The 56,544-nt window shown below is 55.5% G+C and carries 55 protein-coding genes (2 of these 55 cut by a window edge); 26 read left to right on the top strand and 29 right to left on the bottom strand.

Annotation, left to right across the window (positions count from 1 at the left end; genetic code table 11):
• The 5 genes from JYE50_RS11020 to JYE50_RS11000 form a co-directional block, all read right to left on the bottom strand.
• A protein-coding gene (locus tag JYE50_RS11020; RefSeq protein ID WP_179138444.1) for a hypothetical protein crosses the window boundary here: on the bottom strand, positions 1-250 show its 5' portion. 188 nt of this gene lie to the left of the window's left edge; the window shows 250 of its 438 coding nt (coding positions 1-250); its start codon is at positions 248-250; the stop codon falls past the left edge of the window.
• Positions 247-1,092, bottom strand: coding sequence for a metal ABC transporter permease (locus JYE50_RS11015; protein WP_084097190.1), 846 nt, complete (start codon positions 1,090-1,092; stop codon positions 247-249). The genes JYE50_RS11020 and JYE50_RS11015 overlap by 4 nt, the downstream gene beginning before the upstream one ends.
• The gene (locus tag JYE50_RS11010; RefSeq protein ID WP_084097188.1) at positions 1,089-1,772 is read right to left on the bottom strand and encodes a metal ABC transporter ATP-binding protein; all 684 of its coding nucleotides are present in this window, start codon (positions 1,770-1,772) and stop codon (positions 1,089-1,091) included. The genes JYE50_RS11015 and JYE50_RS11010 overlap by 4 nt, the downstream gene beginning before the upstream one ends.
• A 13-nt stretch (positions 1,773-1,785) precedes the next feature.
• Positions 1,786-2,889: a metal ABC transporter substrate-binding protein gene (locus JYE50_RS11005; protein WP_084097186.1), complete on the bottom strand. Its 1,104-nt coding sequence runs from the start codon at positions 2,887-2,889 to the stop codon at positions 1,786-1,788.
• Between the two features lie 124 nt (positions 2,890-3,013).
• Positions 3,014-3,313: a hypothetical protein gene (locus JYE50_RS11000; protein WP_084097184.1), complete on the bottom strand. Its 300-nt coding sequence runs from the start codon at positions 3,311-3,313 to the stop codon at positions 3,014-3,016.
• A gap of 150 nt (positions 3,314-3,463) precedes the next feature.
• Here JYE50_RS11000 and JYE50_RS10995 point away from each other — a divergent pair, with 150 nt between their 5' ends.
• From JYE50_RS10995 to JYE50_RS10980, 4 genes are all read left to right on the top strand, one after another.
• A complete protein-coding gene (locus tag JYE50_RS10995) occupies positions 3,464-4,558 on the top strand; it encodes a hypothetical protein (protein ID WP_084097182.1) in 1,095 nt (364 codons plus the stop codon).
• Positions 4,552-5,229 carry an ABC transporter ATP-binding protein gene (locus JYE50_RS10990; protein ID WP_084097180.1) on the top strand — a complete coding sequence of 226 codons (678 nt, stop codon included), beginning with the start codon at positions 4,552-4,554 and terminating at the stop codon, positions 5,227-5,229. Before JYE50_RS10995 ends, JYE50_RS10990 begins: the two co-directional genes overlap by 7 nt.
• 92 nt (positions 5,230-5,321) lie before the next feature.
• A complete protein-coding gene (locus JYE50_RS10985; protein ID WP_084097178.1) occupies positions 5,322-6,173 on the top strand; it encodes a hypothetical protein in 852 nt (283 codons plus the stop codon).
• 39 nt (positions 6,174-6,212) lie between these two features.
• Positions 6,213-7,229 carry a hypothetical protein gene (locus JYE50_RS10980; protein ID WP_084097176.1) on the top strand — a complete coding sequence of 339 codons (1,017 nt, stop codon included), beginning with the start codon at positions 6,213-6,215 and terminating at the stop codon, positions 7,227-7,229.
• Between the two features lie 72 nt (positions 7,230-7,301).
• Here the strand turns inward: JYE50_RS10980 and hydG are convergent, their stop codons facing one another.
• From hydG to JYE50_RS10935, 9 genes are all read right to left on the bottom strand, one after another.
• Entirely contained in the window at positions 7,302-8,750 is a 1,449-nt protein-coding gene (gene hydG, locus JYE50_RS10975; protein ID WP_084097174.1) for a [FeFe] hydrogenase H-cluster radical SAM maturase HydG, read from the bottom strand.
• Between the two features lie 24 nt (positions 8,751-8,774).
• Complete coding sequence (gene hydE / locus JYE50_RS10970; RefSeq protein ID WP_084097172.1) at positions 8,775-9,836, bottom strand: [FeFe] hydrogenase H-cluster radical SAM maturase HydE; 1,062 nt, start codon at positions 9,834-9,836, stop codon at positions 8,775-8,777.
• Positions 9,833-11,041 (bottom strand): [FeFe] hydrogenase H-cluster maturation GTPase HydF, encoded by a 1,209-nt coding sequence (gene hydF, locus JYE50_RS10965; RefSeq protein ID WP_084097170.1) that lies wholly within the window; start codon positions 11,039-11,041, stop codon positions 9,833-9,835. Before hydF ends, hydE begins: the two co-directional genes overlap by 4 nt.
• Before the next feature lie 156 nt (positions 11,042-11,197).
• Positions 11,198-11,443: a TM1266 family iron-only hydrogenase system putative regulator gene (locus tag JYE50_RS10960; protein ID WP_084097168.1), complete on the bottom strand. Its 246-nt coding sequence runs from the start codon at positions 11,441-11,443 to the stop codon at positions 11,198-11,200.
• A gap of 238 nt (positions 11,444-11,681) precedes the next feature.
• Positions 11,682-12,986: an MFS transporter gene (locus tag JYE50_RS10955; protein ID WP_179138443.1), complete on the bottom strand. Its 1,305-nt coding sequence runs from the start codon at positions 12,984-12,986 to the stop codon at positions 11,682-11,684.
• A complete protein-coding gene (locus tag JYE50_RS10950; protein ID WP_084097164.1) occupies positions 12,976-14,052 on the bottom strand; it encodes a helix-turn-helix transcriptional regulator in 1,077 nt (358 codons plus the stop codon). Before JYE50_RS10950 ends, JYE50_RS10955 begins: the two co-directional genes overlap by 11 nt.
• 842 nt (positions 14,053-14,894) lie before the next feature.
• The gene (locus JYE50_RS10945; protein WP_084095577.1) at positions 14,895-16,379 is read right to left on the bottom strand and encodes an NAD(P)H-hydrate dehydratase; all 1,485 of its coding nucleotides are present in this window, start codon (positions 16,377-16,379) and stop codon (positions 14,895-14,897) included.
• A gap of 83 nt (positions 16,380-16,462) precedes the next feature.
• A complete protein-coding gene (locus JYE50_RS10940; protein WP_084095576.1) occupies positions 16,463-17,698 on the bottom strand; it encodes a DUF4179 domain-containing protein in 1,236 nt (411 codons plus the stop codon).
• Positions 17,691-18,209, bottom strand: coding sequence for an RNA polymerase sigma factor (locus JYE50_RS10935; protein WP_084095575.1), 519 nt, complete (start codon positions 18,207-18,209; stop codon positions 17,691-17,693). The genes JYE50_RS10940 and JYE50_RS10935 overlap by 8 nt, the downstream gene beginning before the upstream one ends.
• A 198-nt stretch (positions 18,210-18,407) precedes the next feature.
• On the opposite strand from JYE50_RS10935, the gene JYE50_RS10930 reads away from it, so the two are divergent.
• From JYE50_RS10930 to JYE50_RS10920, 3 genes are all read left to right on the top strand, one after another.
• A complete protein-coding gene (locus JYE50_RS10930) occupies positions 18,408-19,619 on the top strand; it encodes a M50 family metallopeptidase (protein ID WP_143763591.1) in 1,212 nt (403 codons plus the stop codon).
• 140 nt (positions 19,620-19,759) lie between these two features.
• Entirely contained in the window at positions 19,760-21,589 is a 1,830-nt protein-coding gene (locus tag JYE50_RS10925) for an ABC transporter ATP-binding protein (protein WP_084095573.1), read from the top strand.
• Positions 21,579-23,405, top strand: coding sequence for an ABC transporter ATP-binding protein (locus JYE50_RS10920; RefSeq protein ID WP_084095572.1), 1,827 nt, complete (start codon positions 21,579-21,581; stop codon positions 23,403-23,405). Before JYE50_RS10925 ends, JYE50_RS10920 begins: the two co-directional genes overlap by 11 nt.
• Before the next feature lie 240 nt (positions 23,406-23,645).
• Here the strand turns inward: JYE50_RS10920 and JYE50_RS10915 are convergent, their stop codons facing one another.
• Positions 23,646-24,953, bottom strand: a complete 1,308-nt coding sequence (locus JYE50_RS10915) for a sensor histidine kinase (RefSeq protein ID WP_084095571.1) — start codon at positions 24,951-24,953, stop codon at positions 23,646-23,648.
• A complete protein-coding gene (locus JYE50_RS10910; RefSeq protein WP_084095570.1) occupies positions 24,950-25,630 on the bottom strand; it encodes a response regulator transcription factor in 681 nt (226 codons plus the stop codon). Before JYE50_RS10910 ends, JYE50_RS10915 begins: the two co-directional genes overlap by 4 nt.
• 1,012 nt (positions 25,631-26,642) lie before the next feature.
• Between JYE50_RS10910 and JYE50_RS10905 the strand changes: the two genes are divergently transcribed.
• The 3 genes from JYE50_RS10905 (at position 26,643) to JYE50_RS10895 (ending at position 28,395) form a co-directional block, all read left to right on the top strand.
• Positions 26,643-27,221: a manganese efflux pump MntP gene (locus JYE50_RS10905; RefSeq protein ID WP_084095569.1), complete on the top strand. Its 579-nt coding sequence runs from the start codon at positions 26,643-26,645 to the stop codon at positions 27,219-27,221.
• Positions 27,222-27,326: 105 nt separating this feature from the next.
• The gene (locus JYE50_RS10900) at positions 27,327-28,028 is read left to right on the top strand and encodes a hypothetical protein (RefSeq protein WP_084095568.1); all 702 of its coding nucleotides are present in this window, start codon (positions 27,327-27,329) and stop codon (positions 28,026-28,028) included.
• A 109-nt stretch (positions 28,029-28,137) separates the two neighbouring features.
• On the top strand, positions 28,138-28,395 hold the full coding sequence (locus JYE50_RS10895) for a hypothetical protein (protein ID WP_084095567.1): 258 nt from the start codon (positions 28,138-28,140) through the stop codon (positions 28,393-28,395).
• Here JYE50_RS10895 and JYE50_RS10890 read toward each other — a convergent pair.
• The 7 genes from JYE50_RS10890 to JYE50_RS10860 form a co-directional block, all read right to left on the bottom strand.
• Positions 28,376-29,707 carry a DUF4298 domain-containing protein gene (locus JYE50_RS10890; RefSeq protein WP_179138302.1) on the bottom strand — a complete coding sequence of 444 codons (1,332 nt, stop codon included), beginning with the start codon at positions 29,705-29,707 and terminating at the stop codon, positions 28,376-28,378. The genes JYE50_RS10895 and JYE50_RS10890 overlap by 20 nt on opposite strands.
• Before the next feature lie 76 nt (positions 29,708-29,783).
• Complete coding sequence (locus JYE50_RS10885; protein ID WP_084095565.1) at positions 29,784-30,434, bottom strand: GNAT family N-acetyltransferase; 651 nt, start codon at positions 30,432-30,434, stop codon at positions 29,784-29,786.
• Between the two features lie 11 nt (positions 30,435-30,445).
• On the bottom strand, positions 30,446-31,567 hold the full coding sequence (locus JYE50_RS10880; RefSeq protein ID WP_179138301.1) for a nucleotidyltransferase domain-containing protein: 1,122 nt from the start codon (positions 31,565-31,567) through the stop codon (positions 30,446-30,448).
• Positions 31,564-33,231 carry an ABC transporter ATP-binding protein gene (locus tag JYE50_RS10875; RefSeq protein ID WP_084095563.1) on the bottom strand — a complete coding sequence of 556 codons (1,668 nt, stop codon included), beginning with the start codon at positions 33,229-33,231 and terminating at the stop codon, positions 31,564-31,566. The genes JYE50_RS10880 and JYE50_RS10875 overlap by 4 nt, the downstream gene beginning before the upstream one ends.
• Positions 33,224-33,664, bottom strand: a complete 441-nt coding sequence (locus JYE50_RS10870; RefSeq protein WP_084095562.1) for a S24/S26 family peptidase — start codon at positions 33,662-33,664, stop codon at positions 33,224-33,226. Before JYE50_RS10870 ends, JYE50_RS10875 begins: the two co-directional genes overlap by 8 nt.
• Positions 33,665-33,668: 4 nt before the next feature.
• On the bottom strand, positions 33,669-33,929 hold the full coding sequence (locus JYE50_RS10865; RefSeq protein WP_179138300.1) for a PqqD family protein: 261 nt from the start codon (positions 33,927-33,929) through the stop codon (positions 33,669-33,671).
• A complete protein-coding gene (locus JYE50_RS10860; RefSeq protein ID WP_283399184.1) occupies positions 33,926-34,669 on the bottom strand; it encodes a hypothetical protein in 744 nt (247 codons plus the stop codon). Before JYE50_RS10860 ends, JYE50_RS10865 begins: the two co-directional genes overlap by 4 nt.
• 530 nt (positions 34,670-35,199) lie before the next feature.
• Here JYE50_RS10860 and JYE50_RS10855 point away from each other — a divergent pair.
• The 9 genes from JYE50_RS10855 to JYE50_RS10815 all read left to right on the top strand — a co-directional run bounded on the left by JYE50_RS10855 (position 35,200) and on the right by JYE50_RS10815 (position 46,446).
• The gene (locus tag JYE50_RS10855; RefSeq protein ID WP_084095559.1) at positions 35,200-35,580 is read left to right on the top strand and encodes a hypothetical protein; all 381 of its coding nucleotides are present in this window, start codon (positions 35,200-35,202) and stop codon (positions 35,578-35,580) included.
• A 254-nt stretch (positions 35,581-35,834) separates the two neighbouring features.
• Positions 35,835-36,113: a GIY-YIG nuclease family protein gene (locus JYE50_RS10850; protein ID WP_084095558.1), complete on the top strand. Its 279-nt coding sequence runs from the start codon at positions 35,835-35,837 to the stop codon at positions 36,111-36,113.
• Positions 36,114-36,757: 644 nt separating this feature from the next.
• Positions 36,758-37,255 (top strand): RNA polymerase sigma factor, encoded by a 498-nt coding sequence (locus JYE50_RS10845; protein WP_179138299.1) that lies wholly within the window; start codon positions 36,758-36,760, stop codon positions 37,253-37,255.
• A gap of 5 nt (positions 37,256-37,260) precedes the next feature.
• A complete protein-coding gene (locus JYE50_RS10840; protein WP_084095555.1) occupies positions 37,261-39,180 on the top strand; it encodes a hypothetical protein in 1,920 nt (639 codons plus the stop codon).
• Complete coding sequence (locus JYE50_RS10835) at positions 39,168-40,394, top strand: hypothetical protein (protein ID WP_084095554.1); 1,227 nt, start codon at positions 39,168-39,170, stop codon at positions 40,392-40,394. Before JYE50_RS10840 ends, JYE50_RS10835 begins: the two co-directional genes overlap by 13 nt.
• Positions 40,395-40,417: 23 nt before the next feature.
• Positions 40,418-41,653, top strand: a complete 1,236-nt coding sequence (locus tag JYE50_RS10830; protein WP_084095553.1) for a hypothetical protein — start codon at positions 40,418-40,420, stop codon at positions 41,651-41,653.
• A gap of 298 nt (positions 41,654-41,951) precedes the next feature.
• The gene (locus JYE50_RS10825) at positions 41,952-43,217 is read left to right on the top strand and encodes a M28 family metallopeptidase (protein WP_084095552.1); all 1,266 of its coding nucleotides are present in this window, start codon (positions 41,952-41,954) and stop codon (positions 43,215-43,217) included.
• Positions 43,218-43,775: 558 nt separating this feature from the next.
• Positions 43,776-45,608 carry an ABC transporter ATP-binding protein gene (locus tag JYE50_RS10820; RefSeq protein WP_084095551.1) on the top strand — a complete coding sequence of 611 codons (1,833 nt, stop codon included), beginning with the start codon at positions 43,776-43,778 and terminating at the stop codon, positions 45,606-45,608.
• A gap of 16 nt (positions 45,609-45,624) precedes the next feature.
• Positions 45,625-46,446 carry an alpha/beta hydrolase family protein gene (locus tag JYE50_RS10815; RefSeq protein WP_283399183.1) on the top strand — a complete coding sequence of 274 codons (822 nt, stop codon included), beginning with the start codon at positions 45,625-45,627 and terminating at the stop codon, positions 46,444-46,446.
• A gap of 52 nt (positions 46,447-46,498) precedes the next feature.
• Here the strand turns inward: JYE50_RS10815 and JYE50_RS10810 are convergent, their stop codons facing one another.
• Together JYE50_RS10810 and JYE50_RS10805 are read right to left on the bottom strand one after the other, a co-directional pair.
• The gene (locus tag JYE50_RS10810; protein ID WP_084095550.1) at positions 46,499-46,936 is read right to left on the bottom strand and encodes a flavodoxin family protein; all 438 of its coding nucleotides are present in this window, start codon (positions 46,934-46,936) and stop codon (positions 46,499-46,501) included.
• A 17-nt stretch (positions 46,937-46,953) separates the two neighbouring features.
• Positions 46,954-47,679 carry an AlkZ-related protein gene (locus tag JYE50_RS10805; protein ID WP_084095549.1) on the bottom strand — a complete coding sequence of 242 codons (726 nt, stop codon included), beginning with the start codon at positions 47,677-47,679 and terminating at the stop codon, positions 46,954-46,956.
• Positions 47,680-47,959: 280 nt separating this feature from the next.
• Here JYE50_RS10805 and JYE50_RS10800 point away from each other — a divergent pair, with 280 nt between their 5' ends.
• Positions 47,960-49,468 carry a flotillin family protein gene (locus JYE50_RS10800; RefSeq protein ID WP_179138298.1) on the top strand — a complete coding sequence of 503 codons (1,509 nt, stop codon included), beginning with the start codon at positions 47,960-47,962 and terminating at the stop codon, positions 49,466-49,468.
• A 148-nt stretch (positions 49,469-49,616) separates the two neighbouring features.
• Positions 49,617-50,219 carry a hypothetical protein gene (locus JYE50_RS10795; protein WP_084095546.1) on the top strand — a complete coding sequence of 201 codons (603 nt, stop codon included), beginning with the start codon at positions 49,617-49,619 and terminating at the stop codon, positions 50,217-50,219.
• Positions 50,220-50,552: 333 nt separating this feature from the next.
• Here the strand turns inward: JYE50_RS10795 and JYE50_RS10790 are convergent, their stop codons facing one another.
• Entirely contained in the window at positions 50,553-50,741 is a 189-nt protein-coding gene (locus JYE50_RS10790) for a helix-turn-helix domain-containing protein (RefSeq protein ID WP_084095545.1), read from the bottom strand.
• Positions 50,742-50,988: 247 nt separating this feature from the next.
• Here JYE50_RS10790 and JYE50_RS10785 point away from each other — a divergent pair, with 247 nt between their 5' ends.
• Together JYE50_RS10785 and JYE50_RS10780 are read left to right on the top strand one after the other, a co-directional pair.
• A complete protein-coding gene (locus tag JYE50_RS10785) occupies positions 50,989-52,188 on the top strand; it encodes a metallophosphoesterase family protein (protein ID WP_179138297.1) in 1,200 nt (399 codons plus the stop codon).
• Positions 52,189-52,769: 581 nt separating this feature from the next.
• Positions 52,770-53,333, top strand: a complete 564-nt coding sequence (locus JYE50_RS10780; protein ID WP_143763590.1) for an alpha/beta hydrolase — start codon at positions 52,770-52,772, stop codon at positions 53,331-53,333.
• 45 nt (positions 53,334-53,378) lie between these two features.
• Here JYE50_RS10780 and JYE50_RS10775 read toward each other — a convergent pair whose 3' ends face one another.
• The 3 genes from JYE50_RS10775 to JYE50_RS10765 form a co-directional block, all read right to left on the bottom strand.
• Complete coding sequence (locus JYE50_RS10775; RefSeq protein ID WP_084095542.1) at positions 53,379-53,684, bottom strand: hypothetical protein; 306 nt, start codon at positions 53,682-53,684, stop codon at positions 53,379-53,381.
• Between the two features lie 232 nt (positions 53,685-53,916).
• On the bottom strand, positions 53,917-54,135 hold the full coding sequence (locus JYE50_RS10770) for a hypothetical protein (protein WP_084095541.1): 219 nt from the start codon (positions 54,133-54,135) through the stop codon (positions 53,917-53,919).
• Positions 54,136-54,151: 16 nt separating this feature from the next.
• Positions 54,152-54,514: a cytochrome c oxidase subunit II gene (locus JYE50_RS10765; RefSeq protein WP_084095540.1), complete on the bottom strand. Its 363-nt coding sequence runs from the start codon at positions 54,512-54,514 to the stop codon at positions 54,152-54,154.
• A 183-nt stretch (positions 54,515-54,697) separates the two neighbouring features.
• Between JYE50_RS10765 and JYE50_RS10760 the strand changes: the two genes are divergently transcribed.
• From JYE50_RS10760 to JYE50_RS10750, 3 genes are all read left to right on the top strand, one after another.
• Positions 54,698-55,129, top strand: coding sequence for a 2-thiouracil desulfurase family protein (locus JYE50_RS10760; RefSeq protein ID WP_084095539.1), 432 nt, complete (start codon positions 54,698-54,700; stop codon positions 55,127-55,129).
• Positions 55,130-55,357: 228 nt separating this feature from the next.
• Positions 55,358-55,942, top strand: coding sequence for a peptidoglycan-binding protein (locus JYE50_RS10755; protein ID WP_283399182.1), 585 nt, complete (start codon positions 55,358-55,360; stop codon positions 55,940-55,942).
• Between the two features lie 281 nt (positions 55,943-56,223).
• Positions 56,224-56,544, top strand: partial view of a peptidoglycan-binding domain-containing protein gene (locus JYE50_RS10750; RefSeq protein WP_283399181.1) — the 5' portion only. The gene runs 264 nt beyond the window's last position; 321 of the gene's 585 nt are visible here — the first part of the coding sequence; it begins with the start codon at positions 56,224-56,226; the stop codon falls past the right edge of the window.

The following is a 56,544-nucleotide window of genomic DNA, read 5'->3' as shown; positions in this document are numbered from 1 at the left end:
CCACGCAGGCGTAATACGAAACGCCGGTGGAAGGCTCTCTGTAATAGCTGTAAAGTCCCCGCAGCCGGATGACCTTTCCGAGATACTGGCCGGGATCAAACTGGATATTGTACATCTCAGCATAGACGATGGTGCTGCTCATCACGGACAGGTCCAGGTCTACGGAAACCGGGGATTCATTCGCGCAGCCCGTGTACAGCGGCAGCAGGCAGATGCATAGGGCGAGCAGGATGGAGAGTGTCTTTTTCATTGGGCAGTCCTCCTTTTCAGTGCGGAGATGATACAGCAGGCCAGGAACGCGATGATATCGGCGGCTACGATGGTGGAACCTACGGGGGTTCCCGCCAGAATGGAGACCAGCAGACCCGTCAGCGCGCAAAACACCGAGAGCACTGCCGAGCATACCGTCACGGAGCGGAAACTTTTGAAAAGCCGCATGGCGGACATGGCAGGGAAGATGATCAGGGCGGAGATCAGCAGGGACCCCACCAGGTTCATCGCCAGCACAATGATCACAGCTGTTACCGTGGCGATCAACAGGTTGTAAGCGTCCGCCCGGGTGCCCGCGGCACGGGCAAAATCCTCATCGAAGGTAACAGCGAAGATCCGGTTGTAGAACAACAGGAACAGGATGATTACCGCGATGGACAGGCCGAAGCAGAGCCATACTTCAGCAGGTTTGAGCGTCAGGATGGACATGGATCCGAAAAGCGTGGTGCAGACATCTCCGGCAAGATTGCCGGAGGATTTGAAGAGGTTCAGCAGCAGATAGCCCACAGCCAGCGCGCCGACGGAGATCATGGCGATGGCCGCGTCTCCTTTGATGCGCGTGTGCTGCCCTGCGCGCAAAAGCAGGATCGCGCAGATCACGGTCACCGGCAGGACAAAGAGCATGTTGCTTCCGATGTGCAGTACGCCGGCAATGGCCATGGCGCCGAAAGCCACATGGGAAAGTCCGTCCCCGATATAGGAGAAGCGCTTCAGAACCAGGGTCACGCCCAGCAGGGAGGAGCACAGCGCGATGAGTACCCCAACGATCAGGGCGTAGCGGACATAGGCAAAATTCAGGTACATGAGGATGGTATCAATCATGCGGGATCACCCTCCTTTGCCTGCAGCCATTCTTCCTTTGTGCCGCAGAAGACGGTTTTGCCCAGGGAAAGGATATGTGTGGCGTCCTCCATGGCACCCGCCAGGTCGTGGGAGATCATCAGAATGGTGACACCCTCCCGGTTCAGCGCCCGGATCAGCGCGTACATTTCCGCGGTGCCGTTCGGATCCAGGCCGGAAACCGGCTCGTCCAGGAACAGCAGCTTTTCTGTGGCGCAAAGAGCCCGGGCCAGCAGCACACGCTGCTGCTGGCCTCCGGACAGTTCACGGAAACAGCGTTTTGACAGGGCTGTTACGCCGGTTTTTGCCATGGCTGCCTCCGCACGGGCTTTTTCAGCGCGCGGATAGAAGGGCCGCCGGTTCAGGCGGGCCTGGCAGCCGGAAAGAACGACCTCCCTGACCGTGGCCGGGAAATCCTTCTGTACGCCGGTTTGCTGGGGCAGGTAGCCGATACCGCCTTCCCGCAGGCCGTCGCCGAAACGGATCGTTCCTTTCAGCGGCTTCTGCAGGCCGAGAATTGTCCGCATAAGCGTTGTTTTTCCCGAACCGTTTTCCCCGATGATGCACAGGTACTGGCCGGCGTCCACAGAAAAGGACAGGTCCTCCAGGACGATGTGCCCTTCGTATCCGAGCCGCAGCCGGTCACAGGTCAGTTGAGCCATTCTGATTCCTCCGTCAGTTCAGCGCTTCCTTCAGCGCGTTCAGGTTTTCCTCCATCATGGACAGGTAGGTGATGCCGTTTTCCACATCTTCCGCGGTGACGGATTGCATGGAGTTCAGGGTCAGCACCTTCCGGTCTGCGGCATTTGCCGTGGAAAGGACAGTGTCAGCGATCTTCCGGTTGCCGCTTTCAATGGTCAGTACGGCAGGCAGGTTCAGTTCGCTGACCTTGTTCGCCAGGAAGGCGATGGTTTCAAAGCTGGCTTCCGATTCCGCGGAGCAGCCGGAGAAGGCAGCGAAATAGGTGAGGCCGTAATCGTCGGTCAGGTAGCGGAAGGGGAAGCGGTCAGCGAACAGCACTGTTTTGATGGCTGCGCTTTCGGTCATGGCGGTGTACTGGTCATCCAGAGCCTTCAGCTGTTCATCATAGGCGGCGGCGTTGGCCCGGAAGGTTTCCGCGTGGTCGGGGTCAATACCGGCCAGGGCTTCGGCGATGGCGGCGGTCAGCTTCCGCGCGTTGCGCAGGCTGAGCCAGACATGCTCATCGTATTCTTCCTCTTCTTCATGGTCATGATCGTGGTCATGCTCTTCTTCATGATCGTGATCCTCTTCGTGATCTTCATCATGATCATGTTCTTCCTCATGATCCTCGTCGTGGTCGTGCTCTTCGTCCTCATGCTCATGGTCATGCTCTTCCTCTTCATCGTGGTCATGGTCATGATGATGTTCATGCTCCATGCCCTCGACGGTCTCCTCGATCTTCAGGTCTTCGCCCATGGCTTCTGTCAGACTGATGGAAACCAGATCGGGATTCATGGCGGATTCCAGCACATCCTCCACCCACTCGTCGCTTTCACCGCCGACATAGATGAACAGGTCCGCGGTGGAAATCGTCATGATATCCTGCGCGGAAGGCTGGTAGGAATGCAGATCCACGCCGTTGTCCAGCAGCAGGACCAGGTTGGTATTTTCGTTTTCGCCGGCGATCTGCCGGGCCCAGTCATAGATGGGGAAGATGGTGGTCACAATGGTCAGGGGCTTGCTTTCAGCCATGCCCGCGCAGGGGATCATGCCGATGAACAGGAACAGGGAAAGCAGAACCGCGATAAACTTTTTCATATTGAATATTCCTCCGAATTGATATGATGAACTGTTTTCAGGCATAACAAAACAGGAACCCCAAAAACGCCGCGGATACCCTGAAGGTATACGGCTCCCTTTGGAATTCCTGCCTGGAATTCAGTTAATCATTCATCCGGATCTTCCGGCTGACCGGCGTACCGGCACTGTGGCCGTATCCGGTTTCCGGAGCATGGAAGGCGGACCGCGCAGCAGTAAACACAGACCGCAGCAGCATCACGGCCGCGATCAGGCAGAAGGAGCGCATCAGCGCGGTGGTCATGGCGATCATTTCGCAGACCGGGCAGTGCTCCCCGCAGCAGTCATGATCCGCTTCCCGGATCAGGAAGGCAGACGAAACAAGCAGCATCAGCACAAAACCGATGCAGAACAGCAGCGCGCATCCGCGTTTCCGCGTGTTCATCCCTGCCTTCCCCCTTTCTTTCCGTTATTCTATCATAGCTGTCAACACCATACGTGTAAAAGCGGGTATCTTTTTTGTTCCGGTACTGTAACAAACCGGCTTTCCAGACGTATTGTGTATAACAGGTTTTCATCAGGAGGAGGCGATCCGGTGATCAGGCGTCACTGCAGGACGCTGCTGAAGGTTTACAGCCGCCGGCAGCGGTCCGCGTTTGCCGCAAAGGTTCTTCTGTGGCTTGGCGCGGCGGCGCTTTTCATACTCCTTGCCGGCCGGGTTGATCAGGCAGTTCGGCAGTATTGTGAGCAGTACGGGGAAGGCATGGTCCGGGGCATATGCGGCTTTACGGCGATGTTCCTGCTGTTCGCGGCGGTCATGGAATACCGGCATATTGTAACTGTTTCTTATCCTGATAATGACTTTTTCTTTTATCAGCGCTGCGGATTCAGCTGCCGGCGGTACAGGATGCTGCGCCTGCTGCAGGTGCTGCCGGTCGGTTTGCTATCCCTGTGGCTTTCCTGCCTGCTGTGTTTTCCCCTGATCAGGACAGGCGGCGGACGGGCTTTTTTTGCGGCAGGGTGGCTGGTATTGCTTTTTGCCGCCTGCGCCGCGTCGGATCATTCCGGAAAGCGGAGGGGACGAACCGGCCCGCCGGACGCGGTCCGCACGGTGCTGCTTCGCAGGGGCCGTACCGGGGCAATGCTGGCTTTTGCTTTTTCGGGAGCGGGAAAGGGAATCCTGTTTCTCCTGCTGGCAGGCCTGGGCATCCTGCTGGGCACACAGACGCCCCGGGTGCTGCTCGCCTGCTGGCCGTCCGCCTGGCTGTCCTATTATTTTGCCATCCTTACAGTGGAAGATTACGGAAAGCATGCCGGGTTTAACCAACAGCTTCCCCGTACCTACGGCCGGCTGATCCGGGACGACCTGAAGCTGTCTGCTTTCTTCTGCGGGGCGGTGCTCCTGGCGGGCGGGACGGCGTTTATCCTGGTACACGGCCTGTCCGCGGAAGCCGCTGCCGTGCCGGTGCTGATGGGACTGTATGCCCTGTCCAATCACGCGGCGATCTATTGGCTGCTGGAACCGATGCTACCGGCGGAAAAGGTGACGGATACCTTTGCGCCGGTGCTTGTCCTGCTTGCTGTACTCCAGGTGATCCCGGGCGTTTCGCTGCTGCTGGTTATTCTGCAGTGGAAACGGAAACGCCTTGTGATGAAACAATCTGTTCCGTGGGGGAGAAGAACATGCTGAAGATAGAGGGAATAACCAAAAAATACGGGCAGTCCGGTGTGGACGCTGTTTCCTTCTGTGCGCAGGAAGGAACTGTTACCGGGATCGTGGGTCCCAACGGAGTGGGCAAAACGACGCTGCTGCAGTGTATTGCCGGAATTCTGGAACCGGATGCCGGTCAGGTGTCATGGAACGGGCAGCCGGTGGTATATCCGGCAGGGGAGCTTTTCGGGTACATGCCGGAGTTTCCTGCGGTTCCCCGCTTCCTGACACCCCGGCAGACAATTCTGTATATGCTTCAGATGAAAGGCCTTCCTGCCGGAAACGAAAAGGTGGAGGCTTTGCTGGAGACCTTCCAGCTTTCCGGCTTCGCGGACAAAAAGAACAGGGCTCTTTCCCAGGGTATGCTGAAGCGTGTGACCATGTGCCTGGCTTTCCTGGGAGAGCCCCCGGTGCTGCTTCTGGATGAACCGACCAACGGTCTGGACACCTCGGGCCTGCTGATGCTCAAGGACCGGATCCGGGAAGCGCAGGAATGCGGGGCGGTCGTGCTGATCTCCAGCCATGTGCTGGATTTCCTCAGCAGCATTAATACGCAGACAATGTTCCTGAATGGATCGGAATGCAGGACGATTGACCGGGATTCCGGGATATCGCTGGAGGAGGAATACAGGAAATATTTCGGGTTATGACTCCTGCGGTACAGACACGATCAGGCCGGTTTTCCTGCTTTCGGCAGGGAAACCGGTTTTTGATTCGTTTGTATCAGAGGAGGTGATTTTGAATGAATAAACCCGGAAGAAGGTTTTATGCCGGAGTGGCAGTCTTTGTTCTTGTATGTTTGCTGGCGGCCGCAGTATCCGCGTCCGGACTTGTTTTTTCCGCCAGGGCAAAAGCGCGGAGCGCGGCGGAAAAAGCCCTGTATGACCGGTACGGGATCACCTTTGACATGCTGTCCTATTTCAACTCGGCGTTTCATGAAAACGGAGACGGTACCGGAACAATGTCCTATGAGGGCCTGGAGGACATGGCCTTTGTACTGGGACGCTACGATGTCCGGGTGAAGGATGACACCGTCCTGGACGTGACCTGGAGCCATGACGGAGAGGATACGTCAAAGGGTTTTGAATCCGCTGCCTGGGGAACGGAACAACTGAAAGAAATGGTGGAGATAAACCGGGAAATCTGGTCCATGGAGGGCTTTACGCCTTATATTGATAAGATCAACGCGGAAAACGGATTCGTTTTGGAAGAACAGCCGATGCCGGAGGTGGATGATGAGACTTTCATGAACGCCAAACGGCAGGCTCGGGATCAGTCCCGCTATTCGGCGGAAGAACTGGACCGGATGATCCTGGAAGCGGCTGCAACGCAGTACCAGCTGACCCCGGAACAGGCAGGAATGATGACATATGACGAGGTTGAGGATCCCCTGATGTCCTACGGAATGGAGGATGACGGGACTCCGTGTTACTGGCGGACGCTGTTCCTGGTTCAGGATCCCGATCCGGAGAATCCCTATGACTTCCATGATAACCCGACGGAAAAAGACGGAACCTATTATGTGATCATCAATGTCCGGACCGGTGTGATCGAAGACGTTGAATATGATACCGGCGTGGGCGGGAACGGATAATCCCTCCGTGGATGAAAACCGGGGGAGGGAAACATACTTATGAAAAAGATACTTATCCTGTTCAGCGTTATCACGCTTTTGCTTTTTGCCTGCATGGCGGCGGGCTGCGGGGAGGATCTGCTGTCCGTCGGGCTTCCGGATCATATCCGGCTGGACGGGAATATGATCGTGGAAAATGTGGACAAGCCGCTGTATGAGTATGAGGCGGTACTGAAGGACTTTTCCACATACAGGCCGGAAGACTGTCATAACGGCCGGATCATTTCAACAGATCATTATCAGTCTGAAGAAGGCGCCTGGGATGATATTGACTATTACTTTTATGAAGACGGCTATACGCTCACTGTTTCAGGAGAATCGCTCACAATGGGCACGCGGGACTATGAACGATATTCGCAGCTGCTAACTTATCTTGATGGCGCGGAAATCCCTGCAGAATCCCTGCAAACAACGCCTTTTCCGCTGCAGGACGCGCAGGAACGGAGCAAACAGATCCTGGAAAAACTGCATGTTGGCGGTCTGGTGCCTGAACAGGCCGTACCGCTGTCCGGTGAGACCATCCGTGACCTGACGAAAGAAATGAAGGATCGCTATGCCGGTATGAAACTGTACTGCTTTGATTCTTTTCCGGATGGGATCGGCGCGTGGTATCTTTCGTTCCGGCAGGAGATCGGAGGCATTCCGGTCGGGATCAGTCCGCAGGTCAGGATCGTACTGACAAAGTCCGATATCGCTTATCTGGATATGGGCGGGCTTATTGAAAAGATCAGTGATGGTGTTCCGCAGGAGGCAAAAGCGCTGGCTGAGGATGCTGTCCGGCGGTTTGCTGACGACCATGCCTCGGTTCATCATGAGTATGGAGAAACCCTTACGGTGAACCGGATCGCACCCGTGTATTATATGGAGCCCGGGGAAGGGGAACCGTCTGTTCCAACGGTACGCCTGTTTCCTGCCTGGCATGTTGAAAGCCGGAGAACAATGCATTTCCGTACGCAGGTCAAGCAGGAAAGCCTGTCGGAAGTATACCGTATTCCGGACGGAAAGAAATATCGATAGGCAGAAAGAATAACCGCCTGTGATCATTGAGTAAACAAGCCATCGGTTTTTGCAGCCGATGGCTTGTTTTTTTCAGAACCGGAAGTCCCGCCTGTTGGAGGAGCGGATATCCCGGATATGCTCTTCCGCGATCTGCCGGACCTTTTCCTTCGGGATCCGCTTCAGCTCTTCCGCGATCATCCGGTAGCCGACTTCCTTTGTTTCCGGAGAGGCGTAGTCCTCCAGGTACTCCGCCAGGGTCATCAGGGCGTTGGGATGACAGCAGTTCAGGATCTGGCCGCTCTTGCACAGGCTCATGAACCGGTCGCCGGTCCGGCCCTCCCGGTAGCAGGCGGTGCAGAAGGACGGGATGTGCCCGGTTTCCATCAGCCAGCGGACGACCTCGTCCAGGGTGCGCTGGTCGGAAACGTCAAACTGCTCCGTATCGTGGGGGCGCTCCTCCTGGGTATAGCCGCCCACGGAGGTGCGGGAAGCGCCGCTGACCTGGGAGATACCCACCTGCAGCAGGCGTTTCCGGACTTCCTCGGATTCACGGGTGGAAACGATCATGCCGGTATAGGGAACCGCCAGGCGGATGCAGGCGGCGATCTTCGTGAAGGTGTCATCATCGATGCCGTTGTCGAACATATCCGGATCAATATCGTCTGCCCGCTTGACCCGGGGAACGCTGATGGTGTGCGGGCCCACGCCGTGGACCGCTTCCAGATGCTCCGCGTGCATGATCAGGCCGGCAAACTCGTATTTATACAGCTCCAGGCCGAACAGGACGCCCAGACCCACGTCATCGATGCCGCCGTCCATGGCCCGGTCCATGGCTTCCGTGTGGTAGTTATAGTCATGCTTGGGGCCGGTGGGATGCAGTTTCAGGTAGCTTTCCTTGTGATAGGTTTCCTGGAACAGGATATAGGTGCCGATACCGGCTTCCTTCAGCTTCCGGTAATCCTCCACGGTGGTGGCGGCGATGTTCACGTTTACCCGGCGGATGTCGCCGTTCTTGTGATGCACGCTGTAGATGGTATGGATGCAGTCCAGGATGTATTCGATGGGGTTGTTCACCGGATCCTCACCCGCTTCAATGGCCAGCCGCTTGTGGCCCATATCCTGCAGGGCGATGACTTCCGCCCGGACTTCTTCCTGGGTCAGCTTTTTCCGGGCGATATGCTTGTTTTTCAGGTGATAGGGGCAGTAAAGGCAGCCGTTGACGCAGTAGTTGGAAAGGTACAGCGGCGCGAAGAGCACGATACGGTTGCCGTAGAAGGCCAGCTTGATCTCCTCGGCGATCTCGTACATTTTTTCGATCTTCTCCGGGATCTCACAGGCCAGCAGCACGGAGGCCTCCCGGTGGGTCAGGCCCGCGCAGGTACAGCCGTTGCCTTTCTTCACCGGCCGGGCTTTCTCCAGGATCCGGTCGATCAGTTCCACATTGTTCTTGTTTTCTTCCGCATAGGCCAGCGTGGCGCGGATTTCCTCGTCGTTGATGAACTCGTCAGCACACAGGGATTTCGGATCATAAACAGCCATGACACTCTCTCCTCTTCTTTGATTTCAGTTGATTTTCCATCCCGGGGCATCTCCCCGGTCCACCGCCAGGTGACAGCCGATGGAAGTCATCCGGGCTTCCAGGCATCCCCGGCACTGCGCCGATTCCTCACCGGTGCAGATTTTGTTGTCATACAGTTCGTATTTCTTCCGCACGCCCACGGGGGACAGGTTGGGCATGACCACATTGGCTCCCGCCCTGATGCCCATTTCCCGGCCCAGGGGATGGATAGTGCCCAGTGCCGTAGTGGCGGGCAGAAGGACCTCCGGCAGGATCAGCCGGATCACGGAAAGCAGGAACAGCGTCAGCTCCAGAGTTCCGGCCGGTTCATCCCGGAAGGGTGTGTTCCGGTGGGGGATGAAGGGGCCGATGCCGCACATCTCCGGCCGGAAGGTTTCGATAAACTTCAGGTCCTTGGCCAGCGTTTCCGGGGTCTGGAAGGGAGAACCCACCATGAACCCGCAGCCCACCTGGTATCCGGTTTCCCGCAGGTCCCGCAGGCAGCGCATCCGGTTGTCAAAGGACATTTCCTTCGGGTGCAGTTTCGCGTAGTGTCCGGCGTCCGCTGTCTCATGCCGCAGCAGGTAGCGGTCCGCTCCGGCTTCATACAGGGCCCGGTAGCTTTCCGGGCTCCGTTCGCCCATGGAAAGGGTCACCGCGCAGTCCGGGTGCTGTTTCTTCAGCTTCCGTACGATGCCGCACAGCACCTCGTCCGTGTAGTACGGATCCTCGCCGCCCTGCAGCACAAAGGTGCGGAAACCCAGGGTATGGCCTTCGGCAGCGCAGGAGAGGATCTCCTCTTCCGTCAGCCGGTAGCGCTCCGCCTCTGCGTTGTCCCTGCGGATGCCGCAGTACAGGCAGTTGTTTTTGCAGATGCTGCTGATCTCGATGAGTCCGCGGGTGTAGACCGCGTTTCCGAAGACCGCTTTCCGCTTCGCGGCGGCCAGGTCAGCCAGACGGGAAGCGGTTTCCCCGTCCCTGCCGGTGATCAGCTCCGCGTATTCCGCTTCGGAAAGGCTGTATTCCTTTTCCAGTTTGCTGACCAGTGCTTTTTCCCGTCCGGTCATGGCAAGCCTCCTTCCAGCAGACTGTGCAGCGCGGGGAAGAGCCGCAGGCTCCGCTCCAGCGTGCCGGTCATGAAGGCGATGGCGATACCGTAGTTGGTGAAGGGAATGCCCTGGCTGACAGCCTGGGCCATCCGGGCCTGGACGGCGTTTTCCGTCAGCATGCAGCCCCCGCAGTGGATCACCAGCCGGTAGGGGGACAGATCCTCGGGAAACTCCCGGCCGGAGCAGGTTTCCACTGTGAGATCCCGGCCTGTATACTGCCGTAGCCACCGGGGGATCTTCACTGTACCGATATCATTGCACTGCCGGTGATGGGTGCAGCCTTCCGCCAGCAGTACCTTGTCCCCGTCCCGCAGGCCTTTTGCCGCGCTGATGCCTTCCACCGCGGTGTCCAGGAAGCCTTTGTACCGGGCCATCAGGATGGAAAAGGAGGTCAGGGGAATACTGTCCGGCACAATGGCGTTCACGGTTTTGAAGGCCTGGCTGTCGGTGATGACCATGGCCGGGGAAATCCCGGGCTTTTTCAGCACTGTTTCCAGTTCCGTATCCCGGCAGACCAGGGGCAGCGCACCGTGGTCCAGCAGATCCCGGATCACCTGCTGCTGGGGCAGGATCAGCCGACCCTTGGGGGCGGACTCGTCAATGGGACAGACCAGCACGCACAGATCCCCGGGGGATACCAGGTCCCCGATGAGCTTCCGCTCTTCCTTTTCCGGAACCAGACGGGCAAGGCGTTCCTTCAGCTCCGTGATGCCGGTGCCTGTGAGGCTGCTGGCTTCCGCCGCGCCTTCCGGGGCGGGCTGCGCCGCGGCCAGGTCTGTTTTGTTCCAGACGACCAGGAAGGGGATGTTCCGTTCCCGGATCAGGCTTTCCAGTTCCCGGTCGGTCTCCTTCATGCCGGTGCCCGCGTCCACCACCAGTACGGCGATATCACAGGTTCGAAGGATCTCCCGGGTCTTCTTCACGCGCTCCAGGCCCAGTGCGCCTTCGTCGTCAAAGCCCGGCGTGTCGATGATCACCACGGGACCCAGGGGCAGCAGCTCCATGGCTTTGCGCACCGGGTCGGTGGTAGTGCCCTTCACGTCCGAGACCACGGCAAGCTCCTGCCCGGTCACAGCATTGACCAGGCTGGATTTTCCGGCATTGCGGGCGCCGAAAAAGCCGATGTGTGTCCGTTCGCCGGACGGCGTTTCGTTCAGGCTCATGCTTCCTCCTCTTCAATGAAAAAACCGCTGTCCCTCAGACAAGGGTACAGCGGTACACAAAAAGCGTGCCTTTATGGCTGGTCCATCTTGTCTTTCGCCTCAAGTGTCAGTTTCGGCGTCAGGGGATGTGGGACAGTATTCAGTTTCTTTGGGGGATCAGACCTTGGAATAAGTGGCCTTGGCCGTGATGCCCCGGATGCGGCCCAGTGCCCCGGTCAGGGCGTTGATCTCATCATTGGGCGCGTCGATGGCGATGCAGATGATGTTTACGTTTTTCTGCCGGTAGGGGAGGCCCATCCGGCCGATGATAAACTTTCCGAAACGGTGGAGCAGCTCGTTCAGTTCGCTGACCGCATCCTCGTTTTCCACGATGATGCTCAGCACAGCCACCCGGGTTTCCATAAGCAACACCTCACGGGCACATCATAAGCCATTTTGGTTTGAATAGCAAGAGCGGCAGGAAACATTTCCTGCCGCCTCAGTTGGGAACGATAGGGACGGTCCTTTTCGTTCCCTTTTTAACATGAAAAGCTGATAAAAGAGAAACGGGGAACGAAAAGGACCGTCCCTATCGTTCCCCCTTAGTTTCGGGTTACTGCCAGTATATATAATTCTGCATTGACCAAACGGATCCGTTTGGTCAAATTTCTTTCACTGATTTGTTGGCCAGGGTCAGGAAAGCAGTCACGGCAAATCCCAAGGTGCTGACAAGCAGCAGCACGGTGGAGCCGAAGGACTGTAGCACGGCACCTGCAAGCACAGAGGCGATCGGAACCATACCCTGGGAGCCGATGCTGGTGATGCTGTTGACCTTGCTCAGTTTGTCCCGGTCCACAATACGCATCATCACGGTGGTGGCGGGGACGTTGATCCAGGCCACCATCAGGCCGAGAACCAGGCTGCCCGCGGAGAAGGCGATCAGGAAGGTGTTGATGGCGCTGCCGCGGTCCACAGCCAGCCAGTAGATCAGCGTCATGGAGATCATGAGGCAGGCGATAACGCTCAGGCAGACCCCGATGGTGCGGCCGCATTTTTCAGCCGGCTTCCGGGCGCTGAGGATGGCGGCACCGACCAGGGAGCCGATACCGATGCAAACGCTGATCACAGAGGACCAGAGCTCAGGCGTCAGGATATGATCCAGCAGGTAGGAACCGGCGCTGGCCAGGTCCGTCCGGACAAAGTAGGGGATGAAGTTGCTTCCCACGGGGGCAAAGAAGAAGTTGATGAACAGCATGGCTCCCAGCAGGGACAGGATGGCTTTCCGGGTCTTCAGGTAGTTCAGGCCGTCCTTCATGTCATTGAAGGCTGCCCGCAGTGTCAGCTGGCCTTCGGACGGGATGTGCTCATAGCGGATCAGGGTTTCGGAGATGCCGGAAGCCACGAAGCAGGCTCCGACCATGAAGAAGAGCGTGTGGATTGGCAGGGCGGCGTACAGGATGCCGGCCAGTACAACGCCCACGATGCCCTCCAGAGAGCTCTTGATGGAGAAATACGCGTTGGCTTGCTGCAGCTTTTCACTCTCCACGATATGGGGCAGCATGGCACCGGCAGCGGGGGTGAAGATGCCGCTGATGATGTTGCCCAGGATACCCAGCACGAACAGGATCACGATATGGGCGTTGGCGGACGGGAAGAGCAGCATCAAAACCGTGGCAAGGATGATGATTCCGCCTTTGATAAAGTCGCAGACATACATGATCTTTGCCTTGTTGAAGCGGTCGCCCAGCACGCCGCCAACCGGGGTGAAGACCAGAAGGGCAATACCGCACAGCGCCAGGTACAAGCCCTGGAGAAAGGCGTTGTTGTTGCTGATCTGCAGGATATAGAAACCGACGGCAAAGCTGTAAAGCAGCGCGCCGAGTTCGGATACCAGCGCGCCGAGGAAAACAAGCCGGAAACTCCGGTTGAAAAATACATTGGTTCTTTTCGCGGGGTTAGTGTTCAAGGTTTGAGATCTCCTTCCACAGGGCTGACAGGTTCTTATCCTTCAGCAGGTTCAGCAGGTATTCGATACTTTCGGCGGCTGTAGTGCCGAAAGAGTCAAAGGCAATGGAGTTTTCCACGCCTTCCATAAAGCGGACGCTTTTCAGGCTGTATTCCGGGGTGGAGTCGAAACGGGCTGCCAGCTCGGCGGCTTTCTTCAGTGCCTCGCGGGCGGATTCCGGCATGGAAGCCTTCATGCGCGCATAGGCCAGGGCAAGCATGACTTCCGCATGGGTTTTGTCCATAAAACCGGGAGTGCTTTCGGCTTTCAGTCCGCTGATGAGGGTGTTGCACCAGCTGGTGATATCCAGTGCGGAGGCCCAGTCACCCCGGGCACGGTAGACAAAAAGGTAGCCGAACATGACGTTCAGCAGGGTGGACATTCCTTTGAGCAGTCCCTCGGACAGATAGCGTACGGCTTCTTCCGCCTTGTTCATGTAGACCGCGAGGGTGGATCCGATGTCCTGGCTGAAGATGCCGTCTGTATTGTTTTTCTTCAGGAGTTCGAGCGCCTTTTCCTTTTCCCCGAGCTGGAGATAGGCGCAGGACATCTTGCCGCAGATCGTGGCCTCGCTGACGCGGGGATTGTCGTTCTGGGAAAGCAGGAGCCGTGCCTGTTCCTGCAGCTCCAGCGCGCGCCGGAGGAGCTGTGGATTGTGGGTGGAGAGACCGAAACCCAGGAAAAGATCGGAGCAGGTTAATACCACCTTGAAGGAATGGGGATATTTTGCCAGGGCTTTTTCCGCTTCTGTCAGGGCTGTGGGATCCAGCGTCTGGCAGAAGGCATACAGCCGGTCCAGCATGGATTCCAGGTGGTTGTCCTTCATTTTGTACCCCAGCAGCGTATCCACCGAGGTGTCGAAAAAGTCCGCCATCTCCACGATCAGGTTCAGTTCCGGTACGGAAAGACCGGACTCCCATTTATATACAGCGCCGACTGTGACGCCCAGGACAGTGGCCAGGGCATCCTGGGTCATTTTCCGTTCTTTCCGGAATTTACGGATGTTTTCCGCCAGCGTCAGTTGCATACGCAATACCTCCTTCGGATTTTTCACACTGACAGTATAGTTAATTATGTTTTCAAAGTGAAGATACTGTCGATACTGGTAGGAGAATATTTTTTCTACTGACAGTATGATTATTCTGTTTCTGGTAAGTGAAATATTGACTTCGTCAACGTGAAATATTGGACGGCATAGCCGTCCAATGTAAAATATCCGGCTGCCGCCGGATGTGATATATGGTTTTCTATTTATTCTCACCTGTATCAGGTCATAATCTGAATCCGTGATCAGATCTCTCCGCAACCTCAATCGGCGCACTTACCGCAATCTCAATGGTCGCAACTCCCCACTGGGGAGATAGCTCCCTTTCGATTGACCTCTCGGGGCTGCCGCCCGTTTTTCGCTGAGAAAGAGCCACTGGCTCTTTCTCCGGGCGCTCCAAACCCTCTGATGATATTTCTTCCCGCAACTTCAATGGTCATGGCTCCCCACTGGGGAGACCATTCCCTTTCAGTTGACCTCAGAATCGATGAGATTCCCTCCACTGGAGGTCATCGGTTCTTCGCCCACTGGCGGTCATCAGAGGTTCGCCCTGGAGCGCTTCGCATTGCTTGTTTCGGTAAGGAAACGCACACGCACCGCGGACGGGATCCCCGTCCCGCGCACCGCGCGCGTCAGGACTCCACCTCGTTTTCGCCTTTGGCGAATGACCCACTGGGTCACCACTCGGATCGTTCCCCGCTCCACTGCGTTCCGGTCGAGATGACACCAAAGCGGGATTCCCTCCGGTCGGGATGACAATGTGAGCACAGCCGATAGTATATAGAATTATGAATTATGAATTGTGAATTATGAATTCTTATCACTTACTTGATACTTTTAATCACGTCCGCAACACAGGCTATGGTATCACTCGCCACCATTCCCACCGCTCCGTACTTCTCCTGGGCCAGTTCACCGGCTTTGCCGTTAACCCAGGCGGCGGCCGCTGTTCCAAGCAACGGATCCGGCGCATAGCCCAGCACGGCTGCCAGGATGCCGGAAAGCACGTCCCCGCTGCCGGCAGTGGCCATTCCGGCGCAGCCGGTATCGGTGATATATGTTGTTTCACCGTCTGTGATGATGGTGGCGGGACCTTTGAGCAGAAGGATTACTTTCTGTTCCTTCGCGTAGGCTTCCGCCGCGGCCACGGGGCTGTTCAGGATCTCATTGACGGAGAGCCCGGTCAGCCTGGAGAATTCCTTCACGTGGGGTGTCAGGATCAGAGTGCAGGCGGCGTTCCGGATCCTGTTTTTGTCCATCCGGGACAGGAGGGTCAGGCCGTCCGCGTCCACAATCAGCCGGCCGGTAAAATGATCCAGCAGGTATTCCAGCATATCAGCGGCACCCTTTCCGGTGCCGATGCCCATGCCGAAGGCCGCGGTGCGGACGTTGGAGATCAGCTCTGTGGTTTCCTTTTCGGAGAAGACGATCCCGTCCCCGTCATCTTTCAGGGGGGATACGGTGCTTTCCAGTACCGCGGGAGCTACGATGGGGAAGAGCACATCCGGAACAGCCAGTTTCACCACGCCGGCGCCGGAGCGCATGGCGGCATTGGCCAGACCGGCCAGCCGGATGGCACCGCTGTATCGTTTTGAACCGCCGATCAGGGCGGTGTAGCCGTAGGTTCCTTTGTTGGAATAATTCTTTCGGGGCCCGAAGAGTTCTGCCAGATCTGTTTCCTCCACCAGGGAGAAGGTCCGGTCTACCGGCTCGATGCCGATATCGATATTGACCTTTTGCCTCATGACATCCTTGGCCATGTTCAGGAAGTGGCCGGTCTTGAAATCACCGATGGAAACCGTCAGGTCGGAATGAACGCACAGGTCTGCCAGGCCGCAGTCCCCGTTCAGTCCGCTGTTGATGTCCACGGCGATCACAGTTGCGCTGCTGTTGTTGACGGCCTCAATGGCTTCGCGGGCAGGTCCCCGGACTTCTCCCCGGAAGCCGGTGCCGAAGAGGCAGTCCGCGATGGTGCCGTAAGAGGAAAGATCCATACCGCTTTCCCACTGCCGGACCGGAATGCCGGCTTCCCTGCATTGGGCGAAATAATACGCACCGTCTTCGGAAAACTTTTCGGAAAGCAGGATGAGCTCGCAGGGGATCCTGGCTTTGTGAAGCAGCAGGGCGATCACATAGCCGTCCCCGGCGTTGTTTCCGCTGCCGCAGAGGATTGCCACGGGCGGTTTCCATTCGGCGCTGTTGAAGACACCGCGGCCGGCCCGGAGCATGAGCTCCCGGCCCGGGATGCCGCCCTCAATGGTCCGGGCATCGCTTTTGCGCATATTCTCCACAGAAACCACTCTGATCATATCCGTTATCCCCCTGTTACAACCTGATGACAGTATAACACAAAAACCGGCCCCGCGATGGACGGGGCCGGTTCGGGAATTGTTCAGTTTACATTCCGGATCTTCTTGACGGGGAAGGTGACCTGCCACATTCCCATGAGCGGAGGTTCGCAAAGGGATACTTCAGCCACGAAAGTCTGGGCTTCCGTCAGCCCGGAATCAACAGTATAGATGTATTCCACCCATTCCGGAGTTGTCGGGTCGCCGGGCTGGCTTCCCCAGGTGAGGTAATCGATTCCGTTGGGCATCTTGCTTACGTCGTAGTATTTGTCGGTGGAATCATAACCATATACCTCATCGGAGTCATACAGTCTTGGGAAAACGCCTTCGGGATAGTAATCATAAGCATACTGGTATTCACCGACCGAGATCTTCTGATAATTCACATAATGGAACTGGATGTGGAGCAGGCCGTCCACCATACCGATGCCGGACAGGCGGATGTTATCAGTCAGGGGGATCTCCAGGCTGTTATTCCAGTCTAGCACCGGGGTCGTATCGGACAGGCTGCCGAGCTTCTGCCTGTAACCGTCGGAATCAGTGTATTCAGCGTTCCACGGCGCGTTAACCGCCTTTGCCTGGCCACCGTATTGTTCCAGCAGGGGTTTCAGGTCGACATACGAACTCTCACTGTTGCCTCCCAGCCAGGGAACGGTTGCGGTGATTACTCCGTTGGCGGGAATTTCACCTGTGTAGAAGGTGGCGTGTTCTCCGCGGATGATGCGTTTTGTGTCGGGATCATATGTTGGGTTTTCGTTCCGGATGAGGCAGATGGGCGTTTCTCCATGTTCCTTTTCATAATCATCCAGGAGATCATAACGGTAGTTCGACATATCCAGGTTTTCACCGCCAACCAGATCACACCTGATATCCATGTAGAGGTTGGAATACGCGTTGATCCTGTCGCCTTCCAGGTCCTGCATGGAGAAAGTCAGGTACACTTCGTTATCTTCCGCCACAGCGTTGATCAGGGACATTTTGATGCCTTCCTTTTCACAGCTTACGTCAATCGGCATCAGCTTCATCGCGGCCTCCGGCCAGAGCCGGTACAGCCAGTCGTTAAAGTCTTCATTGACGGCTCCCGCTACTGCTGTAGCGATGCAGATGATCAGCAGAGCCATCGCGAGGATAAACGCAAAAGATATTTTCTTTCTCATAACCGGTTGTTCCGTCCTTTCCTGATTCATGATCCGCTGCGCCAGGAAGGGATTGCCCTGCAAGGATTTAAGGCCTGTATCAATAGAATGCTGTACAAAGTTTCTGTCTCTTTGTTCACTCATTGAAATACACCTCCTTCAATGCTGTGCGCAGCTTCTCTTTTGCTCGTTTCAATCGTTCCGATGCTGAAGAGATTCCGATTCCAAGAGCATCGGCAACCTCTTCGATCTTCATGTTCTGGTAATAATAGAGCAGCACAGCTTCACGGAGTTTCACGGGCAGGCGGGCGATCTCCATGTTGACGGCCACCGCGTCCTCCGAAAAGGATTCGGACGGCTCCGCCAGCTGGTCCAGCGTGACCGTTCGGCTGATATGCTTCAGCCAGGAGCCCCGCTGCATATCCCGGCAGGTGTTGATGGCAATGCGCATCAGCCAGGTCTTGGGATCGCATTCCCCCCGGAATGAGGGCAACGCCCGATAGGCTTTCACAAAGGTTTCCTGCACAGCGTCTTCCGCCAGTCCTGAATCGTGAAGGTTCAGGTAGCACATGCGCAGCAGGGATGTCTGATGGGCATTGACCAGTTCCGTGAAGGTCTGTTCCAGGTCAGGATCAGGCGCCTTGATCCTCTGCATCTGCTGCTCACCCCTTTCACTTGTTTGACGGAAGGATAACCGGTTTATTTCGGATATCAATTATAAAAAAGAAAAAAGCTTTTGCAAAGAGTGCAAATATGTAGCACAATTTATACTTCTTTTACTGAAAGGACCTGTGGTATACTTTAACGGTTGGGGCAGGAACAGGCATATCAGGCAGAAAAGGAACCGAAAAAGATGACGAAGAAAAATCAGACGAAAACTAACGGGGGACAGCTGCTGTTCTTCCTGATTATGGGTATAGTCGGCGCGGCGTGCGGTATGTTGATCATACGGTCAATCCGCGGCGGCGTATCGGCGGATATTCCCCTGAAGCAGAAGATCGTAAAGATCGTGGCACTGTTTATCCTTTTTTATATCGCTTATATCCTGCATGTGATTCTCCATGAGGCGGGCCACCTGGTCTTCGGCCTGCTGAGCGGATATAAGTTCTGCGCTTTCCGGATCTTCAACTTTATGTGGATCAGAAATAAGGAAGGGATTCGTTTTAAGCGGATGAGCATCGCGGGAACGGGCGGACAGTGCCTGATGTCCCCTCCCGGACTGGTGGACGGGAAAATGCCGGTGCTGCTGTACAACTTCGGTGGGGCCATTATGAACCTGATCATCGCGGCAATCGCCGGAGGACTGGTCTTTGTGTGCCCGGCGGGATCCGTGATCCGCGCGTTCATGCTCTTTCTTGTGATCCTCGGGGTGGTTCTCGCACTGCTGAACGGGCTGCCGCTGCGCATGGGCGCGGCGAATAATGACGGCCGCAATGCCATGGATCTGATGAAAGATCCTGAAGCATGCCGCGTGTTCTGGATCCAGATGAAGATAAACGAACTGGCTGCCCGGGGGATCCGGGTCAAAGATATGCCGCAGGAATGGTTTACTGTTCCCGGGAAAGAGGCAATGCAAAACGGGATCATCGCGCCGATGGCAGTGATGGTCAGCGGCCGCCTGATGGACCAGCAGCGTTTTGCCGAAGCGGATGAGCTGATGAAGCGCCTGCTTGAAGAAGAGAACGGCATTGTCGGCGTGTACAGGGGCCTCCTGGGCAATGACCGGATATATGTGGAGCTGATCGGGGAGAACCGTCCGGAAGCGCTGGAAGCGCTGAAGACGCCGGAACAGCTGAGGATCATGCGGGCGATGAAAAAATACCTTTCCATACTCCGTACGGAATATGCGTACGCCCTGCTGGCAGAAAAGGACGGGGAGAACGCGAAGAAGATCCTGCAGCTGTTTGAAAAAGCGGCCAGGACGTATCCTTATCCCGGTGAAGTGGAAGCGGAACGGGAACTGATTGCCATCGCACAGAATAAAGTTGTTGTGGAAGAGGTTGACGATACCGAAGACAAAGATGTGTCTTCGGTATCTGAAGACGCTCCTGTTTCCGGTAAGTGAAATATTGGACTTCGTCCAATGTGAAATATCGGCCTATGGCCGATGTGAAATATGCCCTTCGGGCATGTGAAATATTCGGCTGCCGCCGAATGTGATAATGACTTTTTCTTTTCGACAAGATAAATAAGGATACGATATTTATGCAATACGACAAGAAATACCCAATCCGGCAAAACCTGGCGTATTGTGCCAGGGAAACATGGCGGGGCTGTCCGAAGCTGCTGGCTTTCTTTGTTATGCTCATCCTCGCCAACTGCCTTGTGCCGGTGATTACCACCTTCCTGCCGAAGGTGGTGGTGGAGCAGATCACAGAGGAAAAGCCTCTGCGGCAGCTGCTCCTTGTGACAGGCCTGATGACCGGGGCGCTGGCGCTTCTGTCCGGGCTGAAGATATTCCTGGAAAAGCTGATCTACTGGAACCAGTTCTCCATGAACGCTGTTTTCCTGCGGATGGTGACCCGTAAGGGCCTGACTACTGACTACCGGAACCAGGAGAATGAGCATTTCCGCACGCTGCAGCGGGAAAGCTACGCCAACTGCAACGGCAACTTTTCCGGCTATGTGCAGACCTATGACGCCTTTGTCCGGTTCTTTTCCAACCTGCTGGGCTTCCTGGCGTTCACGGGGATCCTGTTTTCCCTGAACCCGCTGCTGATCCTCTTCCTCTGCCTGACCACGGTGGTCAGTTTCCTGCTGAACCGCCGCATCAGCAAATGGCTGGAAGGCAGCCGGGAAGAAAAGAGTGTTTATGAAAAGCGCATGCAGTATGTGGCCGGTGCGGCGGATGACGTCCGGGCGGCAAAAGACATCCGGCTGTACAAAATGGCCGCCTGGCTGAACGGAATCTATGACAAAAACCTCAAAGGCCTCCTGGGCTGGTACCGGAAATACACGGAAAAGCTTTTCGGCGCGTCCGCGGCGGACAGCGGCCTTTCCCTCCTCCGGGATGCCGTCACCTACGCGTTCCTGCTGTACCTGGCTTTGAACGACAGGATCACGGTGGCGGAGTTTGTGCTGTATTTCGGTGTGGTGGCGGGTTTCTCGTCCTGGCTGGGCAGCCTGCTGGGCCAGGTTACGGACCTGCAGCGGCTGAACCAGTCCATAAACCGCTTCCGCACTTACCTGGAGTATCCGGAAAGCTACCTGCGGGAAGGCGGCAAACCGGTCGGTGACCTGGCCAAACCGAAAAAGATTGAACTGAAGAACATCCGCTTCCGCTACAGCGAGGACGGGGAGGACGTGATCCGGGATATCAGCCTTACGCTGGAGCCGGGAGAACACCTGGCGGTCGTCGGCCTGAACGGCGCGGGAAAAACCACGCTGGTAAAGCTGCTCTGCGGTCTCACGGAGCCTGCGGAAGGCAAAGTCCTGTATAACGGGACAGATATCCGGGAATACAACCGGGATGAATACTACCGGCTGTTCGGCGCGGTGTTCCAGGATCATTCCATCCTGCCGGTGACCATCGAGGAGATTGTGGCGGAGCAGGAGAGTGAAACCATTGACCATGCCCTGGTGGAAACCTGCCTGAAGCAGGCCGGGCTCTGGGAGAAGATCTGCTCCCTGCCGCAGGGAGTGCAGAGCAAATTTAACAAGGCCTTCTGGGATGACGGGGTCAACCTGTCCGGCGGTGAAACCCAGAAGCTGCTGTTGGCCCGGGCGCTGTACCGGCAGTCACCGGTCATCGTGCTGGACGAGCCCACGGCTGCCCTGGATCCGGTTTCTGAAAACCGGCTGTATGAAACCTATGACGATGTGATGCGCGGAAAGACCACGGTGTTCATTTCCCACCGGCTGGCCTCCACCCGCTTCTGCCACCGTATCGTGCTGATCGATCACGGGCAGATTATTGAAGAGGGAACGCACGAGGAGCTTCTCGCGCGGCAGGGGAAGTATTACGAGCTGTTTGAAACCCAGGCGAAATACTACCGTGAAAACCCGGAAGGGGAGGTGAGCGGCGATGAAGCTTAAGGAGCGGATCGCGGTCACCCGGCGGGGTTATCGCATGCTGGCGGAATACTGCCCGAAGCTTATTCGGACCAAGGTGATCGCCGCGGCGGCGGAGGCCCTTTCTCCCTTTGTGACCATCTGGTTCTCCGGACGGATTATTAACGAGATCACCGGGAACCGGGATATCGGAACGCTGGTGCTGCTGGTCCTGCTGACGGTGGGACTCAGCTTTGCCTTCTCCATGATCAGCAATGCCCTGAACCGGGTGATCAGCGAGAAGGAATCCCGCATGTGGAATAACTTCGACAAGATCTTTACCGACAAGCAGATGAGCATGGACTTCGCGGACCTGGAAGACCAGGAGATCCAGAAGCAGCGCCAGAAGGTGCAGGAAAACCTGTTCATGTTCGGCAACGGCCTGGGCCAGCTGATCTGGGATACGCCGTCCCTTGTGAAGATGATCGTCGGCATCGTTGCGTCCGTGGCGATGACCGCTTCCCTGTTTGCCGCCCGGACGGGCAATGCCGTGCTGGATTCCCGGATCTGGATCGCCGCCGCGGCGGGGATCATGGTGCTTTCGGGACTTATCGGTGCCCGGCTGCGGAGAAGGGAAGAAAAAGTGTTTGAACGCTGGACGGACAACGCCGTATGGTATAACCGGGCCTTCACCTTCTACGGCTATGCCCTGTATGCGGAAACTGCCCGGGCGAAGGATGTCCGGCTGTACCGCCAGGACCGGATCGCAGACCGGGAAATGGCGAAAATGGATGAGCATAACCGGAAGAGCAGCGGGCTGCTGCGGAAGATGAGCGCCTGCCAGGGCCTGCTGGAACTGTCGCGGGGCGTGTGCAACGCGCTGTGCTACCTGTTTGTGGCGGCCAAGGCCTGCCTGGGCGCTTTCGCGGTGGGCAGCGTTGTCCAGTATGTCGGTGCCCTGATGGAACTGGTGAAGAGCACCAGTGACCTCTTCTTTGTGCTGACGGAAAACAAGGTCTATACCGGACACCTGAAAGGACTCTTTGAATACCTGGACCTGCCGGACGCCAAGCGTCAGGGCACCCTGCCGGTACCGGAAGGCGGAGAGTATATCGTGGAATTCCAGAACGTTTCCTTCCACTACCCGGGCAGCGAGACAGATGTGCTGAAAAATGTAAACCTGACCCTGCGGGCTGGGAAGAAGCAGGCCCTGGTAGGGGCAAACGGCGCGGGCAAGACCACCTTTGTGAAGCTGCTCTGCCGCCTTTATGACCCCACGGAGGGACAGATCCTGCTGAACGGTACCGATATCCGGGAATATGACTATGACGAATACCTGAACCTGTTCTCCTTTGTTTTCCAGGACTTCAAGCTTTTTGCCCTGCCCCTGGGAGAGAACATCGCGGCGGCGGAAACGGTTGACGCGGAGCGGGCGGAGGACTGTATCCGGAAGGCTGCCCTGTATGACCGTTACCGGGAAATGCCGGACGGCCTGGAAACCTGGCTGTATCATGACCTGTCTGAAAAAGGCGTGGAGATCTCCGGCGGCGAGGCACAGAAGATCGCCCTGGCGAGGGCACTGTACAAGGGATCCCCGGTCATTGTCCTGGATGAGCCTACGGCTGCCCTGGATCCCATTGCCGAGGAGCAGGTCTATGCCGGCTTCAGCAATACTGTCGGGGACCGGACCGCGGTGTATATCAGCCACAGGCTTTCTTCCTGCCGCTTCTGTGATGAGATTACGGTGTTTGACAAGGGATGCATTGTCCAGAACGGCACCCATGAGGAACTGCTGGAAGAGGAAAACGGAAAGTATAAAGAGTTGTGGGACGCACAGGCGAAGTACTACGTGCAAAGCTAAAGGAGGATACTCCTTTAGCTTTGCAATGAAATATTTCAAAGCAATAAATTGCTTTGAAATGTGAAATATGCCCTTCGGGCATGTGAAATATTTGCCCTAAAGGGCAAATGTGATGATTACTCTGACAATCTATCAAACTATCGCGGGCCATGGGGACGGTTTTGCCGGTGCACGGAGCTGCTGACCGGCAGAACCGTCCCCGTGGCACTGCAGACCTAGGCGCTGCTTATCTCCGAAAACTTACCCGTTCAGCGTAACGGTAAACGCGGTCCCTTCTTTTCCGCTTTCAACGGAGATCTTTCCTTTGTTTGCTTCAACAATACTCCGGGCAATGGCCAGGCCCAGCCCGTGCCCGCCGGTTTCCCGGCCGTGGGCAGGATCTGCCCGCCAGAACCGGTCAAAGACCTTTTCCCGGTCTTCCGGGGCAATGGGTTCGCCGGTGTTGAACACCCGCAGTTCCCGCAGCTTTCCATGAGTCTTCAGGCTCACCGCGATCCGTCCGTTCTCATCGGAATACTTCAGGGCATTGGAAAGCAGGATCACGGTCAGCTGCTGGACCATCTCCTCATTGCCGGTGCAGCGGATGCCTTCCGGGATATCCGTTTCCAGTGTTTTGCCGGCTTCATAGACAGTGCTTTCAAAAGGCAGCACCACATCCAGCACTGCGTGGCTGAGGTCGAAAGGCTTCATTTCCGCGGTGCCTTCATGCCGGTCCATCCGGGCCAGGGATAGCAGGTTGTTTACCAGACTGTCCGTGCGGCGGACCTCAGAGCGGATATATCCCAGATACTCGTTTTCCCCGATCTCCTGTTCCAGCACTTCCGCGTTGGCGGAGATAACGGCCAGGGGAGTTTTCAGTTCATGGCTGGCGTCGGAAACAAACTGTTTCTGCCGGGTAAAAGCATCCTCCACGGGTTGGACCATTTTCCGGATCAGCAGCCATGCCAGCAGGGAGAGCAGGACACAGGCCGCTGCGGCGATCAGGATCGTGGAGCGCAGCACATTGGAAGCGGACAGATAATCAAGCCGTGCGTCCAGGACGACCAGCAGGGACTGGCCGTCTTTTTCTGTTTTGCGATAGAACTGCGTACCGATCCGGCCACTGCCTTTTCGTTCGGCCTGGATGCTTTCGGCCATGGCAGTCACCTGTTCATCCGAATACAGGTCGGTCCTGTCGGAGGTCCAGGATGCCACGGTCCCATCCCTGTTCAGGGTAATGGTATAGGAATTGCTCAGGCCGGCTGCCGCGGCTTCGCTGCCGCTGCGCAGGGCCGGCGGTTCTCCCCGGCCGCCTCGTTTATCCTTTCGGAATCCGCGCCCGTCATCATCCGGCCGCGGGGAGGACAGTTCCGCTTTTCGTCCGGGATCTGCCTCCTGCAGGACGGAGCGGGAACCGCTGCTGTCTGCCAGAACGGCCAGGGTTTCTTCCGCCTGGGCGGCAATGCTGCGTTCGTTGGCCAGGTGAATGGCCAGTACGATACCGGCGGATACCAGGATCAGCACAGCGATGACCATCAGCGTCATGCGCCGGCGCAGTTTTCCGATCATGTTTCTTCCTCCAGGGAATACCCAAGTCCCCGGGTTGCCCTTATCTTTACCCGGGAGCCGATAAAACCCAGCTTTTTCCGTAAAAAGGAAACATATACTTCCAGGTTGTTATATTCCGCTTCGCTTTCCAGTCCCCAGACACGTTCCTGCATGGTCTCTTTGGACAGGATCTGCCCGGGATTGCGCAGGAACAGCTCCATGAGCTGGTATTCCTTCGCGCCGAGACGGACGTCCTGCCCGTTTTCGGTATTCTTCAGGCTGGCGTCTTTTGATTCCAGGGCCAGGTCCCCGAAGGAAAGGCTCATGACCGGGGGAGTGCTTCCCCGGCGGGTGATGGCATGGAGGCAGCTGATCAGCTCAGCGGATTCAAAAGGCTTGGGAAGATAGTAATCCGCGCCGCTGTCCAGTCCCGTCAGCCGGTCTTCCAGAGCTGTCCGGGCGGTGAGCATCAGGACGGGCGTGGCAACCTTTGCTTTCCGTATTTCGCGCAGCACGGAAAAGCCGTCCATTCCGGGCAGCATCACGTCCAGGATGACGGCGTCGTATTCTCCGCCCAATGCCCAGTCCAGGCCGTCGGTTCCGTCATAGACCGGATCCGCGGCGATCCGCTCTTTTTCCAGCAGTTTGCAGACAGCCGCGGAGAGTTTCCGGTCGTCCTCCACCAGTAAAACCCGCATATTCTTTTCCTCCATGTCCTGATGATAACACAGCCGTCCCGGAACAGCAACAAGGGACTCCCGGGGGGCCGGAAGTCCGGTTAAAGGAGCGGACCGGGTCCGGAGACTTCTGCTCCCGGCGCTGCTGTCCGCGGACGATATCATCATAAAAGGAGAAGCTTGAATGAAAATTGAAGGAAAAAACGGCTGTGGCCGGAATACTACTGAAAACTGAAGATTGAAAACTTTGCGATCGCTGTTACCAAAATGCCATTGGCATTTTGACAGCTGTAGCATGGCAGTCGTTACCCAAATCATAGATTTGGACAACTGCTCAATAACTGAATAATGGTGGATAAAACAGCGCTGGCAGCGCTGTTTTTTTGAACTGATCAGATCTCTCCACTACGCCTGCGGCTTCGGTCGAGATGACAACGGGGGCGCTGCTATATAAATCCCATGTTTGCTGTTTCACTCTGAATCCGTGGGAGATTTCTCCGCTCCACTTCGTTCCGGTCGAAATGACACCAAGGCCGAACCGCAATATTGTGTTTTAGTTTCGGGTTTCAACGAGACCTCGGAGGAGATCCTTCGACTCCGCTCAGGATGACACCTGTTATGTGACTCCGTCTCAACTATTGTATATTGTTGATAAAAGTAAATATCACATTGGCCGCAGGCCAATATTTCACGTGCCTGAAAGGCACATTTCACGTTTGCGCAGCAAACATTTCACACGACGAAGTCGTATTTCACTTACCAGCTTCTCGTCAGTCGTTCCCCGATACTTGTTTCCTCTCTGTTTTCACACACAATTAGTGTTGACTAACCTTGTGCCCGGCTCCTACAATAGTCCCTGTTCCATGGGGGAGTAGCAAGCGTGAAACGCAGCAAGTCAACATACTGGCCTTTACGGTCTGGCTTGCTTTAATATGCGAGACTCATGTATAACTGCGAAGCTATACATGTACGTCCCGATGACAGTCAGGTATGGTTTCGCCGTACCTGACTGTTTTGTTTCGGAGGGAAAGTTATGTCATTCAGTTTCGTGTTCATCCTGAACAGCATCCTCTTCGGTATCGGCCTGGCCATGGACGCCTTTTCCGTATCCGTCGCCAACGGTCTGAACGAGCCGAATATGCATGTGCGGCGTTCCCTGCTGATCGCCGGGACTTTCGGACTGTTCCAGACCCTGATGCCCCTGGCCGGGTGGATCTGCGTGCATTCCATTGCTGAAGCCTTCCAGGCCTTCCAGCCCTTCATCCCCTGGATCGCCCTGGCCCTGCTGCTGTTCATCGGTATCAAAATGATCGTGGAAGGTGTCCGGGAGGAAAAAGGCGAGGCGGAACCGCTCCACGGCGGCGCCCTGATGATCCAGGGAATCGCCACTTCCATTGACGCCCTGTCCGTGGGTTTCACCATCGCGGAGTACAATTATGTTTCTGCCCTGACGGAGTCGCTGATCATCGGCATCGTTACCTTCGGGATCTGCGTCGCGGGCATCCGCCTGGGAAAGACCATCGGCACAAAGCTGGCCGGAAAAGCATCCGTTTTCGGCGGCATTATCCTGATCCTCATCGGACTGGAAATCTTCATCACCGGCATTACCTGAGCCGGTGTTTTTTGTTTCCGTTCTTGTGGGATCATCCCGCGGATGCTATCATGAAAAAACAGGAGGATATCACGGTGCCGGAGGTCCGGTGCCGGATACAAAGAAATGGGACTGACCAAAACAGATTTCATGCGGGGCATTCAGTGCCCGAAGATGCTCTGGCTGGACAAGCATAAGCCGGGGCTGCGGGTGATTCCCCCGGAAGTCCGGGCAAGGCTGGACGCGGGCAATGACTTTGGCGACAAGGCCATGGGCATGTTCGGACCCTATGAGGAGATGACGGTTTACCTCCCGGGTTCGACGATTCCGGATAAAAAGAAAATGGCGGCAAAAACTGCCCTGCACATTGAGCTGGGCACGCCGGTGATCTGCGAGGCCGCCTTCATCTATTACAACCATTACTGCGCCGCGGATATCCTGCGGAAAACGGATACGGGGTATGACTTCTATGAGGTAAAGAATGCCCCGGAGGTTCATGAGCAGTTTATCAAGGACGCCGGGTTCCAGTTTTACATCATGGACCGGTGCAAGGTCCGGATCGGAAAGATCTTTATCGTGACTCACGGGCCGGATGAAGGGGATCCCTTCGTTCCGGTGGAGATCACGGAAAAGGCAAAGGCGTATGCCCCCTGGGTGAACGAGCGGATCTGGGACCTGAACCGGATGCAGAAGGAGCGGGAAGAGGTGGAAGCGGAACCCGGGGAACAGTGCACCCACCCGTATGAATGCTGGTATTACGGCTACTGCCACGGGGAAAAGTGCAAGGCGGCGGAACAGATCAGCATGGAAGGACTGCTGGGATTATGAAAAAGAGCGGTTAAATAAACCGCTCTTTTTCAGTGCCAATTAGGCAGGAACTGCGTATCAATCAGTGCCGGGAACAAAAAGCAGACCGGAGCATAAAGGAGACAGCAGGATGAACAGCATCAGGATCAACCGGGTCAGGGCCATGAGCGAGGAGTTCGCGCGGGACAAGGGCGGCATTGCCGCGAATATCTGGCGCTATTGCACCTCCGGAACCGACGGGGTCCTGACAAAAGAAAGAATGGCGTGGCTGACAAGGATCATGCGGGAAGCGAAGCGCGCAGGGACCTCCCTGGACGGATTCCTATCCGCGGGCAGCGGTGACCGCCGCTCGGTGGAATTCTGCCGTTTTATCTGGGCCCGCCTGTGATTTCCCGGACCCGCTCCAGCAGGTTGTAAATCCCGTCTTCGGAAAGCACACCCCGCTTCAGGTCTTTCGGGAGCTGCCCGGCTTCGTCCGCGGCAAAGTCTTCCTTCCATTCGGGAGAGGCGTAATAGCGATCCAGCTCCTCCACTTCCGGAAGGACCTGCTCAAAGGCGTCCAGCGCCTTCAGCGCGCGGTCCAGCTTTGCTTCATAATACTGAACCCTTTCCGCCGCTGTGCCTCCGGAACCGGCGGCTTTATTGCCGTTTGAAGACTCTTCCGAATATTTGTCCAGAGCAGCCTGGAGCTCACCGCGGATCTCATCCGCCAGTTCCGCTGGGGAGGTGACGCGGACGAACTCGCTGTGCTGCAGGGCAAAAAGCTTCATATCAAAAGCAGGGACCCGGACGGTACATTCATACTGTCCGTCTTTTTTTGCCTGGAAGGAGGCACCTTTGCCGAAAGCGTCGATCACGATGGGCACACCTTTTTCGGCGCAGTCAAAGGTGATCCGCTCCGGATCACCGAAAGCCATGTTGGCGTTATGCTCCATGAACTCCTGCAGGTTCCAGCCCTCATGGAAGCCGTCCAGCTCCCGCACGGGGCGGACCGGCAGCTTTTCCTCGATCTGCACGTCCGTCATCCGGTCCATGCGGTAAACGGTCAGGGTGGTGTGGTGGTCGTTGTTGCAGATCAGGTAATAGAACCCGTTGCGGATGACCATGGCGTAGGGGTTCAGCAGGTGGGCGGAGTTCCACCGGGGGTGCAGGGTGAAATCCGTTCCCATACTGTTGTAGACAACGGAGATCTTTTTGCCGCTGTCGATGGCCCGGCCTACCCGGTCGATGTTCTCAAACAGCTCCGGGTTTACCGGCTCATCCGCTGCCAGGCGGCGGATTTTATTCAGGTTCAGGTTCTTCCGGAAGTGGGCGTTCCCCAGGTTGCACAGCTTCTCCAGCAGGTCCTTCCGGGCCTCGTGGGGCACGTTCCGGCTGTAGAGGATGCCGTCGATGAGCCAGCGCAGCTCCGCGTCGGAAAACTCCTGGTCATAGTAGAGCCCGGAGTAATAGGTTTCATAGTCCGAGTCCTTCTCGTCATGGGCGGTGTTGGAAACGGAGCGGATGCGGCTTTCCGGATCCAGCACCAGATCGGTGATGGTACGGCGCACCGTGGAGCGGTCCGTGGAATAGCCGGCTTCGTGCAGCCGGTCCACCAGCTCCTTCTGCTTCATGGGGTGCAGCCGGTCCGTATGCTCCCGCAGGATCTTCACCAGGTCAAAAACCATATATTTCTTTTTGTTGATGTTGGATTCGGCCATGGCAAAGCCCTCTTTCATTTTTCTGTTTTGGATGGCGATGAAATTGTAACAAGAATGGGGTATATTTACAACATTTTTATTGCGCTATCACGCCGGCGGACCGGTACTTTGTGGGATTCGGGCTGTACTGGTATATGGTCATACACTTTCCTTCGGGCATGGTAACCATGCCGACGGGAACAAAGCCGCGCTTCAGGTAAAAGAGGTTGACCCGGTCGTTGTCATCCGAGGCGGTGGTCAGGCTGACGCAGTCGCAGGTATTGTAGTCCGGCATAGCCTTGATGTAATCCAGCATTTTTGTTCCGGTGCCGTTTCCCCTCAGGTGCGGATAGAGGGCAAAGGAACCCAGCTCGATAAACTTCCGGGAATAAACCTTTGATTTTGCCTTTTTGCAGGATTCATAAAGATTTTTCACATTCCGGTACAGGGACGGTTTGCGCAGGATCAGGCGGGCGGCGCTGTACAGGAACAGGAGCGGGCGGCTGTTGATCACGTTGACCGGCACCTGGGAGGTGCCGTCCATGTAGGACAGAAGCCCTACCAGGTTTCCGTCTTCTTCCGCGATGACGATACCGGCGTTCGGATCTTCAATATACTCCCGGTAAACGGCCTTCATGAAAGGGAGCCCCAGCATGGAAAGGAAGTAGTCCGGAAAGGTGCTGAGGTGCAGCCGTGCCATTTCGTTAACCAGCTTCAGGTCTCCCGGGTTTGTCTCTCTGATGATCATTTGCTTTTTCCTCACATCGTTTTTTTCAGCGCCTTCAGGTCGGCCATGGTAACGCCCCTGCGGGTTGTCAGTCCCTTGATGATCCGGTAGACATACAGGAAGGGCAGCAGGATCTTATGCCGGTAGACTACCGGATAAGCATAGCGGATATCTTCCAGCGGCATAAAAAGGCGGGATCGGAAAAAACGGAGCTTTCCGCGGAAACCGCCGCCGAAGGAATTGATCTCGTTCACCACCTTTTGTTCATATGAACCGTAGGTGCCGCTGGAGGCATAATAGGCAAGCATCTCCTGTTCCGCCTCTGTCAGCGCCTCTCCGCTGAACAACCGGAGGGCCAGCTCCCGGCTCTTTTTTTCATAATCAGCGGTTCCCATTTTTTCCGCTTCCGCCGTCACATAGGCCATATCCAGTTCGTTTCCGTAATGCTTCAGAAACACATAGGTGTCCAGCAGGGAACGGATCCCGGTGCCGCCGTGCCGGTAGTGCTTGTATTCATGGGCGGTCAGGTACAGGTAAAGGTCGTCTGTTGAGAAATGGCGTCCGAAAGACCCTTCCTTATCCGGAATCAGGCGTTTTTCCACGCCCGTGTAATACTCGTGGAAGACGTGGCTGTCCATGCCGCTGAACAGCATCCGGTGGATCTCAAAATTGCTGACAGGCGGTTTCCGGTATTCATCATGATGGCCTTTTCCGGTCTCCTCCGCTTCAAACCCCAGTTCCTGCATGATCCGGCCGACATCCTTTGCCCGGGCGGCGTCCACCAGGATATCGTTGTCCGCCATTTCGCGCATGCCGTAGCGGGGATACAGATCCTTGAGGATGGCGCCCTTCAGCGGCATGTACCAGATGCCTGCTTCCTCCAGCTTCCGGGTCAGCTCCGCCCGGTCCGCATCCAGCAGGGCGTTTTTCCGCATAGCCTTGGCAACGGCCTGCACAAAAGCCTCGTTCCGGATGCCGGCGGATTCCAGCGCCATTCCGGCGGCCGCCGCCAGCTTATGATTCTGCGCGGCTTCATATACGAGGGAAAGATCCATTCCGTCTGTACGGCTTTTCTCCGGAACCTGCCCGTTCACCGCGCAGGCCGCGAGATAAACCAGGTCGTCCAGCACCTTTTTGTTTTCCTCCGTCATCATGCTTCGCATCCTCCTTCTTCGGTAAACCGCAGCACCCGGTCGCAGATGGCGAGCGCCGCCGGCCGGTGCGTCACGATGATCACGGTCCTGTCTGTCAGGCCGCGCAGGTTCTTCAGCAGCTGTTCTTCTGTTTCCGCGTCCAGGGCGCTGGTGGATTCATCCAGCAGCAGCACCGGCCGTCCGGAAAAGATGGCCCTCGCAATGGCCACCCGCTGCGTCTGGCCTTCGGACAGGCCTGCGCCGCGTTCGCCCAGCTCCGTATCCGCACCATGCTCCAGCCCGGAAACGAATTCCTCCGCGCAGGCGGTTCGCAGAGCCTGCCCCAGGCGTTCTTCATCCCCGGCATGCGCCGGATCCGCGAAAGAGACAATGTCCCGGATGGTTCCGTGCAGCAGGGCGTTACCCTGGGGAACATAGGCAAAGAGCCCGCGCCAGGCCGCTGTCAGCGGCTGTCCGTCCACGGTGATTTCCCCGCTGTCCGGCGGGTACATACCCAGCAGCAGCTTCAGCACGGTGGATTTCCCGCAGCCGCTGTGCCCGCAGAAGGCGACAGTTTCGCCCTTCCGGATTTCCAGGCTGAGGTCCTTCAGGATCTCCTGCCGGTCTTCCCCGGCATAGGTGAAACAGACGTCCCGGAGGCGGAGGGCCTGGAAACGGCTGTCATAAAAGTCCTGGATCTGTGCGGGCGTCATTCTCTCTTCCGTCTGTTCATCTTCCAGCTGCTCCGCCTCCATCAGGCGCTCGGCGCTGGCCAGCATGGCAAACCATCGCGGCAGGTATCCGCTGATGCTGGTAATGGGACCCTGGATCTGGGCGATCAGCTGCATCACGGCGGTCAGTGTGCCGTAGGAAACGGAGCCGGACATAATACCCCGGGCACAGTAGATGATGCCGTAAACGTACATCGCGTTGATCGCCACGGCCACGCCGGAGGTGCCCAGGTTAGCCAGGTTGTTTTTCCGCATCCGGTCCCGCAGGTGGGTGCGCATCCGGTTTGCGGCTTCCTGTTCCGCATGTTCTTCCGCCGCGTAGGATTTGACGATCATCAGGTTTCCGATGCATTCCTGCAGGAAAATCCGCAGTTTCCCGTCCGATTCCTGCATCCGGGTGTGCAGGCGTTTGAGCACTCCCCGCAGCAAAACGGACAGTGCGATCATTGCCGCGCCGCCGGGCAGCAGGATCGCGGTGAAATGGCCGTCCAGCACAATCAGCATCGTGACGGCAGCAACAAGCCGGACCCCCATGCCGGAGAGGCCCGGAATCAGCTCTGTATAGTTTTCCGCAACAATGCGCGTATCGTTTGTCAGCCGGTTCATCCATTCCCCGGAGTGAACGGCGCTTACGGCCGCGTACTCTTTCCGCAGGATGGCCGCGGTCAGCCGCTGCTTGAACAGGTTTTCAAGCTGCGCTTTGGAAAGCTCTGTCAGCCATCGGTTGACCATGTGCAGCAGGAGGGAGCCCGCCGTCAGGATCAGGAGAAGCAGCGCGTAATGCCGGAATGCGGCACCGTCCCTGCTCACAGCACTGTTGACAACGCTCCGTGTAAGCAACGCGAAACCGACACTGAGGAACCCGGTCAGGACCTGCGCCGCGGTCAGCGCGGCAATATAGCCTTTTTTCCGCCCGGGCGTCCGCCAGAGCCAGGCAACGGTATGATTACGCATGGACGATCCTCCCGGCAATCTTCCGGATTTTGCCCCCGCAGCGTTTCAGGAAGATCCGGAGGCTGCTCAGCCGCAGCATAAAAAAAGCATACAGCCGGTATGGCAATTCTTCCGTGCTGTGCGTCTTTCCCTTCCGGACATAACCAGTCATCACGCCGAGGATATCTTCGTCCCGGATGCCGTATTCCCGCGCGATGCAGTTGTCCCCCAGAATGACGTAATCTTCATTCCGGATCTGCATGACCCGGTGCAGCACATAGTGGTTCGGCGGCCTGCGGTACAGCACCACATCCCCGGGCCGGCACTTCTCCCCGGGCTCTTTCCTGCGCACGGTGAAAAGATCCCGGCCTTCCCGAAGCAGCGGCAGCATGCTCACGCCTGTCATCCGGTAGGTCAGGCTGTCGTGCTCCGCCAGGTATGATTCATAATCCATCTTCTTATTCGGCCAGCGCGCCGACGTCCCGCAGGTTCTGCAGCGCGGTCCGGACGTCCCGGGCCAGCACCTCTTCCGGCGCGTCAAAACGCGCCTTCATCGCGGCGATGATCTCCGCCTCGGTGGTTTCCTTTTCCAGCAGGTTCAGGATGATGCCCAGGGTCTTGTTGCCCCTGACCAGGCCGGCAAAACCGGCCCGTCCGGTAGGAACCAGCATGGCCTCCTGATCTGTCGTGTGGCACAGGAATTCTTTTTTCAGTTTCATTGCCGGGTGGCCTCCTTCATGATGTTGTAGGACAGTTCCGCTGCTTCCGGATCCATGTTGCATCCAAGCCGGTACAGGGAAACGGTGCGGCTCAGCCGGTCCACCAGGGACAGGGTCTTTGCCAGTGCTGCCGGATCCAGGGGACGGTAGCTTTGCTGAATCAGCATGGGGAACGCTTCCTCGCGGGTTATGGCGCGGATCGTGTTCTGCTTCGCGCGCTCGAGGATGCAGACGGCCTTCAGCGGAACCGAGATGTTTGTGCCCAGGCGGTGCTTTCCGTTCCAGGGCGTGCCGTAAACAACCGCGCCGTCTTCGGTAAGGCGGATCAGGGGCTTGTCGTCGTTCACCATCACGGCGCGGTCCCCAAGCATCTCCCGCCACAGGCGGGTATGGGTGCTTTTGCCGGTTCCGCTTCTGGCGGTAAACAGGTAAGCGGCGCCGTCCGCCGCAACGGCGGATCCGTGAAACAGGAATGTATCCCGGAAGGGCATCTGTTCCGCGATCCTCCGGTAAACCGCCAGCAGTTCCAGCTCTTTGTTCCGGTTCTCTTCGGACTGGACGGGGATCACCTCGCCAATCTGTTCGGAGCGTTCCCGCTCAAAAACCAGGTCTTCCGGGGTTGTCTCCACAAAAAAAACGGGTGCTCCCTCTGCCCGGTAATCCCGGCAGTAATCATGTACAGCGGAATACAGGGAACTGATTCCGATCATCTGATCTCCGATCAGGTAGGTTCCTGTCATGATGGAGGGGCTCCTTTCGCATTAACGGTCGCGCGGAACAAGGTGATTTTCTATTATAAACAGCAGACATGCCGGGGATGGGTCAGAAAGGCTGTACGGGTAAACCGTGCAGCCGGAGATGCTACTTACTTAGTGGGATACTGCTGGCTTGCGCAAATAACATCTTCCGCTTCAAAGCGGACCACTTCCATTTCCAGAGCTTCATACTTTTCCATGATTGCGTCCTCCTTTCCGCATTAGTCTGTACATTTTCTTTGCCGTTTACAATTATTGGTACAATTTGTAAAGATGTCAATACATTTGCCGTGCTTTACATGTATACAGGATACATACAATATACAATCAAAACACCATGTAACCATCTTTGGGGTCTTTCATTTCAAAATGTTTTGCCAGGGGAATGGAAGAAAATATCCTTCTTTTCCTGATGTTTTTTTCAGAATCTATAATGGGGTAAAAATGCAACACATTTTACTCCATACTGAATATGACCCCGGGAGGGAGAATGAGGAACTGGGAGGAGAAGAACCATGACCACTGTCCGGAATCATTTCAGTATCGCGAAGGCGCCTGCGCTGTTTTGCTGGTATGCGTATATTGACACGGTGGACTGCCTGGCGGATTCCCTGTTTGAGCAGGAAGGGATCACCGTCCGCAAGGTGCAGGAGTTTGAGAACAAAGTAAACTATTATACCCTCGTCATCTGCAAAGTCCTGCCCTGGCACAGGGAAGGCTTCCTGAAGGCGCTGGATAAGCTGCCGGACAAGATGTGCCTCCTGGGCTTCCGGGACTATGATGAGTTCTGCAGGGAGTACCTGGATTATTCTGAGAACTGGCTGGTGGAAAAGGAAATGAAAAGCCGGGAAAGGGGGAAGGCGGGGGACAATACCTTGTCTCCCTGCCTCCAGTGAAATACTTCAAAGTAAATAAATTGCTTTGAAATGTCTGAATCTTTATTAGATCTCTCCGCGCGGCCTGCGGCCTTGGTCGAGATGACAACTGGGGGCGCGGCCTTCGGCCTTGGTCGGGATGACAATTGGGGGTGTGGCCTGCGACCTTGGTCGAAACGATACGGGGGAGTAACTGCGGAGAATTGCGGACGGAACAAGAATGTCATCTCGACCAAGGGCATTTGTGCCCGCGTGGAGAGATCTGAAAACGCAGCATGAACACATACTATGTTTATATGATGGCGAGTAACAATAATCATGCCTTATACATAGGCGTGACAAACAATCTGCCCAGAAGGGTGTACGAGCATAAAACCGGCATACTGGCAGGGTTTACGGAAAAGTATAACGTGCACAAGCTTGTATGGTGCGAAAGCTGTCATGATATCAAAAGCGCCATAGCAAGAGAAAAACAACTCAAAAGATGGAGCAGAAGTAAAAAGGAAATGCTGATTAATAAAATGAATCCGGAGTGGGCAGATCTGAGCAGGTGAGGGGGATAGATCTCTCCACTCCACTTCGTTCCGGTCGAGATGACACCTTAATCAGGTAGAAATTTAGGAAGTTTTTCGGCTGCGGCCGGGTTAGATCTCTCCGCAACCTCAATCGGCGCACTGCTCGTTTGGAGCACTTCGCATTGCTTGTTTCGGTTGACTCACTCACCTCATTTTCGCCTTTGGCGAATGACCCACCGGGTCACCACTCGGATCGTTCCCCGCGCGGCCTGCGGCCTTGGTCGAGATGACATCGGGGGGCCAAAGGCTCTGGGAGGAAGTAAGAAGCAGGAGACAGGAGTTTTTTCGGCTGCGGCCGGGTTAGATCTCTCCACGCGGCCTGCGGCCTTGGTCGAGATGACATCGGGGGGGCCAAAGGCTCTGGGAGGAAGTAAGAAGCAGGAGGCAGGAGTTTTTTCGGCTGCGGCCGGGTTAGATCTCTCCGCGCGGCCTGCGGCCTTGGTCGGGGTGACAATTGGGGGCGCAATGCTGTCAGTTTATACAATTATGCATTATGCATTATGAATTATGCATTGGAAAAACATGGGTTTCCCATGTTTTTTTATTTTATTTGATTTATCATGAAGAAAAATCCGTACGAATTCCGTCTGATAAGTGAAAAGACCAACGAGGAGGTGGGGCGGATGCAAAAGGAGACCTTGGTACCGGGCTCCATCTGCGAAGAAGAACTGAACCGCCTGGTGGATGCCTATTCAGGCATTCTGCTGGGTTTATGCCGGCTCACGCTGGGAGATACGGCAATGGCGCAGGATATTGTTCAGGAGACTTTCCTGAAGGCCTGGCAGAAGGGCGGCTTCCGGAAGGAAACCGAGAAGGCCTGGCTGATCCGCGTCGCGATGAACTTGTGTCATGACTATCACCGGAGCCGGTGGTGGAAACATATAGACCATAAAGCGTCAGCGGACGATATTGTGATCGCTGAACCGGATCCCGCGGACCGGGAGATCCTGAGCATGGTGCAGGATCTTCCCTTCCGGGAACGGCAGATCGTGATCCTGTATTTCTGGAACTGCATGACGCTGGACGATATCGCGCAGACCCTTGGCATCAGCCAGGCCACGGTTTTCCGGGGGCTGGACAAAGCCAAGAAGCTGCTGAAACTGGAACTGGAAGGAGGCTGAGAGAGATGAAGGAAAAAGAATTATACCGCGCCCTGGATGCTTCAATCACGGGCTGTCAGCCTTCCTATTACTGGAAGAACCACGTGGTTCGGCAGATCGTGAAAGGAGAAGAGATGAAGAAGAGGACAAAACTGTCCCTTGGTGCCATCATCGTGGCGGCGCTGCTGCTGATCTCAGCAGTCGGGGTTGCCGTTGGGGTGCTGGTACATGAATATTACGCGAAAGTGGCGCAGATGGAACGGGACGGCGCACTGGAGCGCTGGGAACTGGATGACAAGATCAAGTTTATTGATGCCATGAAAGAGTGCAACTTTGAACTGGATGAAGATCTGTACGCGCTGGTGAAGGATGAGACCCGGTCCGGGGAAGAGCGGGAAGCCGCCGCGGACCGGATTGTCAACAGCACCTACGGTGAACTGCTGCAGCAGGAACTGCTCTACTATGAGACAAACGACGAGGACAGCCTGGGGATCGCTCCGGATGTATATACGGTGTTCCAGGAACGCTATTTCGCCGAGCATCCGGACTGGGAAGATGATTATGAAAGCTATCAGGCATACTTTGACGCGCTGGGTCATTACCTGCGGGATGAGATCGGCATGCTGAAGGATTACAGCGACACTGTACCGGAAGCTCCCGTGGTTGATGAAGCCTATGCCGCGAAAGCCCTGAAGGGCCGGATGACGGTCATGATGTGGGACGCTGAAACGGTGGAAGCCCTGGTGCCGCAGGTAGAATGGGACGATACTTGCCGGATGTGGACCGTCAGCGGTGAGGTCAGCGATGCCTCCATGGAGAAGGCTACGGACCTGCGCCGGGACATGAATCCGGTGCTCTCCGGAAACAATATTGAAAAAACAGAGACAGGCTACCGCTATACCATCCTGGTGGATGAAAAAGGCCGGACCTGGGACCGGGATCTGGACAAGGAGGCTTTCCGGAAGGAATACCTGAACCAGGTGATCCCGGTGGAGAAGATCTCCGTGAGAAAGGCCATGGAACTGGCGGAAACCGCGGTGAAGGAAAAGTACCAGCCGGATGAGGAAGGCTGGAAGGAAGTATTCGCGGACGCGGCGGACTTCGGCATCGGCGGGGAAAACGCCGGGCTGAAGCTGGTGTATTTCCACAAGCATTACTATCGCTTCTTCTACGAGGATTACATGTACGGCGCTGTGGTGAACATGGCTGACGGCAGGGTGGAAGCTCTGGCGGACTACCGGGATGAAGCACAGGCGCCGGAGTGGCAGCTGCTGAACTATGCCGCGCGGACGGAGCAGAAGGAAGGCTGGTACAGCTGCTGGAAGCCTGAAAGCAAACAGGGGCTGATCGATAAGATCCGGGCCTGCGGCCTCCTGCCGGAGCATGCCTACTGGCAGCTGGCGGAGCCGGCCGAAGCGGATACGGACGCCTTTGCGGCGGAGCTCTTCGGGGCGAAGGGCCGCCTGTCCCTGGTGAACGTGAAGGTAATGCTCCACAGCCTGAAGGGACCGGAAGAGAACTGGGACCTGGAAACAAAGCTGCTGGCAGACTGGCTGATCCGCCGGTACGGGATCCAGTCGGAAGACCTGCGGGAGCAGCAGGAGGCCGGAGAGGATATCGATGCCGCGAAAGCGGAGAAGATCATCAGGGCAGCGGTCTGCGAAGCCTGGAACATGCCCGCGGACGCCCTGGACAACTGGGCGGTGGTAACCAGGCTGGTGCAGGATGCGATCACTGTGGAGATGACGGAAGACGGACCGATACAGAACAGTATGGTGTATTATCGGGTTTTCCTGACCCGGCCGGATGAGGAGGTTGGCCTGGATACCTTTGGCGGACGGGACAACTTCAACTACAGGGTATCAACGGACGGAAACATCCTGACCACGGAAGACTGTTCCGGCTGGTACAGCCCGAAGGAGGATATGGAAAGATGGAAAAAATGAGAAAGATCCTGAAGAACATCCTGCTCCTGTGCCTGTGCATGGCGCTGTTCACAGGTTCAGCCCTGGCAGCCAATGAGGTGCTGGATATCAGCAGCGAAGGCTATGACAGTATGGAGTACGCGCTGACGCTGCCGGACGGCCGCCTCGTTTTCACCGGTAAGCACGGAGAGCCGGGAAACTATATGAACAGCAGGGCCAGGCTCCTGTGCCTGAACCCGGACAGGACGGTTTCCTGGGAATATATCCATCCGGCGGAAGGAAGCTGGGGAGCCCACGGCGTTGTCCTGATGAAGGACGGAACCCTCTGTGTGAGGCTGACCAACTCACCGTATCAGACCCTGGCGGAGGATAAACTGGTGTTCTTTACCCAGGACGGCCAGCTCACCGGCAGGGAGATCCCGCTGGAGGAGAAGGAAACGAAGGAAGGCTTTTTCAGATACGGCATAAGCGATTACGGCATGATTACGTATTACGTTACCCACGAAGCAGAGGACTGGGATAAGGAATACCGGGAATTCAGCGACTGGGACGGAAACGTACTGTTCCGGACGGAGGGAAACAGTGCGTTCCTGACGGACCGGACCATTGAGGAAGAGGACGGGGTAGTCCTGATCGGCTATGAAAACGGGAAGAACGGCGCCGGGAAGATCATAAAGCTTGACTGGCAGGGAAACACGGTCTGGGAGACCGTTGTACCCTTCCTGACCGATGCAAACGGGGGTGCCATGCTGCACTGCGGCATGAAAACCTCTGACGGCGGATACCTGGCCGTGCTGATGGAAAGGCCGCTGGATATGAGCAGCGGCCGGTGGAAGACTGCCCTGGTGAAGTTCAGTTCCACCGGGCGGATTCTCTGGCAGAATGTGGAAAGCTTTGACCGGCAGCCGGATTCCATGTTCCCTGACCTGATCGAATATGACGGGAAGTATGTGCTGGAGTGCGAAGACAGGGAGCGGTTCGCTTCCCTGGATATTCCCATCCGGTATATGTGGTTTGACGCGGACGGGAACGAACTGGGCATCACGGAACTCTCTGTCCGGAAGGAGGAGCTTCCCCGGCTGGAAAAGAGCAAAAAGGCATCACTCTTCTGCGGCAGCCTGTTTGTCATGGGAAATGAGCTGTGGACTGACTGCATGAGTGACAATGACAGCGACAACCATGAGAAGCAGATGGCCAGCGTGGATACGGTGCTGATCCGGATCCCGGAACTGTGAGCTGAATAAAAGGAGAACGGATGATGAATAAAAGAATGATCAAGAGCAAACTGAGGTGCCTGCGCCGTATATTGCTCCTGTGCCTGTGCGCGGTGATGCTGACCGGCTCCGCCCTGGCGGAGGATGTGGCGGACATCAGCGGCGAAGGCTTTGACTGCATGTACTATAAATGCACGCTGCCGGACGGACGCGTGATCCTGACCGGGTGGAAAGGAACGGTGGGAAACTATATGGATTCCCGGGCCAGGATCCTGTGCCTGAATCCGGATATGACAGTTTCCTGGGATTATATCGACCCGTCGGAAGGATGCTGCAGTTTCACCTGGACGGCGCTGCTGAAGGACGGGACCCTGGGCGTGGTGTTTGAAAACTCTCCGTACCAGACCTGCGAAGAAAGGAAACTGGTATTCTTTACCCTGGACGGAAAGCCCGCAGGGAAGGAGATATCCCTTACCGTGTCCAACGCTATGGTGAACAAGGTCAGCGCTTCCTGCATCTGGCAGTTTGATTATCTGGAGGGTGTCGGAAAGGTCGAGGAGCTTCTTGACTGGGAAGGGAACGCGATCCTCCGGTATGGGAAAGAGGACAGTATTCCTTTTGACGGCATGGAATGGATGTTTGAGGAAGAGGATGGCCTGGTGTTTGCCGGAAGGGAAAGAGGCAATAATGGCTGCGCAAAGATCCTGAAGATGGACTTCCAGGGGAGTATGCTTTGGGAAAACGTACTGCCCCTGACAGCGACGGAGGCGGAAGACTCTTCGATACTGGACTGCATAAGGATGGAAGATGGCAGCTACGTGGCCCTGGTAGGCGAATTTGGCCGTGTGGCCAAAGACGGGGTAAGCGATTATGCAAACTACAGACTTGTGAAGTTCAGCCCGGGCGGACGTATCCTGTGGACAAACAGCGAAGCGTTTGACCGTTATCCCGGGAAGTGGTTCGGCAGCCTGGTATGGTATAACGGCAGGCTTGTGACGGAAATGGATAAATGGACAACAGGAAGCGACAGGGACTTTCACGCCAAACTGCTCTGGATGGATGAGGATGGAAACTGGCTGGGCACCACGGAAGTGAATAAAACACCTGAAGACTTTCCGAGGATCGCAAAGGAGAAAAAACCGTCCACACTGGGCATCACTTCTCTGATCCCGACCAGCGGCGGATTGTGGGCGCTGATCGATTATGAAGCGGAGAAAAGCACTCACCTGAAGCAAATGGATACCAAGGATGATTACCTGGTAAAGGTACCGGAACTGTAAGCAAAAGAGGACGAAAAGCAAAAGGGGCAGCGATGCTGCCTCTTTTGCAATGAAGAATGAAGAATGAATGCGTCCTTCGGACGTGTGACAGAGGGACAGTGGGCTGCGCCCAAATGCAGAATGCAGAATGCAGAATGAATGCGTCCTTTGGACGTGTGCCTGCGGCCTTGGTCGGGATGACACCGGGAAGCACGTCCTGCTGTCAGTATATATAATTGTGAATTATGAATTGTGAATTATTTACATTATCTGTTATAATCTTCCGTGACATGCAATTCATCATAAAGGGGGCTGCCGGATGGAAGCCAGGGACAGCATTTCCTACATCACGGAGGAGATCACACATATCTGCCGGAAGATCGGCCGGCGTTCCCCGGGAAGCGCCGGGGAAAAGGCTGCTGCGGAATACCTTGCCGGCCTGCTGGAAAAGGACTGCGGCTGCGCGGATGTGCAGGTGGAATCCTTCCGGGAACATCCGGACGCCTTTTACGGCTATTTCTATTTCTCCGCCTTCTGTGATATCCTCTGCTGCCTGACATTCTTTGTAAGCCCCTGGCTGAGCATCCTGTTCGGACTGCTGGGTGTTTTGCTCTTCGTTTTCCATTTTGTACTTTACCGGCCGGTGCTGGATCCCCTGTTCCCCACGCGGGAGGGGACCAACGTCACTGCGGTCCGCCCCTGCGCCGGGGAGGTAAAGCAGCGCATCTTCCTCAACGGCCATACCGACGCGGCCTGGGAGTTCCCGCTGAATTACCTTTTCGGCGGCATCGTCTTTGAGCTTCCCGGCCTGCTGGCTACGGTTGGTGTGTTCTATTACCTGTTTGTTTCCGTCTGCGTCCTCTTCGGGGCTGCCTGGGCGGAATCCGCCGGGCAGTGGGGCCTGCTGTTCCTGCCTTTCTTTGTACTGCTGACGATCACCTATAATCCGCTGCGGGTGGTGGACGGCGCCAATGACAATCTGTCCGGCTGCATGATTGGCGTTGCCCTGCTCAGGCAGATGGAGAAAAACGGGATCACCCTGGAAAACACGGAAGTCGGCGTGATCCTTACCGGTTCGGAGGAAGCGGGCCTGAAAGGCGCCAAGGCCTGGTGCGAGGCGCATAAGGATGATTATAACGACGTGCCCACGTGCATTATTGCCTATGACTCGATCTACAATCCCCAGGAGCTGATGGTTAACCGCCGGGATTTGAACAACACTGTGGACTCGGATGAGGATCTGTGCGACTATTTTCTCCTTGCGGCGGAGGATGCCGGAGTGCCCTGTAAGGCCGGCAAGGTGCCGCTCTTCGGCGGATCTACGGACAGCGCGGCCTTCACCCAGGGCGGGTTCCGGTCCATGGGGATCACGGGGCTGAGTCATTTGCTGGAGAGGTTTTACCACACCCGGCTGGATACGCCGGAGAACCTGAACCCCACGGCGCTGGAGAACTGCCTGAAGGCGACGGAGGAGTTTATCCGGCAGGCGGATCTGAGTTTGTGCCTGTGCGGGGAGGAAGAGGAGTCGGAAGAGGAAGAAGCAGAAGAGGCTGCTGCCTCTTCTGCAATGAATAATGAAGAATGAAAAGTGAAGAATGGCGTGTGACAGAGGGACAGACCTAATGTCACACTGCGTATGACACTACGTCTGTCCCGCAGTCACACGGCTTCGGGCGAGATAGATCTCTCCGCAACCTCAATCGGCGCACTGCTCGTTTGGAGCACTTCGCATTGCTTGTTTCGGTAAGGAAACGCACACGCACCGCGGACGGGATCCCCGTCCCGCGCACCGCGCGCGTCAGGACTCCACCTCATTTTCGCCTTTGGCGAATGACCCACCGGGTCACCACTCGGATCGTTCCCCGCGCGGCCTGCGGCCTTGGTCGAGATGACACCAAGGGTTGACTGCCTTCGGACCTGAAGTATATATCACATTGGACGAAGTCCTATATTTCATATCTGCGAAGCAGATATTTCACACGCCGAAGGCGTATTTCACATTGAGCAGCTATGCTGCTCAATATTTCACTTACCAGCATCTCGTCAGCCTGTACGTGCCTCAACATTTCTATTTGTGCTTTATACTCCAAACGTTTATACTGTTTCTATCAAAAAAGACGAAAAACACTCAGGAGGCGGTGCTATGGCAGGTCCGCGCGGAAGGGCCAGTTATCTTACCGATGAGGAGAAAAAGAACTCCCCGAAGATTACCAAAGAACTGATCACCCGGGTTTTTTCCTACCTGAAGCCCTACTGGAAACAGCTGGCGCTGGTGCTTGTCTGCATTGCCGTATCCTCGGTCTGCAGCCTGTTTCCCTCCATCCTCACCGGTAACATTATCGATGTGCTGACCGGAAAGGAAATGGGCGGCTGGATCGGTGCGGGCATCTCCGCCCTGGTGAAGCTGATCATCCTTTCCCTGGGACTGACCCTGGCTTCCAGCCTGATCGGCGTGGGGGAGACATACCTGAACAACTGGATCGCCCAGCATATCTCCTATGACATGCGGAACCAGATGTACCGGCACCTGCAGAAGATGTCCCAGCGCTTCTTCACGTCCGCCAACCAGGGCGATATCATCACCCGCATGACCAGTGATATCTCCGGCGTGGAATCCGTGGTGACCAATACCTTTACCAGCATCCTGTCCAACACCATGACCCTGGTGGTGGCCCTGGTGGCCATGTTTCAGAAGAGCTGGATCCTGGCCCTGGTGGGCATTGCCATTGTTCCGGTCTTCACCCTGCCCACCCGGATGGCCGGCAAAAAGCGGTGGAAGCTGGCCGGGGAAGCCCAGGCATGCAACGATGAGGTCAACGGGATTCTGAACGAGACCCTGTCCGTCAGCGGCCAGCTGCTGGTGAAGCTCTTCGGCCGGGAGCAGTCCGAATATGAGCGCTATGAGGAAGCCAACGGCCGGATGATCAGCCTGAACATCCGGGAGCGGATGGCAGGCCGCTGGTTCTTTATGCTCCTGCATACCCTGACTTCCATCGGGCCGATGCTCCTGTACCTGGTGGGCGGCATCCTGATCATGAAATACGACAGCACCATCACCGTCGGTGATATCACGGTGCTGGTAGCCCTGCTGGGCCGCCTGTACGGCCCGGTGAACAGCCTGCTGAACATCCAGGTGGACTGGATCCGCTCCATGGCCATGTTCACCCGCATCTTTGAATACTATGACATGAAGCCCGAAATCGACGACAAGCCGGACGCGAAGGAACTGAAGAACGCGAAGGGCGACATCAATTTCGACCATGTCAGCTTCACCTATGACGGGGAGCGGATGATCCTCAAGGACATCAACTTCACCCTGCGCAGCGGCGACTGCGTGGCCATCGTCGGCCCCAGCGGCAGCGGCAAGAGCACCATCGTCAACCTGATCCCCCGCCTGTGGGATCCCACGGCGGGCAGCGTCACCTTTGACGGTACCGACGTGCGGGACCTGACGCTGCATTCCCTGCGGGATGAGGTGGGCGTTGTGACCCAGGAGACCTACCTGTTCAACGGGACCATCCGGGAGAACCTGCTCTACGCGAAACCGGACGCCACCGAGGCGGAGATGATCGATGCCTGCCAAAAGGCAAACATCTATGACTTCATCAAAAACCAGCCGGACGGCCTGGATACCATGGTGGGCAACCGGGGCCTGAAGCTCTCCGGCGGTGAGAAACAGCGGATCTCCATTGCCCGTGCCCTGCTGAAAGATCCGGCCCTGCTGATCTTCGACGAAGCCACTTCCGCCCTGGACTCCATTTCCGAGGCGGCGATCCAGGCGGCCATCAATCCCCTGATCGAGGAGCGGACCTCCATCCTGATTGCCCACCGGCTGTCCACCATCCTGGCGGCGGACGAGATCCTGGTGGTCCGGGACGGCGAGATCGTGGAGCGGGGCACCCACAAGGACCTGGTCCATGCGGGCGGTACCTATCAGGAGCTCTATGAAACCCAGTTCAGTAAAGCGATTGAATAAACAGGAGGAGAACGGCATGATCCGGCGGATGTTTGCGGTATTCCTGGCCCTGCTGGCGGTCCTGTGCCTGTCTGTTCCTGTATATGCGGAGGGAAACAATATGGAAGAGATCATTATCCCGGGCCCCAACGGGGATATTTACGGCGTGCTGCAGGTTCCGGAAACGGACGGCCCCGTACCCCTGGTGATCCTGTCCCACGGTTTCGGCGGAAACCACAGCTTCAGCCTGCCAACAGCGGCGCATTTTGTGGAGAACGGTTTCGCGGCCTACAGCTATGACTTCTGCGGCGGCGGATTCAACTCCCGCAGCAGCGGCACCATGATGGACATGTCCGTGCTGACGGAGGCCGCGGACCTGAACGCGGTCATCGATACCTTCAAAGGGGACGAACGCTTCTCCTGCATCCTCCTGTGGGGTGCCAGCCAGGGCGGCTTCGTTTCCGCGTATGTCTCCTCCACCCGGCCGGAGGACATCAAAGCGGCGGTGCTGGAGTTCCCGGCCATCGTGCTGCAGGATGACTCCGAAGCCCGGCGGCGGGCGGACGGCACCTTTCCGGAGGTCATCAATGTGATGGGGGCGAAGCTCAGCCGGAAGTATGACGAGGATGCCACTTCCTTTGACCTGTATGACCTGCTGCCCCGCTATCCCGGCCCGGTCCTGATCCTTCACGGGGACAGGGATCCCATTGTGCCCCTGCGGTATTCCGAAAAGGCAAAGGAAACCTTCCCGGATGCGGAACTCATCGTTTATCCCGGCCAGGGCCACGGCTTCAATGGCACGGCCCTGAAGGACGCCCTGGAGAAGGAAACCGCCTTCTTCACGGAGCATACCAAATAATATACGAAAGCGGCAGCCCCGGAAGGGACTGCCGCTTTGATTTCAGTTGAGTTTACAGCTTTTCATAGAAGGCAACGGCCCCGCGGAGCTCTTCTTCCGTGGGGTGTCCTTTCGCGATGCCGCCTACCAGCTTGAAAGGCCCGAAGGTGTCAAAGCCCCGGCAGTCATAGGCGCCCAGCTCTTTGCAGTGCTTGGGCTCCGTGATCTCCCGGATGGACTTCATGAAGGCGCCGGAGGGGGCGCCGTGGGTGCAGATGAAGAAGACATCCTTTCCTTCCGGAAGGTTTGCCTGCGCGTACTCCAGGAGCTGTTTGGCAAAGGCGTTGTAGTAAATGCCGGAGGCAAAGCCGATCCGGTCATAGCCGGCCAGGTCGGTGGAGGAATCCTTCGTGATGTTGATCAGGTCAACGTCATGCTGCGCCGCGATGGCGTCCAGCAGTTTCTTCGTGTTTCCATGGTGTTCGGAATAATAGACAATTGCGGTTTTCATTCAGTAACCTCCTCAGATTAAATACCCAGGACTTTCCGGAGTGCCCGGTCCGTCGCCTTGGGAAAATGTTTCCGGATCTGTACCGCGATCCGGTCCCGGGAAGCTTCCGGCTTTTCGCTGCAGCTGTTTACGGCGTCATAGCCCCATTTGGTTTCCGGGGTCATCAGCTCTGCCACGTGCCAGCCGTAGCTTTCGCCGCGCTTGTTCCGCCGCTGCCGGAAATCGCTCATGATCAGGAAGGATTTCATCTGCAGGTCGGTCAGGGCGCCTTCAAAGCCTTTCTCCAGGGCGGCGCGCCTTTTGATCTCGCAGGAAAGCAGGCCCAGGCCTTCGGCGTTTTCGTTCAGCTCCAGGATGTCCAGAATCCGCTTGCAGCGGCTGGTCATCTTCCCGTCTTCATACAGGCCTTCATAATCATAACCGTCCCTGCGCCAGTTTGCAAAGCAGGGGAACCACTCTTTGGAAACAAAACCAGCTTTCTTATCAAAGAACTTGCCGTAGGCGATGGTTTCACACGGAGCCAGCACCTGCCGCCAGGCCCAGGGATCCGTGGCCGGGGAACCGGCCCACCAGTCTTCCGCCGGGGTACGTTCTTCCACGGAGAAACCGGGAATGTCATTGGAAAACAGCGGCAGAAAACCGATCTCCTGCACCAGGGCCAGGAGATCCTCCGGAGAATGCAGGCAGTCCTTGTCCGTGCGCCTGCAGCCTTTCATGAACCATTCACCGGCGATCGTTTCCATGCTTGTCTCCAATACAATATCAGTTGATTCTTTCGTTCTTTTTGATTTTACCATCCGGCACGTTCTCTTCGCAAGCTATACTGCCGGTATGGGTTCCCGCCATCCAAACCGAAAAATCACGGCACATATATTTCGCCGGTCCGAAGAATAAAAATGTATATTTTCCGTTTTGAACGATGTATTTCCGGGACTCTGTGTGATATTCTTTTCCCGAAGGCGGCGGATGAAGCAATCCTGATTCAACCGAAACCGACCGAGATTAATGAAAGGAGACACCCCAATGGACGCCATCCTCACTTTTCTCCAGAACAGCTGGCACTGGATCCTCATTGCCCTGGCTGTACTCATCATTATCCTGAAATTCTTCCCCCGCTACAGGATCGCACCGCCGGACACTGCCCTGATCATTTCCGGCCTGTTCCGCAGGAGCTACAAAGTACGCAATCCTGACGGAACCACTTCTGTCAAGAAGTTCGGCTACCGGATCATTCGCGGCGGTGCCACCTTCTACGTACCCGCCATTGAGCGGATCGACCAGCTGGATATGTGCCTGAACCAGGTTGACATCCGCACGGCCCAGCCCGTACCCACTAAGGAATATATTTCCGTGCTGGTGGACGCTGTGGCCAACATCAAGATCGGATCCGACGACCTGTCCATCGCAACCGCGGCCGAGCAGCTGCTCCACTATAACGGTGAGCAGATCAAAGCCCTGGCCAAGGACGTCCTGGAAGGCAACATGCGTGAGATCATCGGCCAGATGACCATTGCCGAACTGGTGCAGAACCGTGACAAGTTCGCCCAGGAATCCATCAAGGCCGCTATGGCTGACATGGCCAACATGGGCCTGGAGATCATCAACCTGACGATCCAGAACTTCTCTGACAAGGACGGCAACGTCATCGACACGATGGCTGCCCGCAATGTGGCTGAGAAGGAACAGGACAAGCGCATCGCGGAAGCTGCTGCCGAAAAGGAATCCAAGTTTGCCGAGATGCAGGCTGAAGCCGAAATCGCCCGCCAGAACCGTGACCTGGAGGTTCAGAAAGCCGCCTTCAAGCAGGAAACGGAAGAGGCCCGCGCCAAGGCTGAAATGGCCTATAAGATTGAACAGGAACGTATCAACAAGACCTTTGCCACTGAGCACGCGGCTGCTGAAATGACCCGCCTGGAAAAGGAAACGGAACTGAAGCGGCAGGCTGTTGAGATCGAGCGTGAAAAGCTGAACGTGGAGATCCGTGAAAAGGCGAAGGCCGAAAAGGACCGCGCCATTGCCGAAGCCGAGGCGGAGAAATACCGCAAGCAGGCGGAAGCGGATGCCGCCCTGTATGCCGCCCAGAAGGAAGCGGAAGCCATCCGGATGAAGGGTGAAGCGGAAGCAGAAGCCATGCGGCGGAAGGCGGAAGCCATGAAGCTTTACGGCCAGGCTGCCATGATGCAGATGGTTACCGAAAAGCTGCCTGACATCGCCCGCGCTGTGTCCGAGCCCCTGAGCAAGACCGAAAAGATCATCCTCTTCGGCGAAGGCGGAGCCACTTCCATGGCCCGGGATACCGCCGGCACCATGTTGCAGACCTTTGAGGCTGTGAAGGAAGCCGTCGGCCTGGATATCCCCAAGGCCATCCGTGACGTGACCACCGGCGGACTGATCGGCAAGGCCGCGCAGGAAGAAGAAAAGGAAACCGTGAAGGACGAGGCTGTGAAGGCTGAACCCGAAACGGAAGAAACCGCTCCGGAACCGAATGAGGTTCCCGCGGAAGACACCACCGAAGAGCCCAAAGAGGATTAATCCTCTGAAGGGCGGGAGGGCAGAACATCTGCCCTCCTTTTTTATGCGGCGGGTTGATGGCCTAAAAGGCAAAATAGATGTTATACTGTGTGCAGATCGACATTATAGTTGCTGGGGTGTAAGGTGCAGATCAGGAAGGACAAGAATAATGAACGTGAATGATAATTATCCGCTGATGATTTCGCCAATACCAAAAACCAAAGGTTTTGATGAATTCAATAAAGAAGAAGTAAAACAATATTTTGATTGGTATGTTTCTCAAAGTGATATACGAATCAATCAGCTGCAACACTATATTGCTGATAGTGGTTCGCCTGAGGTTAAACTTGATGGAACGCCTGAGTCTTTTATTCCTTTGTGGAGATGGTTTGAAAACAATATACAGACAGAGAAAAAAACCGAAGAAGAAATGGAAGCCGAAATGGTCGGCAGACCGGAATGGATGCGAAAGGAAATTCGGAAAGTTGACTGGAAGTTTACTGTTATGACATATGCATTAGCAGTTGATATAGCTTTTTATTTTGCTAAAGTCTTTATACATTATCATAATGGTATATCATGGGGATATTATACAAAACCGAAAAATCTCATATCTGTCAAAAAACCTGTATTGGTTGGCTTTAGAAACGGGGTTTTTATGGATCCCCGATTAATTGCTATGAATTGCTGCAGTAAGTCATTGCGGGAAAGGAAAAAAACGAGATTATTGGATATATATAATTCATGGATAGAAGAAGTTCCAAGAAACTAGCATTAGACGATGGGCCATAGGGACGGTTCCGTCGGCCCTATGTACCACATGGGCCGGCGGAACCGTCCCTGGGGCCCACACTGCATGGCCCGGGGCTGCAGCCCGTTCTCCACTGAGAAAGAGACACTGGCTCTTTCCCCGGGCGCTCCGAACCCCAGGATGACACGGGGAATGCTGCTCCGTCAAAAGTAAATATCATATTTGTCGAAGACAAATAATTCATATTGGACGCAGTCCAATAATTCATATCGGCCTTATGGCCGATAATTCATATTTCAAAGAAATGAAATGTTTTGAAATAATTCATTGGCTGAACCTGAATCCCATTCAGGTTCAGCTCACCAGTTCCGATACTTTTATCCCAAAATAGGCGGCGATGTCCTCCACCAGTTCCTCATCCGGAACGGCGAAACCGTGTTCCCAGTTGGCCACGGTACCCCTCATGAGATCAAAAATCTCGTCCAGGGCGGCCTCGCTCAATCCGCGGGACTGCCTGAGTTCCCTGATTTTCTGCGCGAACATTTATATGCACCTCCCGGTTTCTCTGCTTATATAAACGATTCTCTGAGCATATCCTATCCCGCCTTTGTGAGGGAATCGTGAAACAAATATGAATATCACGGGTTGTTTTCCGGACAAACGGGAAAAACCTGTTTTTTTCGCGTATGGTGTATACTGGTTATTGAAGTATATGGTAATATTCCATATACTGGTAAAAAGATCCGTCATGAAACAAGTGAAAGATACGGATAAACGAAGGTGGGATTGTATGAATACTACACGCCGCTTCGCGAAGCTGATCATAACCCTGTGGCTTTTCCTTTCCGTTCTGGCTCCGGCCTGCGCGGAGGAACCTGCTGTGCAGTTCAGCGCGGATAACCAGCTGAACATCCTGATCGTTGCCGACACCCAGGACATCGAAAACCCCCAGCAGGCCATGCTGTCCCTGCTGAATGCCTCCCTGGACACTGCCAAACCGGACCTGGTGATCTTCCTGGGAGATATGATCCACGGCCGTGTGATCCGGGGAGAGGAAAACGTCCGGAAAGCCATTGACGCGGTGGTTTCCCCGGTGGTGGAGCGGAACATTCCCTTCGCCCTGGTCTTCGGCAACCATGATGAGGAATGCGGCATCAGCAACGAGGAACAGCTGAAGATCTACCAGTCGTATCCGGGCTGCCTGACCGTGGAAGGGGAGGAGATGCCGGGCTGCGGTAACCATTACCTGCTGATCGAAAACCCGGTGAATCCGCAGAGCCCCGTCGTTCTCTGGTTCCTGGACAGCGGCAATCACGCGGAAGAAGGAAAGGGCACCTATGACTACGTGAAGGAAGAGCAGATCGACTGGATGCTGCGCTCCTGGAATGATCTGAAGACAAAGTATTCAGACCCGGTGTCCTATGCCTTCCAGCATATTCCTGTTCCTCAGGTATACAACATGATTAAAGAGGTTCCCTTCGGAACCGCCGGAGCTGTCACCTGCTACGGCCCCAACATGTTCAAATGGTATGTCGTGGACGAACAGTATATCTGGGCCGGCCACCTGGGAGAAGGCCCCTGCTCCTCCGACTATGACAGCGGGGAATTTGACGCCTGGAAGACCATGGGCCTGAAGGCCGCCTTCTTCGGCCATGACCACCTGAACGACTACTGCGGCACGTATGAGGGTGTTGACCTCATCACCACCGCCGGCGCGGGCTTCTATCACTATGGCAGGGGAGACGAACACGGCACACGCCTGGTTACCATCAGCGCGGAAGCTCCCGCTGAATACGAAACAAAGATGCTCTACTACAAGGACATTGTTTCCGAGCCCATGCCCGGCCTGCTGGTGCCCTGGCTGGGCGTGCTGCTCCAGCGTTACTTCTTCATCTGCCTGGGCATCCTGCTCCTGATCATCCTCCTGGTGGTCCTGCTGATCCGGTATCTCATCCGGCGGCACAGAAGGAAAAAGGCTGCAAAAAGGTAGGAGTTAGGAGTGTGACAGAGGGACAGACCTAATGTCACACTGCGTATGACACTACTTCTGTCCCGCAGTCACACGGCTGCGGCCGGGATAGATCTCTCGACTGCGCTCGGGGTGACACCGGGGTTGTATGCCTGCGGACTGACTTGCTGTGATCCGAAACTGATGAGTGAACAAACGGGACGTTTTTCGCGTTACGGATTGTCCGGAACTCGAGAACCGTCCCTGACGTTCGCGGTCCGGAGCGCTACTCTATATATCAAGGGATTCCTCCACGCGCTAACGCTTGGTCGGAATGACACCGGGGTGTGCTACAGAATGATTCCCATGTGTGTTGTTTCGCTCTGAATCCGAAGGAGATTCTTCGACGCGCTCGCTGTGCTCGCTTGCTCAGAATGACACAGGAAGGAGCGCACCTGTCTGAATCCCCGGGGATTGGCTGGAGATCATATAATTCTGAATTGCAAATATTGTCCTTGAATTTTCTGTTTTTTTCCTGTTTGTCCCATACTGCTTCTTGAAATGTACGTACAAGCTGCATATACTGATAACATACAAATGTTGAAATATAAGGGATGAACAGCATGAAGCACCTGTCCTGCTTATTTCCCGGAATCGGCTATACCTGTGATAAACCTCTTCTCTATTACAGCAGGAAACTGCTTAAGGAACTCGGATGGGAGACCATCCCTGTTTCCTATACCGGTTTTCCGGACAAGGTCAGGGACGACCCGGAAAAGAAGCGCCAGTGTGTAAAGATCGCCATGGAGCAGGCGGAGGAAGCCCTGAAGGATATCGACTGGAAGAAATATGACGATATCCTCTTTATCGGCAAGAGCGTCGGCACGGTGGTGGGCGCCCTGTACGCGAAAGAGCACAGCGTCAGCTGCCGCCAGGTCCTTTATACCCCGGTGGAGGCTACTTTTGAATACGCCTGCCAGAAATCCATTGTGTTCCACGGAACCGCGGATCCCTGGGCGGAAACGGATATGATCCGGGAGAACTGTAAAAAGCAGGGCATAGTCCTGTATGAAACGGAAGGTGCCAACCACTCCCTGGAAACAGGGGATACGGATAAGGACATCAAGGAACTGAGGAATGTGATGAAACTGGTCCGGTATTTCATCACCGGGGAAACGGAAAAATAAGCATGAAAAAACGACCGCCGCCGGCGGTCGTTTCACTTTACACTTTTACACAAACTCCCGCTGCTGGGGTTCCAGGACCCGCCTGCGGGGCTGCTCCTCGCTCTGCTTCATTTCCCGGTAGTCTCCCAGGATCTGGCCGCAGCCGTACACCAGCAGGGAAACCAGCCAGGAGATCACGGCCCCGCCGATGATAAAGAAGATGCCGTTGACCAGGGTCTCATTCCAGGTGGCGGAATGGATTCCGTCCGAAAGGCCGATATAGAACAGCCCGATGATGACGCTGACGGTCATCCCCAAAGCACAGATCGCGATGGATAGCCTTTTCATTTTGGTGCTTGTGTCCTTATACATGTACCTGTCCCCTAACCATATGAAAATGATGAGATGGGATGCCACGAGGGATACCACTTTCTGTGAAAAGGAATACCTGTTAACTTGCAAAAACGAAATACGCTAAATACATTTTACACAGAATCGATTGATTTTCAATGTCTTTTTGCTGTTTTCAAAGAAATATATACAAAAGTTCACGTAACTGAAACAAAAAACACACCGGCAGGTTTTCCCGCCGGTGTGAAGTTCATTATTCTTTCCGTTTCTTCTTTTCCCGGAAGCCGGGGTTTTCCAGCTTCAGGTTAAACACCGTTCCGCACTGGCTGCAGGCGCAGGCCAGGACGGCGGAGCTCCGGGGAATCTTCGAGGTCGGCACTGTTTCATAAAACCGGACCGTGCCGTGGGAAACGAGGTAACCCTCGATGACCTCTTCACTGCCGCATTCCGGGCAGACCTTGATATCAGCCATACAGACCTTCCTTTCATCAGGCGCCGTAGCTGTTGTAATGCCTCGTTTCGGTGTACTCTTCCTCATCATAGTCTTCATCATCATTCCGGGAGGAAGTGTTCCGGTTCTTTCTGCTGAAATACCAGATCAGGCCGATGACGATGCCCAGGGCAAAGCCGCTGCCGGAGAAGACGGTGTGAAAGATCCAGGAAACGCCGCTGGCGAAGACGCCGATCATCGGGCCCAAAACCATGGCGAAGACACCCAGGATCGCGCCAAGAACGGCGAGGACAACCCAGCCTCCGAACATCAGGCCTACCAGTCCCAGAAGAAATCCGGGAAGGAATCCTCCGTGTCCGGTCCTGCGGCCACGAGGACCCATATAATTGTAACGATACATTTTACAGATCCTCCTTTTCATCATTCGGCTCGGGTATTTCCCTTACCGTGGTTCCATGATAGCATCCGTAAACGCCGGAAAACAGAACAGGAAGGGAGAGATAAAGGGGGCTATTTCTCCTTTCGCGGTTTCCCGCCCGGGGAAAAGGATGGTATAATACCCGAAGAAACGGAGGGAAAAGCCGTGAAGATCATGGTCAGTGCCTGCCTGCTGGGCGAGAATTGCAAGTATAACGGCGGGAACAATCTCAGTCCGGAACTGATCCGCCTGCTGGGAGGCCATACGGTGATCCCGGTCTGCCCCGAGGTACTGGGCGGCCTGCCTACCCCGCGGGTCCCGGCAGAGATCGTGAACGGAAAGGTGATGAACCGGAACGGCGAATCCGTGGACGAAGCCTTCCGGAAAGGCGCGGAAAAGGCAATGGAGACCGCGATGCGGGAAAAACCTGACCTCATCATCCTCCAGTCCCGCAGTCCCAGCTGCGGCGTAAAGGAGATCTATGACGGCAGCTTCTCCGGCAGGAAGATCCCCGGACAGGGCATCTTCGCCGGACTGCTCAAAGAAGCCGGATTCAATGTCATAGACGTGGAGGACCTTCCGGAGGAACTGAAATAAAAAGCCATGATTTCGCCGGATAATGCAATCCAATTGCGTTATCCGGCGATTTAGATTGTTTACTAGACTGTAGTTATCTTCTGTTAGGTTTCATATGTCCCATTTCCAAATCTTAACAGTATAATTAATTTTTATAAAATTTGTACGTACAATATTGACGGGCATAATGCGATGTATATAATCATTTCCTGATGATCATCACAGCAATATTTAAGGAGAAATGATTTCATGCACAATAAAACACTCAATCGTGTTATTGCAATGGTATTGGTTATTATTTCTGTTTTCGCTTATGCAGCTATGGCTATGGCTGAGGTTGAATGCTATATCACCTTAAAACATGCAAATAACAAAAATGCTCCTGTTAACGTTCGTTCTGGTCCTGGAAAAGATTGCAGCATAGTATGTAAATTAAGTGCTGGAACAAAGGTTTATTATATTAGCGGAAACGGAAATAGCCTTGATTCGTGGAAAAAGATACGTGTCCCCGGATATGATGATGAAGATTGTTATGTTCAGAATAAGTATCTTACCAATCAGAAGCCTTCAACAGAAAGTGATACAGACCAGGGTAATGCAAACAATCGGTATGGATCCACGAATCTGAAAAAAGGCAGCAAAGGCAGTAAGGTCAGGATACTTCAGGGGGATTTGAAAGCACTGGGTCATAATATTGCTGTAGATGGTGACTTTGGTGAAAAAACAGATAAAGCAGTTCGGTCTTTCCAGAGAACGCATGGCCTGACAGCTGATGGTATTGTTGGACCGAAGACCAGGCTGGCTCTTTATAAAGCAATTAACAACAAAAAATAAAAGCTCTGAAAACAACAACGGTAAACCAATGAGACTGTCAATGGCTTCTGATTTCAGGAATGCCATTGGCAGTTTTTATTTCAGTTAATGAAGAAGACCTGTGCGTGGACTGTGATTTGATTGATACCATGATAGTATATAGGGAAAGAATTATTACCAATATTTGACAGAAATAATATTATTTTATAAAAATGGTACGTACAATATTGACTGATGAAAACAAGCTTATATAATTGAATTCAGATGATCATCACAGCAATACAATAAGGAGATTAGATTCCATGAACAAAAGAATACTGAATCGTGTAATTGCGTTGGTATTGGTTATTATGTCAGTTTTCGCATACGCATCCATAGCTCTGGCGGATCCTGTGCCGTGCTATATTACACTCAAGTATGCAAACGACAAAAATGCTCCTGTCAAAGTTCGTACTGGCCCGGGAAAAGATTACCCTGTAGCAGCTTATCTCACAGAAGGAACACTGGTATATTATGTAAGCGGAAATGGTAATAATCTGGACAACTGGAATAAGATAATAGTTCCGGGAGTCGAAGGAGAATACTGCTATATTCAGCAAAAGTATCTTACTGATAAGAAGCCC

This window comes from Aristaeella lactis (assembly GCF_018118585.1).
Lineage (GTDB): Bacteria > Bacillota > Clostridia > Christensenellales > Aristaeellaceae > Aristaeella > Aristaeella lactis.
The sequence above is the reverse complement of the archived record's forward strand: the minus strand, read 5'-3'. Positions and strand labels throughout refer to the sequence as shown.

Excerpts from the sequence above, each read along its gene's own strand:
- JYE50_RS10905 (WP_084095569.1), top strand. The coding sequence starts at position 26,643 with ATGTCATTCAGTTTCGTGTTCATCCTGAACAGCATCCTCTTCGGTATC.
- JYE50_RS10845 (WP_179138299.1), top strand. The coding sequence starts at position 36,758 with ATGCAAAAGGAGACCTTGGTACCGGGCTCCATCTGCGAAGAAGAACTG.
- JYE50_RS10800 (WP_179138298.1), top strand. The coding sequence starts at position 47,960 with ATGGACGCCATCCTCACTTTTCTCCAGAACAGCTGGCACTGGATCCTC.
- JYE50_RS10840 (WP_084095555.1), top strand. The coding sequence starts at position 37,261 with ATGAAGGAAAAAGAATTATACCGCGCCCTGGATGCTTCAATCACGGGC.
- JYE50_RS10825 (WP_084095552.1), top strand. The coding sequence starts at position 41,952 with ATGGAAGCCAGGGACAGCATTTCCTACATCACGGAGGAGATCACACAT.
- JYE50_RS10780 (WP_143763590.1), top strand. The coding sequence starts at position 52,770 with ATGAAGCACCTGTCCTGCTTATTTCCCGGAATCGGCTATACCTGTGAT.
- JYE50_RS11005 (WP_084097186.1), bottom strand. The coding sequence starts at position 2,889 with ATGAAAAAGTTTATCGCGGTTCTGCTTTCCCTGTTCCTGTTCATCGGC.
- hydF (WP_084097170.1), bottom strand. The coding sequence starts at position 11,041 with ATGAGCCTGAACGAAACGCCGTCCGGCGAACGGACACACATCGGCTTT.
- JYE50_RS11000 (WP_084097184.1), bottom strand. The coding sequence starts at position 3,313 with ATGAACACGCGGAAACGCGGATGCGCGCTGCTGTTCTGCATCGGTTTT.
- JYE50_RS10810 (WP_084095550.1), bottom strand. The coding sequence starts at position 46,936 with ATGAAAACCGCAATTGTCTATTATTCCGAACACCATGGAAACACGAAG.
- JYE50_RS10820 (WP_084095551.1), top strand. The coding sequence starts at position 43,776 with ATGGCAGGTCCGCGCGGAAGGGCCAGTTATCTTACCGATGAGGAGAAA.
- JYE50_RS10980 (WP_084097176.1), top strand. The coding sequence starts at position 6,213 with ATGAAAAAGATACTTATCCTGTTCAGCGTTATCACGCTTTTGCTTTTT.
- JYE50_RS10885 (WP_084095565.1), bottom strand. The coding sequence starts at position 30,434 with ATGATCATCAGAGAGACAAACCCGGGAGACCTGAAGCTGGTTAACGAA.
- JYE50_RS10925 (WP_084095573.1), top strand. The coding sequence starts at position 19,760 with ATGCAATACGACAAGAAATACCCAATCCGGCAAAACCTGGCGTATTGT.
- JYE50_RS10765 (WP_084095540.1), bottom strand. The coding sequence starts at position 54,514 with ATGTATCGTTACAATTATATGGGTCCTCGTGGCCGCAGGACCGGACAC.
- hydE (WP_084097172.1), bottom strand. The coding sequence starts at position 9,836 with ATGACCGGACGGGAAAAAGCACTGGTCAGCAAACTGGAAAAGGAATAC.
- JYE50_RS10870 (WP_084095562.1), bottom strand. The coding sequence starts at position 33,664 with ATGGATTATGAATCATACCTGGCGGAGCACGACAGCCTGACCTACCGG.
- hydG (WP_084097174.1), bottom strand. The coding sequence starts at position 8,750 with ATGGCTGTTTATGATCCGAAATCCCTGTGTGCTGACGAGTTCATCAAC.
- JYE50_RS10985 (WP_084097178.1), top strand. The coding sequence starts at position 5,322 with ATGAATAAACCCGGAAGAAGGTTTTATGCCGGAGTGGCAGTCTTTGTT.
- JYE50_RS10755 (WP_283399182.1), top strand. The coding sequence starts at position 55,358 with ATGCACAATAAAACACTCAATCGTGTTATTGCAATGGTATTGGTTATT.
- JYE50_RS10880 (WP_179138301.1), bottom strand. The coding sequence starts at position 31,567 with ATGATGACGGAGGAAAACAAAAAGGTGCTGGACGACCTGGTTTATCTC.
- JYE50_RS10960 (WP_084097168.1), bottom strand. The coding sequence starts at position 11,443 with ATGGAAACCCGGGTGGCTGTGCTGAGCATCATCGTGGAAAACGAGGAT.
- JYE50_RS10855 (WP_084095559.1), top strand. The coding sequence starts at position 35,200 with ATGACCACTGTCCGGAATCATTTCAGTATCGCGAAGGCGCCTGCGCTG.
- JYE50_RS10935 (WP_084095575.1), bottom strand. The coding sequence starts at position 18,209 with ATGCAGAGGATCAAGGCGCCTGATCCTGACCTGGAACAGACCTTCACG.
- JYE50_RS11010 (WP_084097188.1), bottom strand. The coding sequence starts at position 1,772 with ATGGCTCAACTGACCTGTGACCGGCTGCGGCTCGGATACGAAGGGCAC.
- JYE50_RS10930 (WP_143763591.1), top strand. The coding sequence starts at position 18,408 with ATGACGAAGAAAAATCAGACGAAAACTAACGGGGGACAGCTGCTGTTC.
- JYE50_RS10890 (WP_179138302.1), bottom strand. The coding sequence starts at position 29,707 with ATGGCCGAATCCAACATCAACAAAAAGAAATATATGGTTTTTGACCTG.
- JYE50_RS10860 (WP_283399184.1), bottom strand. The coding sequence starts at position 34,669 with ATGACAGGAACCTACCTGATCGGAGATCAGATGATCGGAATCAGTTCC.
- JYE50_RS10950 (WP_084097164.1), bottom strand. The coding sequence starts at position 14,052 with ATGCAACTGACGCTGGCGGAAAACATCCGTAAATTCCGGAAAGAACGG.
- JYE50_RS10990 (WP_084097180.1), top strand. The coding sequence starts at position 4,552 with ATGCTGAAGATAGAGGGAATAACCAAAAAATACGGGCAGTCCGGTGTG.
- JYE50_RS11015 (WP_084097190.1), bottom strand. The coding sequence starts at position 1,092 with ATGATTGATACCATCCTCATGTACCTGAATTTTGCCTATGTCCGCTAC.
- JYE50_RS10795 (WP_084095546.1), top strand. The coding sequence starts at position 49,617 with ATGAACGTGAATGATAATTATCCGCTGATGATTTCGCCAATACCAAAA.
- JYE50_RS10915 (WP_084095571.1), bottom strand. The coding sequence starts at position 24,953 with ATGATCGGAAAACTGCGCCGGCGCATGACGCTGATGGTCATCGCTGTG.
- JYE50_RS10805 (WP_084095549.1), bottom strand. The coding sequence starts at position 47,679 with ATGGAAACGATCGCCGGTGAATGGTTCATGAAAGGCTGCAGGCGCACG.
- JYE50_RS10835 (WP_084095554.1), top strand. The coding sequence starts at position 39,168 with ATGGAAAAAATGAGAAAGATCCTGAAGAACATCCTGCTCCTGTGCCTG.
- JYE50_RS10910 (WP_084095570.1), bottom strand. The coding sequence starts at position 25,630 with ATGCGGGTTTTACTGGTGGAGGACGACCGGAAACTCTCCGCGGCTGTC.
- JYE50_RS10940 (WP_084095576.1), bottom strand. The coding sequence starts at position 17,698 with ATGAGTGAACAAAGAGACAGAAACTTTGTACAGCATTCTATTGATACA.
- JYE50_RS10785 (WP_179138297.1), top strand. The coding sequence starts at position 50,989 with ATGAATACTACACGCCGCTTCGCGAAGCTGATCATAACCCTGTGGCTT.
- JYE50_RS10895 (WP_084095567.1), top strand. The coding sequence starts at position 28,138 with ATGAACAGCATCAGGATCAACCGGGTCAGGGCCATGAGCGAGGAGTTC.
- JYE50_RS10830 (WP_084095553.1), top strand. The coding sequence starts at position 40,418 with ATGAATAAAAGAATGATCAAGAGCAAACTGAGGTGCCTGCGCCGTATA.
- JYE50_RS10770 (WP_084095541.1), bottom strand. The coding sequence starts at position 54,135 with ATGGCTGATATCAAGGTCTGCCCGGAATGCGGCAGTGAAGAGGTCATC.
- JYE50_RS10900 (WP_084095568.1), top strand. The coding sequence starts at position 27,327 with ATGGGACTGACCAAAACAGATTTCATGCGGGGCATTCAGTGCCCGAAG.
- JYE50_RS10850 (WP_084095558.1), top strand. The coding sequence starts at position 35,835 with ATGAACACATACTATGTTTATATGATGGCGAGTAACAATAATCATGCC.
- JYE50_RS10875 (WP_084095563.1), bottom strand. The coding sequence starts at position 33,231 with ATGCGTAATCATACCGTTGCCTGGCTCTGGCGGACGCCCGGGCGGAAA.
- JYE50_RS10865 (WP_179138300.1), bottom strand. The coding sequence starts at position 33,929 with ATGAAACTGAAAAAAGAATTCCTGTGCCACACGACAGATCAGGAGGCC.
- JYE50_RS10945 (WP_084095577.1), bottom strand. The coding sequence starts at position 16,379 with ATGATCAGAGTGGTTTCTGTGGAGAATATGCGCAAAAGCGATGCCCGG.
- JYE50_RS10790 (WP_084095545.1), bottom strand. The coding sequence starts at position 50,741 with ATGTTCGCGCAGAAAATCAGGGAACTCAGGCAGTCCCGCGGATTGAGC.
- JYE50_RS10815 (WP_283399183.1), top strand. The coding sequence starts at position 45,625 with ATGATCCGGCGGATGTTTGCGGTATTCCTGGCCCTGCTGGCGGTCCTG.
- JYE50_RS10920 (WP_084095572.1), top strand. The coding sequence starts at position 21,579 with ATGAAGCTTAAGGAGCGGATCGCGGTCACCCGGCGGGGTTATCGCATG.
- JYE50_RS10775 (WP_084095542.1), bottom strand. The coding sequence starts at position 53,684 with ATGTATAAGGACACAAGCACCAAAATGAAAAGGCTATCCATCGCGATC.